At 32.2% G+C, this 55,924-nt stretch carries 52 protein-coding genes; 30 read left to right on the top strand and 22 right to left on the bottom strand.

Translation table 11 applies throughout. From position 1 onward, the window contains the following. The coding region (locus tag QZZ51_RS02415; protein ID WP_291865365.1) for an FAD-binding and (Fe-S)-binding domain-containing protein at positions 1 to 2,454 on the bottom strand (2,454 nt) is incomplete at its 3' end. 88 nt (positions 2,455 to 2,542) lie between these two features. Between QZZ51_RS02415 and QZZ51_RS02410 the strand changes: the two genes are divergently transcribed. Next, positions 2,543 to 3,055 (top strand): hypothetical protein, encoded by a 513-nt coding sequence (locus QZZ51_RS02410; RefSeq protein ID WP_291865362.1) that lies wholly within the window; start codon positions 2,543 to 2,545, stop codon positions 3,053 to 3,055. A gap of 103 nt (positions 3,056 to 3,158) precedes the next feature. Continuing rightward, positions 3,159 to 4,289, top strand: a complete 1,131-nt coding sequence (locus QZZ51_RS02405) for a TlpA disulfide reductase family protein (RefSeq protein WP_291865361.1) — start codon at positions 3,159 to 3,161, stop codon at positions 4,287 to 4,289. 549 nt (positions 4,290 to 4,838) lie between these two features. Here QZZ51_RS02405 and QZZ51_RS02400 read toward each other — a convergent pair. From QZZ51_RS02400 to QZZ51_RS02370, 7 genes are all read right to left on the bottom strand, one after another. Beyond that, positions 4,839 to 5,087 (bottom strand): hypothetical protein, encoded by a 249-nt coding sequence (locus tag QZZ51_RS02400; protein ID WP_291865358.1) that lies wholly within the window; start codon positions 5,085 to 5,087, stop codon positions 4,839 to 4,841. Between the two features lie 53 nt (positions 5,088 to 5,140). Further along, positions 5,141 to 6,316, bottom strand: a complete 1,176-nt coding sequence (locus QZZ51_RS02395) for a YaiO family outer membrane beta-barrel protein (RefSeq protein WP_291865356.1) — start codon at positions 6,314 to 6,316, stop codon at positions 5,141 to 5,143. 47 nt (positions 6,317 to 6,363) lie between these two features. Further along, the gene (locus tag QZZ51_RS02390) at positions 6,364 to 8,706 is read right to left on the bottom strand and encodes an LTA synthase family protein (protein ID WP_291865353.1); all 2,343 of its coding nucleotides are present in this window, start codon (positions 8,704 to 8,706) and stop codon (positions 6,364 to 6,366) included. A gap of 1 nt (position 8,707) precedes the next feature. Beyond that, the gene (locus tag QZZ51_RS02385) at positions 8,708 to 10,138 is read right to left on the bottom strand and encodes a glycosyltransferase (protein ID WP_291865351.1); all 1,431 of its coding nucleotides are present in this window, start codon (positions 10,136 to 10,138) and stop codon (positions 8,708 to 8,710) included. Continuing rightward, positions 10,131 to 12,581 carry a HEAT repeat domain-containing protein gene (locus QZZ51_RS02380; RefSeq protein ID WP_291865348.1) on the bottom strand — a complete coding sequence of 817 codons (2,451 nt, stop codon included), beginning with the start codon at positions 12,579 to 12,581 and terminating at the stop codon, positions 10,131 to 10,133. Before QZZ51_RS02380 ends, QZZ51_RS02385 begins: the two co-directional genes overlap by 8 nt. 102 nt (positions 12,582 to 12,683) lie before the next feature. Then, positions 12,684 to 13,049, bottom strand: a complete 366-nt coding sequence (locus QZZ51_RS02375; protein WP_291865345.1) for a response regulator transcription factor — start codon at positions 13,047 to 13,049, stop codon at positions 12,684 to 12,686. A gap of 9 nt (positions 13,050 to 13,058) precedes the next feature. Beyond that, positions 13,059 to 14,843, bottom strand: a complete 1,785-nt coding sequence (locus tag QZZ51_RS02370) for an ATP-binding protein (protein WP_291865343.1) — start codon at positions 14,841 to 14,843, stop codon at positions 13,059 to 13,061. Positions 14,844 to 15,040: 197 nt separating this feature from the next. On the opposite strand from QZZ51_RS02370, the gene QZZ51_RS02365 reads away from it, so the two are divergent. Continuing rightward, positions 15,041 to 16,324: a dipeptidase gene (locus QZZ51_RS02365; RefSeq protein WP_291865341.1), complete on the top strand. Its 1,284-nt coding sequence runs from the start codon at positions 15,041 to 15,043 to the stop codon at positions 16,322 to 16,324. A 105-nt stretch (positions 16,325 to 16,429) separates the two neighbouring features. Here QZZ51_RS02365 and QZZ51_RS02360 read toward each other — a convergent pair whose 3' ends face one another. After that, positions 16,430 to 17,326 (bottom strand): DUF72 domain-containing protein, encoded by an 897-nt coding sequence (locus tag QZZ51_RS02360; protein WP_291865339.1) that lies wholly within the window; start codon positions 17,324 to 17,326, stop codon positions 16,430 to 16,432. A gap of 104 nt (positions 17,327 to 17,430) precedes the next feature. On the opposite strand from QZZ51_RS02360, the gene QZZ51_RS02355 reads away from it, so the two are divergent. The 3 genes from QZZ51_RS02355 to QZZ51_RS02345 all read left to right on the top strand — a co-directional run bounded on the left by QZZ51_RS02355 (position 17,431) and on the right by QZZ51_RS02345 (position 21,842). Further along, positions 17,431 to 18,210, top strand: coding sequence for an outer membrane lipoprotein-sorting protein (locus QZZ51_RS02355; RefSeq protein ID WP_291865337.1), 780 nt, complete (start codon positions 17,431 to 17,433; stop codon positions 18,208 to 18,210). A gap of 57 nt (positions 18,211 to 18,267) precedes the next feature. Next, a complete protein-coding gene (locus tag QZZ51_RS02350) occupies positions 18,268 to 21,300 on the top strand; it encodes a hypothetical protein (protein WP_291865334.1) in 3,033 nt (1,010 codons plus the stop codon). Between the two features lie 131 nt (positions 21,301 to 21,431). Next, complete coding sequence (locus QZZ51_RS02345) at positions 21,432 to 21,842, top strand: glyoxalase (RefSeq protein ID WP_291865332.1); 411 nt, start codon at positions 21,432 to 21,434, stop codon at positions 21,840 to 21,842. Here QZZ51_RS02345 and QZZ51_RS02340 read toward each other — a convergent pair. Further along, positions 21,831 to 22,511 carry a DUF2461 domain-containing protein gene (locus tag QZZ51_RS02340; protein ID WP_291865329.1) on the bottom strand — a complete coding sequence of 227 codons (681 nt, stop codon included), beginning with the start codon at positions 22,509 to 22,511 and terminating at the stop codon, positions 21,831 to 21,833. The genes QZZ51_RS02345 and QZZ51_RS02340 overlap by 12 nt on opposite strands. Positions 22,512 to 22,606: 95 nt before the next feature. On the opposite strand from QZZ51_RS02340, the gene epsC reads away from it, so the two are divergent. Both epsC and cysM read left to right on the top strand, forming a co-directional pair. Further along, positions 22,607 to 23,398 carry a serine O-acetyltransferase EpsC gene (epsC, locus tag QZZ51_RS02335; RefSeq protein WP_291865327.1) on the top strand — a complete coding sequence of 264 codons (792 nt, stop codon included), beginning with the start codon at positions 22,607 to 22,609 and terminating at the stop codon, positions 23,396 to 23,398. Next, a complete protein-coding gene (gene cysM / locus QZZ51_RS02330; protein WP_291865325.1) occupies positions 23,391 to 24,278 on the top strand; it encodes a cysteine synthase CysM in 888 nt (295 codons plus the stop codon). Before epsC ends, cysM begins: the two co-directional genes overlap by 8 nt. A 1-nt stretch (position 24,279) precedes the next feature. Here cysM and QZZ51_RS02325 read toward each other — a convergent pair whose 3' ends face one another. Next, a complete protein-coding gene (locus tag QZZ51_RS02325; protein ID WP_291865324.1) occupies positions 24,280 to 25,077 on the bottom strand; it encodes an alpha/beta fold hydrolase in 798 nt (265 codons plus the stop codon). A gap of 8 nt (positions 25,078 to 25,085) precedes the next feature. After that, positions 25,086 to 25,871, bottom strand: coding sequence for a tRNA pseudouridine(38-40) synthase TruA (locus tag QZZ51_RS02320; protein WP_291865321.1), 786 nt, complete (start codon positions 25,869 to 25,871; stop codon positions 25,086 to 25,088). Between the two features lie 129 nt (positions 25,872 to 26,000). Between QZZ51_RS02320 and QZZ51_RS02315 the strand changes: the two genes are divergently transcribed. Next, on the top strand, positions 26,001 to 26,426 hold the full coding sequence (locus tag QZZ51_RS02315) for a hypothetical protein (protein WP_291865318.1): 426 nt from the start codon (positions 26,001 to 26,003) through the stop codon (positions 26,424 to 26,426). A 173-nt stretch (positions 26,427 to 26,599) separates the two neighbouring features. Further along, a complete protein-coding gene (locus QZZ51_RS02310) occupies positions 26,600 to 27,082 on the top strand; it encodes a hypothetical protein (protein ID WP_291865315.1) in 483 nt (160 codons plus the stop codon). Positions 27,083 to 27,228: 146 nt separating this feature from the next. Here the strand turns inward: QZZ51_RS02310 and QZZ51_RS02305 are convergent, their stop codons facing one another. Both QZZ51_RS02305 and QZZ51_RS02300 read right to left on the bottom strand, forming a co-directional pair. After that, positions 27,229 to 28,698, bottom strand: a complete 1,470-nt coding sequence (locus tag QZZ51_RS02305) for a magnesium chelatase (protein ID WP_291865312.1) — start codon at positions 28,696 to 28,698, stop codon at positions 27,229 to 27,231. Further along, the gene (locus QZZ51_RS02300; protein WP_291865311.1) at positions 28,695 to 29,840 is read right to left on the bottom strand and encodes a VWA domain-containing protein; all 1,146 of its coding nucleotides are present in this window, start codon (positions 29,838 to 29,840) and stop codon (positions 28,695 to 28,697) included. The genes QZZ51_RS02305 and QZZ51_RS02300 overlap by 4 nt, the downstream gene beginning before the upstream one ends. A 222-nt stretch (positions 29,841 to 30,062) precedes the next feature. Between QZZ51_RS02300 and QZZ51_RS02295 the strand changes: the two genes are divergently transcribed. The 5 genes from QZZ51_RS02295 to QZZ51_RS02275 all read left to right on the top strand — a co-directional run bounded on the left by QZZ51_RS02295 (position 30,063) and on the right by QZZ51_RS02275 (position 33,103). Further along, positions 30,063 to 30,602, top strand: coding sequence for an RNA polymerase sigma factor (locus tag QZZ51_RS02295; protein ID WP_291865309.1), 540 nt, complete (start codon positions 30,063 to 30,065; stop codon positions 30,600 to 30,602). Beyond that, positions 30,599 to 31,141: a hypothetical protein gene (locus QZZ51_RS02290; protein ID WP_291865308.1), complete on the top strand. Its 543-nt coding sequence runs from the start codon at positions 30,599 to 30,601 to the stop codon at positions 31,139 to 31,141. Before QZZ51_RS02295 ends, QZZ51_RS02290 begins: the two co-directional genes overlap by 4 nt. Continuing rightward, on the top strand, positions 31,125 to 32,213 hold the full coding sequence (locus tag QZZ51_RS02285; RefSeq protein WP_291865305.1) for a hypothetical protein: 1,089 nt from the start codon (positions 31,125 to 31,127) through the stop codon (positions 32,211 to 32,213). Before QZZ51_RS02290 ends, QZZ51_RS02285 begins: the two co-directional genes overlap by 17 nt. 81 nt (positions 32,214 to 32,294) lie before the next feature. Continuing rightward, on the top strand, positions 32,295 to 32,957 hold the full coding sequence (locus QZZ51_RS02280; RefSeq protein WP_291865303.1) for a hypothetical protein: 663 nt from the start codon (positions 32,295 to 32,297) through the stop codon (positions 32,955 to 32,957). After that, on the top strand, positions 32,957 to 33,103 hold the full coding sequence (locus tag QZZ51_RS02275; RefSeq protein ID WP_291865300.1) for a hypothetical protein: 147 nt from the start codon (positions 32,957 to 32,959) through the stop codon (positions 33,101 to 33,103). Before QZZ51_RS02280 ends, QZZ51_RS02275 begins: the two co-directional genes overlap by 1 nt. A gap of 389 nt (positions 33,104 to 33,492) precedes the next feature. On the opposite strand, the gene QZZ51_RS02270 is transcribed toward QZZ51_RS02275, so the two are convergent. Continuing rightward, a complete protein-coding gene (locus tag QZZ51_RS02270) occupies positions 33,493 to 33,633 on the bottom strand; it encodes a hypothetical protein (protein ID WP_291865297.1) in 141 nt (46 codons plus the stop codon). A 524-nt stretch (positions 33,634 to 34,157) separates the two neighbouring features. Continuing rightward, positions 34,158 to 35,051: a phospholipase A gene (locus QZZ51_RS02265; protein ID WP_291865295.1), complete on the bottom strand. Its 894-nt coding sequence runs from the start codon at positions 35,049 to 35,051 to the stop codon at positions 34,158 to 34,160. A gap of 246 nt (positions 35,052 to 35,297) precedes the next feature. Between QZZ51_RS02265 and QZZ51_RS02260 the strand changes: the two genes are divergently transcribed. The 4 genes from QZZ51_RS02260 to QZZ51_RS02245 are packed head-to-tail and all read left to right on the top strand — an operon-like array spanning position 35,298 to position 38,496. Next, positions 35,298 to 35,882, top strand: coding sequence for a TetR/AcrR family transcriptional regulator (locus QZZ51_RS02260; RefSeq protein ID WP_291865292.1), 585 nt, complete (start codon positions 35,298 to 35,300; stop codon positions 35,880 to 35,882). 1 nt (position 35,883) lies between these two features. Then, positions 35,884 to 36,633, top strand: coding sequence for a nucleoside-diphosphate sugar epimerase (locus QZZ51_RS02255; RefSeq protein WP_291865290.1), 750 nt, complete (start codon positions 35,884 to 35,886; stop codon positions 36,631 to 36,633). A 22-nt stretch (positions 36,634 to 36,655) separates the two neighbouring features. Beyond that, complete coding sequence (locus QZZ51_RS02250) at positions 36,656 to 37,288, top strand: nitroreductase family protein (RefSeq protein WP_291865287.1); 633 nt, start codon at positions 36,656 to 36,658, stop codon at positions 37,286 to 37,288. A 47-nt stretch (positions 37,289 to 37,335) separates the two neighbouring features. Then, the gene (locus QZZ51_RS02245; protein ID WP_291865285.1) at positions 37,336 to 38,496 is read left to right on the top strand and encodes an iron-containing alcohol dehydrogenase; all 1,161 of its coding nucleotides are present in this window, start codon (positions 37,336 to 37,338) and stop codon (positions 38,494 to 38,496) included. A gap of 251 nt (positions 38,497 to 38,747) precedes the next feature. Here the strand turns inward: QZZ51_RS02245 and QZZ51_RS02240 are convergent, their stop codons facing one another. Beyond that, positions 38,748 to 38,939: a cold-shock protein gene (locus tag QZZ51_RS02240; RefSeq protein WP_291865282.1), complete on the bottom strand. Its 192-nt coding sequence runs from the start codon at positions 38,937 to 38,939 to the stop codon at positions 38,748 to 38,750. A 223-nt stretch (positions 38,940 to 39,162) separates the two neighbouring features. Here QZZ51_RS02240 and QZZ51_RS02235 point away from each other — a divergent pair, with 223 nt between their 5' ends. From QZZ51_RS02235 to QZZ51_RS02195, 9 genes are all read left to right on the top strand, one after another. Further along, a complete protein-coding gene (locus QZZ51_RS02235; RefSeq protein ID WP_291865279.1) occupies positions 39,163 to 39,777 on the top strand; it encodes a TetR/AcrR family transcriptional regulator in 615 nt (204 codons plus the stop codon). 1 nt (position 39,778) lies between these two features. Beyond that, positions 39,779 to 41,029, top strand: coding sequence for a TolC family protein (locus tag QZZ51_RS02230; RefSeq protein ID WP_291865276.1), 1,251 nt, complete (start codon positions 39,779 to 39,781; stop codon positions 41,027 to 41,029). Between the two features lie 11 nt (positions 41,030 to 41,040). Beyond that, positions 41,041 to 41,937, top strand: a complete 897-nt coding sequence (locus tag QZZ51_RS02225) for an HlyD family efflux transporter periplasmic adaptor subunit (RefSeq protein WP_291865273.1) — start codon at positions 41,041 to 41,043, stop codon at positions 41,935 to 41,937. Between the two features lie 20 nt (positions 41,938 to 41,957). Further along, positions 41,958 to 42,572 (top strand): DUF2202 domain-containing protein, encoded by a 615-nt coding sequence (locus QZZ51_RS02220; protein ID WP_291865270.1) that lies wholly within the window; start codon positions 41,958 to 41,960, stop codon positions 42,570 to 42,572. A gap of 85 nt (positions 42,573 to 42,657) precedes the next feature. Continuing rightward, a complete protein-coding gene (locus QZZ51_RS02215) occupies positions 42,658 to 43,560 on the top strand; it encodes an ABC transporter ATP-binding protein (protein WP_291865267.1) in 903 nt (300 codons plus the stop codon). Next, positions 43,560 to 44,288, top strand: coding sequence for an ABC transporter ATP-binding protein (locus QZZ51_RS02210; RefSeq protein ID WP_291865264.1), 729 nt, complete (start codon positions 43,560 to 43,562; stop codon positions 44,286 to 44,288). Before QZZ51_RS02215 ends, QZZ51_RS02210 begins: the two co-directional genes overlap by 1 nt. Next, positions 44,285 to 45,391 carry an ABC transporter permease gene (locus QZZ51_RS02205; protein ID WP_291865262.1) on the top strand — a complete coding sequence of 369 codons (1,107 nt, stop codon included), beginning with the start codon at positions 44,285 to 44,287 and terminating at the stop codon, positions 45,389 to 45,391. The genes QZZ51_RS02210 and QZZ51_RS02205 overlap by 4 nt, the downstream gene beginning before the upstream one ends. Positions 45,392 to 45,499: 108 nt before the next feature. Beyond that, a complete protein-coding gene (locus tag QZZ51_RS02200; protein WP_291865260.1) occupies positions 45,500 to 46,621 on the top strand; it encodes an ABC transporter permease in 1,122 nt (373 codons plus the stop codon). A 10-nt stretch (positions 46,622 to 46,631) separates the two neighbouring features. Continuing rightward, the gene (locus tag QZZ51_RS02195) at positions 46,632 to 47,390 is read left to right on the top strand and encodes a TIGR00730 family Rossman fold protein (RefSeq protein WP_291865257.1); all 759 of its coding nucleotides are present in this window, start codon (positions 46,632 to 46,634) and stop codon (positions 47,388 to 47,390) included. Positions 47,391 to 47,467: 77 nt separating this feature from the next. On the opposite strand, the gene QZZ51_RS02190 is transcribed toward QZZ51_RS02195, so the two are convergent. Then, entirely contained in the window at positions 47,468 to 48,781 is a 1,314-nt protein-coding gene (locus tag QZZ51_RS02190) for a DEAD/DEAH box helicase (RefSeq protein WP_291865253.1), read from the bottom strand. A gap of 4 nt (positions 48,782 to 48,785) precedes the next feature. Further along, complete coding sequence (locus QZZ51_RS02185; RefSeq protein WP_291865250.1) at positions 48,786 to 50,111, bottom strand: DEAD/DEAH box helicase; 1,326 nt, start codon at positions 50,109 to 50,111, stop codon at positions 48,786 to 48,788. A gap of 391 nt (positions 50,112 to 50,502) precedes the next feature. Here QZZ51_RS02185 and QZZ51_RS02180 point away from each other — a divergent pair, with 391 nt between their 5' ends. Both QZZ51_RS02180 and QZZ51_RS02175 read left to right on the top strand, forming a co-directional pair. After that, on the top strand, positions 50,503 to 52,719 hold the full coding sequence (locus QZZ51_RS02180) for an amino acid permease (RefSeq protein WP_291865246.1): 2,217 nt from the start codon (positions 50,503 to 50,505) through the stop codon (positions 52,717 to 52,719). 338 nt (positions 52,720 to 53,057) lie between these two features. After that, positions 53,058 to 53,819, top strand: a complete 762-nt coding sequence (locus QZZ51_RS02175) for an NYN domain-containing protein (RefSeq protein WP_291865243.1) — start codon at positions 53,058 to 53,060, stop codon at positions 53,817 to 53,819. Positions 53,820 to 54,223: 404 nt separating this feature from the next. On the opposite strand, the gene QZZ51_RS02170 is transcribed toward QZZ51_RS02175, so the two are convergent. The 3 genes from QZZ51_RS02170 to QZZ51_RS02160 all read right to left on the bottom strand — a co-directional run bounded on the left by QZZ51_RS02170 (position 54,224) and on the right by QZZ51_RS02160 (position 55,917). Beyond that, on the bottom strand, positions 54,224 to 54,994 hold the full coding sequence (locus QZZ51_RS02170; RefSeq protein ID WP_291865240.1) for a tetratricopeptide repeat protein: 771 nt from the start codon (positions 54,992 to 54,994) through the stop codon (positions 54,224 to 54,226). Next, the gene (locus QZZ51_RS02165; RefSeq protein WP_291865237.1) at positions 54,969 to 55,406 is read right to left on the bottom strand and encodes a hypothetical protein; all 438 of its coding nucleotides are present in this window, start codon (positions 55,404 to 55,406) and stop codon (positions 54,969 to 54,971) included. The genes QZZ51_RS02170 and QZZ51_RS02165 overlap by 26 nt, the downstream gene beginning before the upstream one ends. Before the next feature lie 340 nt (positions 55,407 to 55,746). Then, complete coding sequence (locus QZZ51_RS02160; protein WP_291865368.1) at positions 55,747 to 55,917, bottom strand: AraC family transcriptional regulator; 171 nt, start codon at positions 55,915 to 55,917, stop codon at positions 55,747 to 55,749. Between the last annotated feature and the right edge of the window lie 7 nt (positions 55,918 to 55,924).

The following is a 55,924-nucleotide window of genomic DNA, read 5'->3' as shown; positions in this document are numbered from 1 at the left end:
TTCATCTCTAAAAGTTAAAATAGCAGATGGTTCTAAACCAACAATTGGGATATTCTTAGCAACAATTGGCTTTAGTTTTTCTATATTTTTTAAAGCTAAAATTTTGGCTTGCTTTAAGAACCCTTTAGAAATATACGTTCTACCGCTTTCGCCATAAAAAAGAGATACATTATATCCCAATCTTGTCAATACTTCGATAGCATCCTTTCCTAATTCTACATCCAAATAACTCGTAAACTCATCTACATAAACGACAACCTCATTTTTAGACATAGTAGTCTTATTTTTAAATAGTTGAAGATAATTATTAAAATTAAAACTTGAAACTTTAGGAAGCGTTCTTTCTTTAGCTACCCCAGAGGTTTTCTTTATTAAACCACTAATAAAATTAGAATCATACATAGCATTTGTAAGTCTCGCAACCTTACTACCCAAACGATTCATCTTAGTACTATGCGCAAACAATTTTGCACGGAATGGATACCCATTTACCTCTTGGTATTGGTACAAAAATTCCGCTTTCAGGGTTGCCACATCTACATTACTAGGGCATTCGCTAGAACAGGCTTTACAACTGAGACATAAATCGAATACTTCTTTTAATTCTTTACTATCAAACTTATTTTTCTTATCCGAAGTGGTTAAAAATTCACGTAAAGCATTTGCTCTACCACGTGTAGTATCTTTTTCGTTCTTGGTAGCTTGGTAGCTTGGACACATAGCCCCAGACATATGATGTGTTTTACGACAATCCCCACTACCATTACATTTTTCTGCAGCTTTTAAAATACCCTCACTATCCGAAAAATTTAAAAGAGTTTTAATCTGAGGCTCTTCTCTTCCTATTTCATAGCGTAGAGATTCGTCCATAGGATAAGCGTCTACTATTTTCCCTGGATTAAAAATGTTACTAGGGTCAAAATAAGATTTTACTCTTCGTAATAACTCATAATTTTTGTCCCCTATCATTAAAGGAATAAATTCTGCTCTAACTATACCATCTCCATGTTCCCCACTAAAAGAACCTTTGTATTTTTTTGTAAGAACCGCCACATCGGTAGTGATTGCCCTAAACAAGCCTACATCCTCGCTTTTCTTTAAGTTAAGAATAGGTCTTAAATGCAATTCCCCAGCACCAGCATGCGCATAATATACTGCTTGCTGCTTGTGCTTTTTCATTATTAGAGTAAACTCCCCTATAAACTCTTTTAAATCTTCTAAAGCAACTGCCGTATCTTCTATACATGCAACCGCTTTCTTGTCTCCTACTATATTTCCTAAAAGCCCAAGTCCTGCTTTTCGCAAAGCAACTGCCTTAGCTATATCTGCACCTTTTAATACAGCTTCCGCATAACTTAAATTAGATTCTTTTACTTTTCTAAGTACACCTTTCACTTGCTCATCTAAATCTTCTTCCGAATAGGCATTTACCTGCAGCATAAGCAAAGCTTCTGGATCGCCTTCTACAAAAAACCGATTAACTAATTGTGCTCGGTTACTCTTAGTGCAATCTAAAATAACCTTATCCATCATTTCGCAGAGGTGCAAATTACAATCCATTACAGGAACGACATCTGTTAAACAGTCTTCTAAGGAATTATAATGCGTTATAACCATAGCCGACAATGGAGGCGGCAAATCGTCCAATTTAACCGTTATTTCTGTCGTAAAAGCAAGTGTCCCTTCACTACCACTTAATAATTTACACAAATTAAAATCATCCTGTGCATCTCCAAAAACTGCATTATTTAACAACTCGTCTACAGCATACCCTGTATTTCTTCTGTGAATAGATTTTTTGGGAAACTCATTGTTTATTTCTTTTTGTATACTTTTATTATTCAGCTCTTTATATATATTCTTGTAAATATATGCTTCAAGTGAATCTGATTCCATTTTTTTTTGAAATTCAGCACTAGAAAGCGCTTTAAACTCCACTTCTGAGCCGTCTGAAAGAATGGTTTTTAAAGAAACTACCTTATCTCTAGTTACACCATATTGTATAGATGTAGTCCCTGAAGAATTGTTACCAACCATACCACCAATCATACAACGATTAGAAGTCGATGTATTTGGTCCAAAAAATAAACCATAAGGTTTTAAATATAAGTTTAATTCATCTCGAATTACACCTGGATGCACCGTTATTTGCTTTTTCTCTTTGTCTAAAGAAACAATCTTTGTAAAGTTTTTAGATACATCTACAACAATTCCGTCTCCCACACATTGCCCCGCCAAAGAAGTTCCTGCCGTTCTAGGAATTAATCCCACTTTATGTGTATTTGCAAAATGTATTAGCTCTTTTATATCGGGTACTGAACTTGGAAAAGCGACTGCCATTGGAATTTTCCTATAAACAGAAGCATCTGTAGCATACAATGTTCTGCTTAAATTATCGATCTGTAATTCCCCCTTTAATCTATCTCCTAATTCCTCTAAAATTATTTTATCCAAAGCAGTACAATTTTGATAACAAATTTAAGTTTTTATTGTATGAGCCCCATTACACAAGAGCTCATTTTTTAATAGAAAATAAAATACTATGAAAATGTTCAAATTATTTATGGCAATACTTTGCCTTAGTACCTTGAGTTTAAAAGCTCAAGAAATTTCGGACCATGCCCTTGGTTTACGTTTAGGAGATAGCGATGGTTTCGGTGCTGAAATATCCTATCAAAAATTACTATCTAGAAGCAATAGATTAGAACTAGATTTAGGATTTAGAGACAGTCGTAATTACGACGCTGTTAAATTAGCAGGATTATACCAATGGGTATTCCCTATTGACCAGGGTTTTAATTGGTACTATGGTGCTGGTGGTGGCCTTGGAAGTGTAGATTTTAGATATAGGTATTATGATATCGATTATGATGGTGATGATGACAATGATGGTGTTTTTATTTTTGCGGCAGGAGATGTAGGCATAGAATACAACTTTGATTTCCCCTTGCTACTCTCTTTAGACTTTAGACCAGAAATTGGCATTCTTGGCTATAACGGGTTTTCTGATAATTTTGATTTTGATATAGCCTTAGGGGTTCGCTATCAATTTTAATCTACTAACCTCATAAAAAACAAGCCCTTAACTCTAAATGTTAAGGGCTTTTTTTATTTCTTATATATAAGTACATTTGCCACATCTAAAAATAAAAAACATTATGAAAAGAATTCTTTTGCCACTAGTTTTAATTATAACCTTAATAGCCTGCAACCAAAAACCAGAGGGCTATGTTATAAATGGTACTCTAAGAGGAGACGTTGCTGATGGCACACAAGTTATACTTAAAAAAATTGGAGAGAATAATCAACCAGTTGCCATAGATACTGTTTTAACTACAGGCGGCACCTATACTTTTTCTGGCAAACCAACAACTCCAGAACTTCACTATATCTTCGTAGATAAACTTCCAGGTTATACTGTTGTTGTTTTAGAAAATGGCGAAATTGAAATCTCAGCCCAAAAAGACAGCTTAAACCTTGCTAAAATAAAAGGAACTATTCAGAATGATATTTTTTCTGACTATATGGAAAAATCATTAGCAATGTCTAACAGAGCCATGTCTATACAAAAAGACCTTCAGAAAGCTAATATAGAAAAGAATGATGCTGTTATTAGCGCGTTAAGTGATGAAATGAAGGAACTACAAGAGGAACACAAGGATTTTGAAATTGATTATATAAAAGCAAATCCAAATGGGCTAATATCCGCATTATTAATTGATAAAGCAATAGCTTCTAGAGTTGTACCTACAGAAGACCTAAAAGCGCTATATGAAGGTTTATCTCCTGAAATTAAAAGTAACAAAGTTGCCGAAAATGTTTTACAACGCATTTCGTTTTTAGAAGAAAAAGCTTCTAATGGACAAAATACAACAGTAGGTAAAAAAGCACCTAACTTTAGTGCAAAATCTCCAGAAGGTAAAGAAATTGCTTTAAATGATATTCTAGGCAAAGTTACCTTAATAGATTTTTGGGCTGCATGGTGTAAGCCTTGTAGAGCTGAGAACCCTAATGTTCTTGCTGTTTACAAAAAATACCATAAGAAAGGTTTGAACATTATTGGTGTTTCTTTAGATAAAGATGGCGAACAATGGAAAAAAGCTATTTTAGATGACAAGTTAGAATGGAACCAAGTATCTAACCTAGCTTATTTTAATGATGAAATTGCTAAATTATACAATGTAGATGCTATTCCTGCTGCATTTTTATTAGATGAGAATGGCGTAATCATAGCTAAGAACCTAAGAGGAGATGCTTTAGAACAAAAAGTAGCCGAATTACTTAACTAGTAATTTTACTGCTATAAAAAGAGGCCGTCTAAAAACATTTAGGCGGTTTTTTTAGTTTTGGCTTATTAGATAAATTCTGGTTTTCAATTAATAGATTGAGTAAAAAAGCAAGGAAATTTTTACGCTCTTAGGGTTACCTTTTTTAGGTTGTGAGCCATGGGTCTTCTCTAAAACGCTTAAATCTAACCGAATCTAAAATTAATTAACTATACGTACGGGATGATTCTTGGGTGCCAAATCATCATAACTGGGTGGAAGCGGACTCAACTGGTCTTGATTATTGGTCTTCCATACTACTTTTCTGATCATAACTAAAGTTACGAACCTCTAAATTTAAATCAAAAAAAAGAAGCTGCCTTTTTAGACAGCCTCTTATATTATTATTGATTTGTACCCTATAACTAAGAGTATGTAAGTTTATTGATATTATAATCTACTAAAATTTCATTTAAATTTTGAATGAAGCTTAAGTAAGCTGTGTTGTCTTGATTTTTGTTTGCCATAATTATTTGGGGGTTTAGAGGGTAAATTAGTTTTTGTTTAATAAGACTACATAAAGTCTAATTCTACCAATTCATTAATACTTAATATTTCGTTTAAATCTTGAAGGAATGCTAAGTATTCCTCTCCGTAGGTGTCATAAAGCATATTAAAAATGGTTAAAATTAGTATTAAGACTTGGGTTTTAATTTCTACGTAAACATAATTATAACGTTTCTTTAGACCAATTAATTGTGGTGTATTAAGCAAAACTTGTTGTGAAGCTGCTAATTTGTGTTTGTTTAGACAAAAAGCCACGTTAAGCCTTGTGTTTATAAGCTTTTATTGACTTATGCAGTTCATCGAATTTTTTAGAATTTGACCTGATATGTTATACCTGCCGACACAGACCAAAAGAATTTCCCAGGGTTAAAAACAAGTTCTTGATGCGCAATTCCTAAGTTTGCCTTATAAATATTAGGGTTCTTTTTTCCTGTGAATTGATATTCGAATAACAGTTGTTGCGACTCTACATAAAATACGGTTTCAGCCAATAAGGTGTCTTGTGCATTACGTAATTGTTTTAATTCTGATGAGTATCCAACTACGGCAGTTACTCCAAGATAGTTTTGCTTATCTCTAAGATACTTTCTAGCAAGTGCTGTTCCTGAAAACCCTAAATTTTTACCGCTTATAGATGTAATATATGGACGAGCTGAAAAGTAATAGTTACCTTTATATAAACCTACACTAGCTGTCATAATAGTGGCTTTTATAGTTTTAAAATCCATATATCGTATTCCTAAAGATAGCTCCATATTTTTAGGATAATTTGCATATACCTCTACTCCTGCCCTGTGCTTAGAATATATAGAAGCGTTAGAAAAACCATAATTTAAATACCCATAAAACATTTTGGATAGCTTGGGGTAAAAATCTAACTCGTATTGTAAACCATGCGTGTTAAACCTGTTACTATAATTAATTCTAGGAATAATAGGTCCTGAAAGCGTTTCTCTTTTATATTCTATACTGGAATAAAACATGGGGTCATATGCCACATCGAAAATCTCGAAACTATTAGAAATACCAATTTGGTTACGCAATGGTTCTTCCTGTTTTGCTTCGGACGTATCTTCTTCTATACTCGATTCACCGGTTATTCCATCCATAGCATATTGCTTCTGTTTTAGAAGGTCTATGTCTTCTTCTATATAATTTAATGCTTTGTTAGATAAACCTAAAGCGGTGGCATAATTTTCGGAATACAACTCATTATTAATCGCAGCAACCCAAACTTCTTTAATTCCCTTTTCTTTGGTGGTTATTTTATTAAAGTGTTTTCTAGCATCATCATATTTTGCATCCCATGTATACGTTTTGGCTAAAAGGATACGAACATCCGTATAATCGGGGTAAACACTTAAAATATGATATAATGTATCTCTTGCTTCGGTACGGTTTCCTGCGAAAGCCAAATCTCTAGCAGTAATGAAAGAAGTATCTGGGTCTCCCGAGTATGCACTTTCTTGTGCAGAAATACACATGCAAAAAAAGTATAGTAATAAAGTAATGTATGTTTTTAATAGGTGCATTAGAATTGGGTTTCTACATTTTTTTGTTTAGAGACTAGGGTAATTGCTCTTAATACTTTGGAAATTACTTCTTTAGAATCAATATTGTTTTCTTCTATTTTTTCTTTAAGTTCTATGGCTCTTTCATTTTCATTAGACCAGTAGTAAGTATCTAACAGTGCAGAATAGCCATCATCGTAGGTTGGGTATTTTCGTACTACTTCTTCTAACAACAACATAGAAGTAGTGTATTCCTTTTTCCAAGCGTGCAACCTGCCAACCAAAATTTCTGTATCCGAGTGCCTTGGTATTTTAGATAAAATATGATTGCATAATAATAAAGAACGATCCCAATCCTTATTAAAAGAAAGGTTTCTAGCTGTTATATATGCATTGTCATAATCTTTTCCATTAAATACACTTTCTATCCATATTTTATCTTGTTTAGATAATTCTGCTATAGTTGTGTTGTATAGGGATAAAGAATCTGGAATAATTTTATTGTTTTTAGTAACGTAGTTATTTACAGATTTAAAAAAACTAAAATCTTGTTCTATTTTTTTGGATAGGTTGGCATCTTCTTCTATCTGTAGGTTTAATTTCTCATTTAATGCATAGACCTTATTTTTACTTATAAAATGTGAACCTTTAATATAATCTACAATAGCATTACGTCTTTTAATAAGTGGTATCTGCTTGGAAGTACTAAAAGTACTTTTGTGTATTAAAGCATCTCCAAGCCAAGCATTTTGATTCGGTACGTTTAATTTATAATTTGCATTTAGGTACGACAGTATGCTCGGAGCTATATCTGCATGCGAGGTTAAAGATGGTATTGTTCTAGCCTCTTTCTGTAATGGGCTATAAATAAGCAAAGGCACTCTATAACGCTGTAAATTATTAGATTGTGGAAGATCTGTAGTGTTATGACTACCAGTAATAATAAAGATGGTATTCTTATATTCTGATTTACTTTTGTAAGATTCCATAAAAGCTTTTAACGCTTTATCTGTATAAAGCATACTTGCTAATAATTCTTTGTTTTTAGAAATCAGTTTTTTTGCTCGTTTATCTAGGTTTAGTTGTTCTAATTTTTTCTCTACCTTTTCTATACATATATCTTGACCAGGAATTAAAAAAGGGTTTTTAGAACTGAGTGTTAGTAAAACATCGAATCTTGGTTTTTTACTAGAAAAGTAACTTGTATTAAATTTTTTATACATTTCAGTATCTGGATATCCCAAAGAAATACCCGCAGCATCTTCCTCTTGTAACGTATAATTTTTACCAAAATCTTGTTTATCAATAATACGATCTACACGTTCTTCATCTAAAAATTTATCCATGTAATTAAGAGCACTATTTCCTCCATAATTAAAAGAAGTTATATAACCGTTTTTCTTTAAAACACTATATAATGTATTTCTGTGAGTATAGTTCTCTAAATTCGTAAAACCTTCTTTTCCAAAGGGTAGAGAGCCAACGATATTTGGAATAGTAGCAAAACTTTCGCCACTATTACTTAAATGGTTCTCCCAATAGATACTTTTGGTTGTTAAACTTTGTAGGAAAGGTGTAAACCCTTTGTATTTTGCATTTGCACCCACAAAATCGGAGCCTAAACCTTCTATAATTATAAATAGAATATTTGGTTTTCTAGGAGCTGAGTTTAATAATGGAGTTAACACATCTTTAGGCAATTTACTTTTTAATAATGGGTATTCTAAAGTTCCTTCGTAGGTGTTATTTTCTAAGATGTAATCTTTTAAGCTAATAATTAAATGGTTGGTTTTATTTTCATTAACAGGTTTTTTACTGGCATATAAGGTTGCAAGAAATAAGCTGAAGAGTATTATGGTAAAAGGGTACATTCTACTTATAATACTATACGCTCTAGAAGTTACCTTATGCAGGTAATAACTTAGACTAAAGCAAATTAGTAAAAGACCAATTACTGGTGCTATAGAGAATAGTACTGTGTCCGATTTAGAAAGGCTAAGAATATCGGTTCCTAATATTTCATAATTCTGCACATAATATTGTATTAAAAGAGCCTCAACAATGATTAAAAAGACTAAAATAATTTTCACCGATTTATAGCCTAATTCCGGTTTTTTATTCTCTAAAAAATTGAACAAAAAGGAAAGAATAAGAGCGGTTATAGCAACATAACCAGTATGGTTTAATAATAGTAAAAAGAAGCTTTTATTAATTACAGTATCTAAAACCCCACTTAAATAAAGGCTCAAATTTTGGTAGAATGACAATACAATTAATGCCCCAAAAAAAGTAAGTACTAAAGGAATAAAATCCTTTAGCTTTTTTGGAGTATTATTTTTTGGTATGTTTTGTTCTACTTGCATTTTACGCTGTTTTTGCGAATCCTTTTCGTACTTGGGATCCCCAACCAGATTTAATTTTAAATAGTTTTTTATAATTACCACGAATAGCAGCAAATACTACTATTGGATGAAAAGTTATAGGTTCTACAATAGCACAAAACATTAGAATTAAAATGTCTTTTGTTTTTTTGTATTCGTTGTACGCGTATACATCCCACAGAATAGCATAAAATGAAAACATAATAGAAAACACGTAAATTGTCGCAGTAATAGCAATGAAGAAATCCCAATTAATTATACCTAAATAAAAAAATAGGAAAATAGTTAACATTCCAAAAAATTCTAACATAGGAGCTAACCATTCATAGAAAAACCAATACGGATAACTAAGCATACCCAATCTTCCGTATTTTGGATTAAAGAACATGTCTTTGTGCTTAAAAAGAGTTTCTAGGTTACCTCTAGCCCATCTGTCTCTTTGATTTACAAGTATTTTTAAATCTTCGGGAACCTCGGTCCAACATAAAGGATCAGGAATATATTCTATGGTATAAGGTATTTTACGATCGTGCATATACCTTCTCATTTTAAAGACAATTTCCATATCTTCTCCTACGGTATTGGTATCATAACCATCTACAGCTAATGCTAATTCACGGTCAAAAAAACCAAAAGCACCCGAGATGATTAACAAGCTATCTATTCTTCCCCACGCCATTCTTCCTAAGATAAAAGAACGTGTATATTCTAATAACTGAAACCTTGCTAACCAATTGGTTGGTAATTTAATTTCTTCTAATTGCCCACCTTGAATGACACAAGAATTGGCTACTCTAATAACACCACCAACAGCAATAACCTTTTTTTCGGAACGCTGATAAAAAGATTTTACAACATGTAATAAGGCATCTGGTAACAAAAGGCAATCTACATCTATACAACCAACATACTTATTGGTAGATAGAGCCATACCAGTATTTAAGGCATCAGACTTACCCCCATTTTCTTTATCTATTACGGTAAGTTTAGAAAATGCTCTTTGGGGAGATTTATAAATACCACGTATAGGTTTGGACTTCCAATTGGGATCTATTTCTTGGTCAATTTTAACCAAGTCATAGGCATCAATCATTTTTTGTAAGGTATCATCTTTACTACCATCATTAACCACCATGACTTCGTAATTCACATATTTTAATGACATTAGAGATCTAATATTCTCTACAATGGTCATTCCTTCATTGTATGCTGGCGCAATTATGGTAATACTTGGAGCCAAAGGAGATGCCATTAGTTTAGACATGTCTCCGAAGCTATTTTTATTCTTGTAGTGTATGGTATTTCTTGTAGATAAATATCCCATCGCAATAAAAAAAGTGAATAGGATAACCGTAAACAAGAAAAAAACAATGTTTATATATTCTAAAATGATATTAAAAAAACCACTATCCATTTAGTCTTTCGAACAGTTTAGAGGAGAAGGTATAAAATTGCTCCAAGAAAGAAGCTTCTTTCTTATTTACGGTATCAATAGCAATTGGCATAGACTCTTCTATTGTTTTAGCAGCTTGTATATTGTTTTTCTTTAATTCTGTTTCATAATCGTTTAAAAAAGCATATTCCAAAGGAATAGGTTCCGTACTCTGGGTGTCTTCTGTAGACACTAGATTTAGCACTTTTTCTTCTTTAATGTTTATTTGATTTTGAAGTTGAGCAATACATATTAAAGCTTTTTGTCGAACATTATTATCTGGATCACCTAACAACTTATTTAAAAGTTTAAGCTCTTTTTTATCTCCGACAGCAACAATTTCATCTAGTAATATAAGTTTGGACTCTGAATCAGAATTACTAAATAACTCTTCAATTAGGTTTACCTCACTTATATATTCTTCTTCTTTTACTTTCATATCAACATCTATGTTTTGAACATTTTTTTGATGAATTTTTTCTAATACTTCTAAAATTCTTTCTTTAATAGAATCATTGTTTTCTTCTATTAAAAATTCTTGTAACAATGGAATTTCTCTTGCATCTCCAAAGGTTACCATATCTTCAAGGGTTACCATCATTTCTAAATCTTTATCACTATAAAAAATGGGTTTAGGAATACTATTTAGAATATTCGTAGTGGTGTCCTTATTTACAACCTCCTTATCCTCTTTTTTAGGTAATACAGTAGTAAAATCTACATCATACTCCATTAAATTAATTACTTCTGGATGACTATTAGATTTTTCAGGTTCCTTAGGTGTAATCTTTATTTCTTCATAAATAGTTTCTATTTCTTTAATATTTAGAACATCGATATCATCTATAGATACGGGTTTATTAACGGACGCTACTTCTTCATAAACAACAGGTATAAAGCTTACTACAGTTTCTTTCTTTGTCTCTTTAGAAAATTCATTATCATAAATTATATCTGGCACTTGTTTATAGAAATTATCTAAACTTGGAGTGTTTTCTTTTTTCTTAAGAGTAACAAGAGGAAGAAAATCTAATTTAAATTCTTTTGTATCGCTTGTGTTTAGGAGAGGTTTTACTATTTCAAAAACCACCTCTAAATCATTCATATTTTTACCTACTACTTTTTGAAAGTTTACAATAATATCCTTAACATTACTTGTATTATTATCTAAGGGCTTGTGTTTTTCGATAACTTTAGGTTCTTCGCTAGATATAATAGGAAGAAAACCTAGATTTATAGTATCCTCCTTTTTAGGGTTGGGGTCTTTAATAGTAGATTTTAGTTCTTCTTTTCTAATTTCTTGAATGACTTCTTTTACGTTTTCTATTTCTATAGCCTCTTGCCCTTTTTTATCGGTATCCATATTTTGTATAGTTTTGGTACTAGAATCTATAGTTTTATCCTCCATAATCGCTGTTTCTAGATCTTCCGGAATATTATGGTGTATATTAGTTTCTATATCTTCTGTAGGTAATATACTTTCTGGAGCAATAGCATTAATGGTACTTAGAGCTTTGCTCTTAACAGAAAAATTACGCTCTTTGAATTCTATTTGACTTAAAAATGGTAAATCGTCTTCCGTACCTATTACGGCTAATGCACTTAAAATTGCAATTTTTGTATTCGCCGAAGAGTTCCAGAAAACTAGTTTTAAGGTCTCTGTAGCATTTAGGAATGCAAATTCTTTTATACATTGTATAGCTTCTTCTCTTATTTGGATGTTTTTATGTTTCACCAATTCTATAATAGATAACTCTGCATCGTTTTGGTTATAATGCTTAATTAAACGTAGAGAAAAAAGAACCACATGTTTATTCCCAGATGTTAGCCATTGTTTAAACTTTGGAGGTTGAAAATCTTTTTGGTTACGAAGAACTTCTAACAGTTTTAATTGCTGCCACTCCGATATTCTATATTTGGTTGTGTCTAGAAAATGTGAAATACCTTCCTGTTTTAAGGTAACAGTTGCTATCTCTGCTTGTTTACGGATAGTACCACGTTTATCATTAATAAATTTGGTAATAAACCCATAAGATTCTACAACATGCATTTGTGTAAGCTCAAAAATACCTTTCGATATAAGTTGCCAACGCCAACTTTCTAATTTTTTATAAGCGTCTTTATGTAGTTCTAATTCTTTGTAAAGCGTAAAAAGAGATTTTTGTATTTTTCCACTGACATCTTTACCAAGATCCAATAAGACTTCGGAAAGAATTCTTCGGTTAAATGTATCCTTTAAAAATTGTCTAATTTCTATTTTAAGCTTTATATAGCTTGTTTTTTCATCCTTAGAACTATTTTCTTCAAAAAATAAAAACTCACTTATTATAGGTGATAAATCTTTCTTTTTCTGGTCTATAATTTTGTTCTGAGAGGATAATTTGTTCCTAAAGTAGAATATACCGATAAAATATAGTGCTGCCAAGCTCACAAATAATATGGAAAGGTCCCATAGTAGATCTGTGTGTATTTTTGGCGCAGTAATTAACGCTTGGGGGCTATATCGCGTAATTGTACTTAACAATGTTTATTTATTCAATTCTTTAGTAATTCTTAATAATAATTCGGTTGGACTAAAAGGTTTCGATACAAAATCATTGGCTCCTAATTCAAAAGCACTTAGAACATTTTCTTCATTTCCTGCTGAGGAAATTATAATAATAGGTATGTTTAGTTTAAGTTCATTTCTCACAAAATCTACTAATTCAATTCCGGAGAAATAAGGCATCATTATATCGCTTACAATAATATCTGGAATACTTTTACTTAAATATTCTTTTACTTCCTTTCCGTTACTAACAAAGGTTACTTGGTAACCCTCTTTTTTAAGTCTAAATTGAAGTAAAGAAACAAGTAGTTGGTCATCATCTGCAAGCAATATTTTTTTGGTCATGCTTGGTTTCTATTGTTTTCTTAATTTATTTAAAGCAACGTCTAGTTCTTGTTCTACTTTAGGATACTCAATTAAAAAACGGCTGTATAAAAACTCCACATGTTTTTTATCAACATTGTTCTTACAACTATTCTGAATTTGCACAATAATTTCAAGTAAGCTTTCTGTTTCTAACATGGCTAAGCCTGCCTTTATTTTATGTGCGGCAAGAGAAACGTCGTCAAAAGAATTATTAGTTAAATGTACTTTTACAACACCAATAAATTCTAATGCGTTTTGCTTGTAAAGACGAATTAATTCATCTAATAATTCTATTTGCCCCATACATTCTTTCCAGATTGGGGTTAGGTCTATATCCTTTTTAGTATTTAAATCTTTCTGTACTTCAATAAAGACCTGCGGTTCTTCTGCTAAGACTGCTTTCATATTTTTATTTTTAACTAGTTTTATTAATAATTCATCTGGACTATACGGTTTTAATATAAAATCGTTAATTCCGTATTCTTTACAGAGCTGTTCATCTCTTGCGCTAAAGTCTGCTGATAGGGCAATTATTGGTACTTGATTAATATCTTTTCTCTTACTATTTCTTATTTTTTCAGTAACCTCAAATCCATTCATTACAGGCATTTTAAGGTCCATTAAAACAACATCAATTTTCTTGGTTTTTAATATTTCAAGTCCGTATTTAGCATCATCTGTTATGTAAGTTTTACAATTCCATGAACCTAGACGTTGTTCAATCAATTTTTGATTTAATAGGTTGTCTTCAAAAACTAAAATACCGGTGCCATTCACCAGTTGTTTTCCTTTTTCAAGGTTTATGGTATTTTTATTTTTATTAACGACTTTAGAATCATCCCCTTCCATATAAGGAAGTGTAAAATTAAAAGTGGTACCTCTACCCTCTTTACTTTCTACTTGAATATTACCTTCTAATTTTTCTATAATCTGTTTTACAATACTTAACCCTAAACCAGTACCACCATACTTGGTAAATGTATCGTGCTCTGCTTGTTTATATGAGTCAAAGATGTGACTCAATTGTTTTTGAGACATACCAATACCGGTATCTGCAATAGTAAACTCAATTACATATTCTTTTTTATTTATTAATTCTTTTAGTGTTATTTCTAAACATATTTCTCCTTTTTCTACAAATTTTATTGCATTACCTATTATATTCAATAGGATTTGAGATAATTTCGATGGGTCTCCTATGAGTGTTTCAGGAATTGCTTCATCTAATTTGGTATGTAATTTTATGTTCTTGTCAACAATAAGTGTTTGGCATAGATAGGTGGCGTCTTTAACGAGGCTATGAAAATTAAAATCAATACTTTCAAACTCCTCTAATCCTGCAGATAGTTTAGAATATTCTAATAATTCATTAATGATTTCCATTAAAGAGTACGATGCAGACTGTATAGCATTTACTTGCTCTAGCTGCTTCTCTTTAAGCTTACTTTCTTTTAATAAATCTGCAAAACCTATAATACCGTTTAAAGGAGTTCTTATTTCATGGCTAACATTTGCAATTAATTTATTGGCATCAGAACTTGTATTTTCTAGAGGTACTTCTCCTATAGATCCTCCAGATGCTTCTTGCATAATTACATCTTCATAATATGCAGGAATAAGCGGGTTAAAAATCTTAGTTTCTAAGTTTTTCTTAAACGAAGAGAAAGATTTTTTGAGTTTAGAAGCTTCTTCTGAACTTAATTCATCGAATGAAAATTCACGTAATGACGATTCTAAACGAGAAATTTGGTTTAGTAGGCTTTTTGCTTTCAATGGTTTGTGTTTTTATTAATATAATAAGTGGTTCTTTTTTGCTGTTTTTTTTATGTTAACGCTTTCTAAAACCTATTTTTACCTTATTATGCATCCATTAAAACTCCATTATTAAAGCCTAGTAGGCAATAAAATGTTCCCTAAGGGTAAAAAAGTGTTGTCAAATTGCCTAAATTGTAGGTCTAAAATTCTTATAAATGAAACGTTTTATCTATATTTTTTGCATTTTACCTATTTTTTCATGTGGTGAATCCCCTAGTAATAAGGAAGAAACATTAGAAGAGAAAGTGCAAAGAGTACATCAACAAGTAATTACGATAGACACGCATAACGACATAAATGTTGCTAATTTTACGGATAGCATCAATTATACACAGCGGTTAGATTCTCAAGTGAATCTTCCTAAAATGGAAGAAGGAGGTCTAGACGTTTCTTGGCTTATTGTTTATACTGGTCAAGATTCTTTAAGCGTAAATGGGTATAAAAGAGCAAAAGAAAATGCGGTAAGTAAATTTAATGCCATCCATAAATTGTGTAATGAAATTGCACCCGATAAAATAGAGCTTGCACTGAGTTCTGAAGATGTTAGAAGTATTACCAAAAAGGGTAAAAAAGTAGCAATGATTGGGGTTGAAAACGCATATCCTATTGGAGAAGATTTAGGAAATTTTAAAAAATATTATGATTTGGGAGCTAGGTATATTTCGCTATCCCATAATGGTCATAGTCAATTTTGCGATTCTAATACCGGAGAAAAAGATAGTGTTTGGTTGCATAATGGCTTAAGTGATCTAGGTAAATTAGCTGTAAAAGAAATGAATAGATTGGGTATTATGATTGATGTTTCTCATCCTTCTAAAGAATCTATGAAACAAATGATAGCTTTATCTAAAGCGCCCATTATAGCTTCTCATTCATCTGCAAGAGCATTATGTAATCATAGTAGAAATTTAGATGATGAACAACTTTTATTAATGAGAGATAACGGTGGTGTGGTACAAACAGTAGCTTTTAGTTCTTATTTAGATACAGAGAAACATAATAAAAGGGCCGATTATATGCGTATTATATATAAAAAAGTGGCAGATTCTCTAGAAATAGAATGGTATGACAGATCTCAGTTTTCTGCTTTATCCGCTCATCAGAGAGCTCATTTTATGGAGAATTACCCTAAAATTCTTAAAATCGGAAAAACTATAGCTAAAGAAGATAAACAAGCTCCTACAGGAGTTAATGTTTCCGATTTTGTAAATCATATCGATTATATGGTAAATCTAATAGGAATAAACCATGTAGGCATTAGCTCTGATTTTGATGGCGGTGGCGGTATCGAAGGATGGTCAGATGCTTCTGAAACTAGTAACGTTACCAGAGAATTAATTAAAAGAAACTATCCCGAAGAAGACATAGCTAAATTATGGGGAGGCAATTTATTACGCGTATTAGACCAAGTTCAAGAAATAGCTAGGTCTTACAATTAATTATCAGAACCTGCTAAACAGTCTTTTACATATTCTATTTTGATTTTCTCAGGACTATTTTCTAGTATAAAACTTAAAAATGAAGTTTTATACTAGAAAATAGTTTTAAAATAACTTTGGGCTAGAATTAAAGTTTGTTTTAGGAATTATTAAATTACAACCTAGTTTTTTATTCAAATTGGTAATAAAATAAGCGGATAATAATGGAGACTCTAGTTCCATATTTTGATGAACAAAAAAATGTATATTCTTTAATCCCTTATCTTTCCAATCTACAAGTTTATCAATCCAATCATCTAATCTAGAATAATCACTTTCATGGTTAGCGCCTACATACCTAATAAATGCCTCATTATTTGTTAGCCTCATGTGCATAATATCTCTCCTACCTGCAGTATCAACCAGTGTATTACTTATATTGTTTTCTTCTAACAAATGGTATAATTCATTAGCTACTTTTTCATTGTTAAACCAATCTGTATGCCTAAACTCCATAGATAAAGGAAATTCTTTAGGCCAATACTCTACAAAACGCACTACCCTTTCCCAATTTTTTGGTCCAAAATTGCTGTGCATTTGTAAAAAGATAGTTCCAAGTTTTTCTTTTAAATTAGAAGTAACATTCAAGTATTCATCTAAAATGGGGTATGCTTTATCATTTAAACGTCTTAAATGACTAACGCTTTGCGTAATTTTTGGGAAAAATTTAAAATATGAAGGTGTTTTGTTATACCAATTTTGGTATTGTTCTGTAGGGAAAATTCTATAAAAAGTTGCATTAAATTCTATGGCATTAAATTGCGAAGAATAATATACCAATTCATCTTTTGTTCCTCTTGGGTAAAAGTTTTTTAAATCTTGTTTGTTCCATTTAGCACAGCCAACATATACGTTTACTGGGTCTTTTGTTCTGCTTTTAGATAATATTTTTTTTGTTTCTAAGTGATCTGTAGGAATAGAAAAATCTATAATTTCGGGGTGTTCTACTTTTCCAAACTTCATGCTAAATGTTTTTAAATATTTTTTTGAAAGAAAAATACTTCATAAGTATGTAACAATATATGTAAATTTGATACTAATCCATTAATAACAATAAAGAAACACTTATGAAAACACTAAAACTTTGTATTGCAGTATTAACCTTAGCTTTCGTTACGCCTACTCAAGGCCAAACAGCTGATGAAATTATTAATTCATATTTTGAAAACATTGGAGGTTTAGAAAAAATAAAAACCGTATTGGGAGTTAAAATGATTGCTAAAGTGAACCAACAAGGAATGGAAATACCTTTAGAAATAGTACAGTTAAAAGACGGACGACAAATGACTCTTATTAACTTTCAAGGAAAAGAAATTAAACAAGGTGTTTTCGATGGTGAAACTTTATGGAGTCATAACTTTATGACCATGAAAGCAGAAAAGAGCGATGCGGAAGCTACAAGTAACTTTAAATTAAACGCTAACGATTTTCCAGATTCTTTTTTGGACTATAAAAATAAAGGGTACACCGTAGAACTAATAGGAAAAGAAACTATTGATGGAGCAGAAACTTTTAAAATAAAACTAATTAAAGAACCTGTAACGGTAGATGGTAAAGAAGAGGAAGATATTTCTTTTTACTTTTTTGATAGTGAAAACTTTGTTCCCATTGCTGTTCAAACCGAAGTGAAATCTGGTCCTGGTAAAGGAATGACATCTGAAGTAACCTTTAGTGATTACCAAGAAGTAGACGGAATTTATTTTCCATTTTCTATGACCCAAGGGGTTAAAGGGCAACCTGGAAGCCCTCTTACTATAGAATCTATAGTTCTTAATCCTGAAGTAGAAGAAAGTGCTTTTGCTTTTCCAGATGAAATGGAAACAGAAACAGAAACAGAAAAAAAATAATTACTAATAATTTTAAGACCCTTTTTTAAAGGGTCTTTTTAATTAATCTAACTAAAAATGAAAAGACTAATTATATCTGCAACTTTGGTTGCAATGGCATTTTCTTTTTCAGGTAATGCCCAAAACAGTAAAAAAAATAACGGAAAAGAAATTTTTGGAGACCTTACTGCAAGACATATAGGGCCTGCTCTAATGAGTGGTCGTATAAACGATTTAGAAATACACCCTACCAACAGTAGAATCATCTATGCTGGCGCAGCTGGCGGTGGAGTATGGAAATCTAATGATGCAGGAACTTCATTCAATCCAATTTTTGATGACTATTGCCAATCTATTGGGGCAATTACTCTAGATCCAAATGATCCAGATAATACAATTTATGTAGGAACGGGAGAGACTTGGCCTAGAAATAGTGTGTCTATTGGAGATGGATTATACAAATCTGTCGATGGTGGCTCTAATTGGAAAAAAATTGGATTAGAAAAATCCGAGCGCATAGCAAACGTAATTGTAAACCCAGAAAATTCCAAAGAAATTTATGTTGCAGCTTTAGGCGCACTTTGGGGAGATAGTGAAGAACGCGGTGTTTATAAATCTATGGATGGTGGAACAACATGGAATAGATTACTATATGTAGATGCAAAAACAGGATGTGCCGATTTAGTCATGGATCCTACTAATCCAAATATTCTCTATGCTTCTATGTGGGAATTTAGAAGATCTGGTTGGGGTTTTGAGTCTGGAGGTAGTAATAGTGCATTGTATAAATCCATCGATGGAGGCGCAAGTTGGAATAAAATTCACAAAGGATTCCCTGCTGGTAAATTAGGTCGTTTAGGGGTTGCTATAGCTCCTTCTAACCCTAATGTTCTTTATACTGTAATTGAAGCGGAGAAAGACGAGCGTAAAGGTTTATACCGAAGTAATGATTCTGGTGGTAGCTGGGAACAGTTAAACAATGATTTTGGAATTACAGTACGACCATTTTATTTTTCAAGAATTGTAGTAGATCCTAAAGATGAAAATGTAATAGTTAAAGGCGGACTAAGTGGTTCTATTTCTAGAGATGGAGGAAAAACGTTTAAATCTTTGGGAAGAATGCACAGTGATATTCATGATATTGCTTTTAGTATAAAAGATTCCGATATTATGTATGTTGGTACAGATGGTGGTGTATATCGCTCTTGGGATGGCGGAACAAATATGGAGATTGTAGAAAATTTACCATTATCTCAATTTTATCATATTAGTGTTGATAATGCTACTCCTTATAATGTTTATGGAGGTTTACAAGATAATGGTTCTTGGTATGGCCCTTCTTCTTCTCCTGGTGGTGTAGAGGCAAGAGACTGGAATTCTGTAGGTTATGGAGACGGTTTTAGAGTGTTAAAACACCCAACTAAGAATATTATTTATTCCGAAATGCAAGGTGCAGAAAATGTATGGAGGTTTGATGTGGACAGAAACCTATCCAAAACTATTCAACCTTTAGTTATCGATGAGGATACAAAATTACGTTTTAATTGGAATGCTCCTATGACTACTAGTTCTCACCAGCCAGATAGGTTTTATATGGGAAGTCAGTTTCTTCACAAATCTGAAGATATGGGAGATACATGGAAAATAATCTCTCCAGATTTAACCACTAATGACCCAACGAAACAAGCACAAGAGAATTCCGGAGGGTTATCTAAAGATAATTCTGGGGCAGAAAACCATACTACTATTTTCACTATTGCAGAATCTACCTTAGACCAAAATATACTTTGGGTAGGGACCGATGATGGAAATGTGCAAGTAAGTAAAGATGGCGGTAAATCATGGAATAATACCATTGCTAATATTTCAGGGCTTCCAAAAAATACATGGTGTTCTCATATCGAGGCTAGTGTTTTTAACAAAGGAACTGCCTATGCTGTTTTTGATGGTCATACTATGAATGACATGAATGCGTATGCCTATAAAACAACAGACTTTGGTGAAACATGGACTAATATTATTACGGAAGATGTTAATGGCTTTGTGAGAAATATTCAAGAAGACTACGAAAACCCAAACCTTCTTTTCTTAGGAACAGAGTTTGGATTATATATAACCATGGATGGTGGTAGCAATTGGAAAAAATTCACAAACAATATGCCATCCGTAGCGGTTCACTATATAGAACTACAAAAGGCTACCAATGACTTGGTAATGGGTACACACGGTAGAGGTGTTATTATAATCGATGATATTTCTCCTTTACGAGAGTTGAACGAGGAAATTATGAGTAAAAAACTTCATTTCTTTAAAAATAAACCAACTGTAATCAATGAAGAAACTAGTTTCTCTGGCAATTTTGGTAATGAAACGCAGTTCGTAGGAAGCAATAAAACTAAAAATGCACAAATTAAATATTATTTAAAAAGCAGACACACTTTTGGTAAAATGAGCCTAGAAATTCAAGATATGCAGGGCAATAAAATTGTAGAATTAGGCCCAGGAAAATCTAAAGGAATAAATATTGTTAATTGGGGGTATTCTAGAAAACAACCCAAAGTGGCCAAAGGAAAAACATTTACGTTTGGTGGTTTCACCTCTCCTACTGTTCCTGCCGGTACTTATAAAGCTATTATTAAGAAAGGAAAAGAAACCTTTGAGCATACGTTTGATTTGGTTTATGATTCTAAATCTACATTAACAGAAGCTGATCGTAAATTAAAAAATGAAACAACCATGCAACTGTATAATATGACAGAAGAATTGGCATATGTAGTTTATGAGCTAGATGCGATGTTAGATAAAGCTACCATAGAAAAAAATAAGAAAATGGTATCCAAACTAAATGCTCTTAAAGAGACATTAGTAATTACCACGGGAGATAATTATGTGGGTTCTGCAGAACCACAATTAAGAGAAAAAATGACCGATTTATTTAGTAAGTTGGCGAATAATTATGACAAACCAACTTCATCTGAGCGGACTAATTTAGAAGTTATTTCTACTAGATTTAATACAGCTAAGGAGAGTTTTAATAAGTTGAAAAAGAAGTTTAAAAATATAGAGACACTCCATTTAATGAGTTTTGAAGACTTTTTGGAAAGTAAATAATTAGTTTTAGGATTAGTAAAGGAGCCTTCATTATGTGAAGGCTCTTTTTGTTTAAAACCTGTTTAAAAGTATTTAATTATGTTTAAAAAAATAGCGCCCTATATTTCTACCTTTAGTAAAATACTTTCGTTATGAATCATAGGTCCCAGTATCTTTTAAAATTCCGCCCAGAAATTTTACCTAAAATTGTAAATGATTCCATGAGTCCTAGTGAAAAGTTTCAAAACCAAACACTTAGACCGGTATTGAAATTTCAAAATTTAATACTAATAGATGCTTTTCGTAATTATATTACAAAACATAAAAATAAATTTTACAAGCTTTCTTTAGAAAAGCGAATAGAATACATAGAAAATACTATTCAAAGAGATGTTAAATTTAGAAGTTTTTTAAAAGGAATGGTTGTAGGCCTTTTTACAGAAGAAGAATACCAAACCTATACTCAAAATTCTTCAGCACTTAACAAACGTATAATGAGCTTAGTAATAAAAAGACTTCAAGATCAAATACAACTTTTTGAACCAGAAGTATTAATCCACTAAGGATTCTCCATTTAAATTAGTAGTAAGTATGCTACTCATTAAATCAAAAAATGGTCTAATGGACTGGTATGCAATATCTATATCAGAGCTGAAATTTTTAGATAAAACCTGCTTGTCTGTAAATTTTTTTACAAAAATGAATTGCTTGCGCTTAATTAAATCAATATTTGGGTCTGTTTTATCAAAACCTTTAGGAGAAGTTTTAACAGAGTCTCCTACTATATCACCCCAAATTTCTTTAAAGTTGTTATCCTCTATAACTTCTCTAATCTCAGTTGAATCTAATTCAAATTCTTTTCTAATCCTTAGTAAATCGGCAGGTTCTGGAGCCCAAAAACCAGTAGCAACAAAACTATCTCCAGGTTTTATTTGTAAATAATACCCTCCTCTTAGTTTAGCTCCTACTCTTGCAAAAGAAATAGAAAAATGAGCTTTATAAGGTGTTTTATCCTTAGAAAAACGTACATCTCTATAAATACGAAATAGTTTCATTTTTTCTATCTCGTCATGTTTATTAAGATTATCCATGATTTGTGTAGCAAATCCTTTTACAACAGTTTGGTGTTCCTTAAATTCTGGTTTATTCTCAGTAAACCATTCTCTATTATTATTCTGTTCTAATTTTTTTAGAAAATCAAGTGTAGATTTTGTAATCATGGAATGTAACATTCGACTTAGGTGTTGTAATTTTGCTAAAGTTAACCATTTGAAATATAATCCTTTTTAATTATTGGTTAATTTTGAAACTTATAAATTCATGTAATATGAAACTGGAATCCGTTATCCATAAAATTATCCAACATAAAAAGCACCCTAATTTAAGGTATCGCTTAAAAGAAAAAGTAGAAGAATTTACCAATAGATTGTTCTATACACTTTTTGATATCGACACACCAGTAACCGAAAACCTTAAAACGTTAGAGGAAGATTTTGATGCTTTAGTGAATTTAGCTTGTTGGGAAGTAAATAAACCTTGCAAAAAAGTTTGGGAGAATTATGTAGAAAAATTACCTCAAATTTTAGAGAAGCTGAATATTGATGCAGAAGCTACTGTAGAATGTGATCCAGCATCTCTTTCTATTGAAGAAGTGTATATGGCGTATCCAGGTTTTTATGCCATTGCTATATACAGACTTGCCCATGAGTTGTACAAAGATGGTTTTCCTCTTGTACCTAGATTAATGACGGAATATGCACATAGACAAACTGGTGTAGATATTAACCCAGGAGCAACTATAGGAGGTGCTTTTCATATTGATCATGGGACAGGAATTGTTATAGGAGAAACGGCAATAATTAAAAACCATGTAAAAATATACCAAGGAGTTACCTTAGGTGGTTTGTATGTTGCCAAAAATCTTCAAAAAACGAAAAGACATCCTACTATAGAAAATAATGTAACTATTTATGCTAATGCTACAATCCTTGGTGGGAATACAATTATAGGAGAAAATAGTATTATTGGCGGAAATGCTTGGATTACAGCATCTGTGCCAGCTAATTCAACAGTTTATCATACACCAGAAATAAAAATAAAAACACTTCCGAATGTCTAAAACAATATTAGATTTAATAGGCAATACCCCATTGGTAGAAGCGAGAGTATTAAACCAAAATCCGAATGTAAAATTATATTTTAAAATGGAGGGTCATAATCCAGGAGGAAGTGTAAAAGACCGTGCCGCACTAAATATGATAAAGAACGGATTAGAGTCTGGGTCTATAAAAAAAGAGAATAAACTTATAGAAGCAACTAGTGGTAATACAGGTATAGCTCTTGCAATGATTGCTGGTATTTATGGCTTAGATATAGAATTGGTAATGCCCGAAAATTCTACAAAAGAAAGAGTGCAAACCATGAGAGCTTATGGAGCTAAAGTTACTTTGACTAGTGCTGATGTTGGTATTGAAGGAGCTAGGGATTATGCAGATAGCAAGGTTGCTAATGATGGGTATGTAATGCTCAATCAATTTGCTAATGAAGACAATTGGAAAGCGCATTATAAAACCACTGGCCCTGAAATCTGGAGAGATACGGACCAAAAAGTGACACACTTTGTTTCTGCAATGGGAACTACAGGTACTATTATGGGAACTTCTACCTACTTAAAAGAAGTAAACCCTGAAATACAAATAGTTGGGGTGCAACCTATGGACGGTGCCAAAATTCCAGGAATAAGAAAATGGCCTAAAGAATATTTACCCAAAATATTTGATGCTTCTAAGGTAGATACCGTTATGGAAGTAAATGCCGAACAAGCAACCCAAACAGCAATTAAACTTGCTAAGGAAGAAGGCATATTCTCAGGGATGAGCAGTGGCGGTGCAGCTTATGCCGCCCTAAAGTTGGCCTCTACTCTAGAAAGTGGTGTTATAGTTTCTATTATTTGCGATCGCGGTGATAGGTATTTGTCTTCTAATTTGTTCGATAATTAAGCTAATTTAAAGCCTCTGCTAATCCTATTTTAAAGGTGTTGAAATCTTGAAGGTAATTATGCCCTGCGTTTTTTATAGCGTAGAACTTTTTGTTATTCCCTGGTATTTCGTCAAATAGTTGCTTTCCGGAAGTAAAAGGTATGACTCTATCTTCTGTACCATGAAAGACAAATACCGGACAATTTATGTTTTGAACAAACTCATTGGAAGGAAACTTAAAATTAGATAACCAATCTATTGGTAGAAATGGAAACCTATGTTGACCCAACGATACAGCGCTATAAAAAGGAGATTCTAATATTAATTTAGAAGGCTTTTTATTCGCAGCCAAAAAAGAGGCTACACCAGTACCAAAGGATCTACCGTATAAAACTATTTTATCTTCGGAATACTTAGATAGTGTATAGTCGTAGGCCAATTTAGCATCTTCATAAATAGCATTTTCACTTAAAGCACCACTACTCTTTCCAAATTTTCGATAATCAATTAAGATTGCATCATACCCTTTTTCTGTTATTCTATTTGCTACATGTCCTAAGTGCGAAATATTTCCTGAATTTCCATGGAAATAGAGAACTACACCTTTGTCAGATTCATTTTTAATATGCACTGCGTTAAGTTTACTACCATCTTCTGTGTCTATCCAAAATTCCTCAAAAGGTTGGCAAAAATCATAGGTATGGTTCATGGGCATTTTAGAAGGCATAAAAACCAATTTCTCTTGGTTATAGTACGCTAAGGCAGCAATAGCAATGTATAAAACACCAATAATAAGAATAATTTTTTTTAATCTCTTCATGTAAATAATTAATTAAATTCTAAGCTATTTAGTATTAATCCAGAACCTGGAGCAACATGTTTTAATAGTGTATAATCTTCTTTTGTTAGGCTGCTTTTAAGCTGTTCTATGCTAAATTCTCCAAGCCCTATTTGTAATAGTGCACCCATCATCATTCTAATTTGGTACCGAATAAAACCTTTTCCTTTTACATGAAAAGCATAAGATGTATTAGGAAGAAAACTAGCTGTAATTATTTCATTTTCCTTAATAAAGGAAGAAACAATTTCTCGCTCTACTATCGTATTTTCTTGTAGTCTGGCAGTGTAACTAGAAAAATCATGGGTGCCGGTGAAATAGGTAGCTGCTTCTTTCATTAAACCTATATCCAAATTCTCTTGAATATTAGTTAAAAAAGGCGCACAAAAGGGATGGTTTTTTTCTCCAAAAGAAAATAAATAAACGTATTCCTTAAGCTTACTATTTTGTATAATATTAAAATCTTTCGTAGTTTCTTCTATAGTAAGAATACGGATATCTGAAGGTAAATTTTTATTGAAGAGTATTTTAAAATCTACCAAATTACCAATAGGTTCCTCATTAACAAAAAGTTCAAAAGCAGCATCTAAGGCAGATACCTTGGCATCTGTTCTGCCTGCTCCTAAAATTTTAAAAGACACATCTGGTAGAATATACTTTAAGGTTTTAGTTACCATGCTTTCAATGGTCTTTTGTCCTGGTTGTTTTTGCCAGCCACTGAAACGAAAACCTAAGTACTGTATTTTTATTAAATAATAAAATCTCTTCTTTTGCATTACCCCTTATTTCAACACTAAAAATAAATGATTTTTTAAGGACTACCTATTCCGGATATAACTAAGCAAAATAAATTTAATATTTTTTTGCAATTTGATAAGAACTTTAAGCAACCAAAAATACATATTATGACTAAAAACAACCTAAAACCACCGGTTTGGTTCTGGATTGTTAGTGCTATAGCTTTAGTATGGAATATAGCAGGTGCAGGAGCATATTTGCAGCATGCCTATATGACTATGCAAGATTTAGAGGCTTTACCACAAGTAGAAAAGTTTCTTTACGAACCCCAGCCTTCTTGGGTTACAGCTGCTTTTGCAATAGCTGTGTGGGGAGGAACTTTAGGGTGTATAGCGCTTTTATTAAGGAAAAAATGGGCGAAACCTGTATTACTCATATCTTTATTAGGAGTTTTAGCTCAAATGGCGCATTCCTTTTTTATATCTAATTCTTTTGAAGTATATGGCTCAGGAGCTGTGATAATGCCTATAATGGTTCTGATCATTTCTATAGCCTTAGTATTTTTTGCAAGAAAATCTACAGATAAAAATTAGATTTACTAGGAATCTAAATATCGTTGAATGGTACTAATTACAATTTTTCACCACAGATTTTAGACCATACTCAACATTGAATGCTGTTCATCGAATTTTTTAAAATAAACAAAATAAGGTGCCGTTTTAATTTTGAAATATGAGTTTCCCAAAAGACTCACAACCTACTTTATATGTATTTAATTTCTAAAATTATTCCATGGAAACGGACTCTGTACGCTACTTTAACAATCTTAGTTGCACTAATTGTATTAAGCTTTTATGGTTTATATACTAATATGTTTTATTTTTTTAAAATAGACAATTACATATTCCCTATCCTTTCTTTGGTACATTTTATTTTTTTATATGTTCTATGGTTTAAAATAAAAGAAAGTGAAATAAGTGATCCTCAGATGCGAAATTTAGAATATAGTTTATATGTGGTCTCCTTTATTTACATATTTAAATTAATAGATACTCTATATGTTCTCTCTACGTATAAAGAATTTGAAAGTCACCAATTACCGGCTACATTTTTTCCTGTTGGAGGTTTAATTATTGCTTTTTATATCCTATTATTAGGGTTAACATTATTATCCTTCTATTACAGAAAAAAATATGTTGGAGCATATAATATAGATATCCTTAATGAGCAAATAGATACTTGGGAATAACTTTAAGTAGTTCTAAAAATAATGTTTTTATGTAAAAGAGCCATACTGTTAAAGTATGGCTCTTTTGTTCCTTCCAGTGGGTTTATTACCTCGAAGTTTACTTCAAAATATATACAATTAGTTCCTTTTAATGCCTTGAGCTTACTTTATAATCCGCTAATATAGCTCCCGTATAAGTCTTTAAATTGATAACCTTCCGAAAATCGGTGCTTACTTAATTTTTTATGAGCTACTAACCCCCAAAGTAAAACCTCTTTTAAAAAATTTGTATCCTCAGTTGGAATATCTGGTTGATATTCTTTTATTAATTGAGCTAAGGGCGGCACATCATTTAAAGCTCTATGGTATTCTTTGTCTGTATAATCATCTTCTAATTCAAACCCTTCTCCATTATAAAACCATTGAATTAGCTCATCATACGGAGTTTCTTCTCCTTTACGTTCTAGTTTTTCTATTTTTGGAAAATAAGAGTTAAATATAGTTTTTACGGCATCATCTATTAATAGGGCAGCAACCCCGTCTGCACCTTCTTGCTCTCCTTCATAAACCAATTCAATTTTTCCAGTTATGGCAGGTATAACACCAATAAAATCACTTAATCTTACCGTGGTACTATCGGCACCACTTAGTAGCGTTCTTCTTTCTGCAGTACTGAGTAAGTTTTCAAAAGCAGTAATACTCGTTCTTGCACTTACACCACTTTTTGCATCTACGTATTCACTTTTTCTGGCTTCAAAACTAATTTGCTCCAAAATGTCTTTGGCTAAACTAGGCACATAAACCGCATTGGTTTGTCTAGAGTCTAAATTAGATTCTTGTTCTGTAATCTTACGAGCTGTTTGTATATCTTCTGGGTAATGGGTTAATATTTGGGATCCAATTCTATCTTTTAAAGGTGTAACAATACTTCCTCTATTGGTGTAATCTTCCGGATTTGCAGTAAATACAAATTGTAAATCTAAGGGCAAGCGTAATTTAAATCCTCGAATTTGAATATCTCCTTCTTGAAGAATATTAAATAAAGAAACTTGTATTCTTGCCTGTAAATCTGGTAATTCATTGATAACAAAAATACAGCGATTAGCGCGTGGAATCATTCCAAAGTGTAATACACGGTCATCCGCATAAGACAATTTTAAATTCGCTGCTTTTATAGGGTCTACATCTCCTATTAAATCGGCCACAGTAACATCTGGAGTTGCTAGCTTTTCATAAAAACGATCATCTCTATGTAACCAAGTAATCGGGGTTTGTTCTTTTTTTTCTTTAATTAATTCTATGGCATAACGAGATATAGGCTTTAAGGGGTCGTCATTAATTTCAGAGCCTTTAACCACCGGTATCCATTCGTCTAACAGACGAACCATAAGTCTTGCTAATCTTGTTTTTGCTTGTCCACGTAGTCCTAATAAATTAATATTATGCCTAGAGAGAATGGCTCTTTCTAATTCTGGAATTACCGTATTCTCGTAACCCCAAACTCCTTCAAAAGTAGTTTCTCCTTTTTTAATCTTATCTATTAAATTATCTCTAAGCTCATCTTTAATACTTTTAACCTTGTAGCCCGTATTTTTTAAATCGCCTAGGGTATTTATATTTTTAATTTTGTCTATCATTTTAATCTTTTTCTTCTATTAGCTTCGTAATCTTCGAAAATCATTTCGCCCAATCCTTTTAATCCTGTAAAGAAGGCTTTACCTTTATTGGCTTCTGTAAATTGTTTTATAAATTGCATTAAATACGGGTCTTGTGCAATCATAAAGGTAGTTATGGGAATATGTAATTTTCTAGCTTGCCTAGCCATATTATAGCATTTTTCCACAATATGTTCGTCTAAACCAACACTGTTTTTATAATAGGAACCATCGGATAATTTTAAGCAACTAGGCTTACCATCCGTAATCATAAAAATCTGCTTATTGGTATTTCTTTTTCTTCGGAGCATGTCCATGGCTAACTGTAACCCTGCAACTGTATTGGTATGGTAAGGACCAACTTTTAAATAGGGTAAATCTTTAATAGGTATGGGCCATGCGTCGTTACCAAAAACAAGAATATCTAATGTGTCTTTAGGGTATCTAGTGGTAATTAACTCTGCCAATGCCATAGCCACTTTTTTAGCGGGAGTTATACGGTCTTCACCATATAAAATCATGCTATGGCTTATGTCTATCATTAGTACGGTACTCATTTGAGCTTTATGCTCTGTATCTTCTACTACTAAATCTTCTTCATTTAAAATGAAATCTCCAATGCCATTATTTATCTGGGCATTCTTTATACTTTCCGTCATAGAAATATGTTCTAATCCGTCACCATAGGTATAGTTCCTTAAGTTTCCGGTATGCTCATCTCCTCTGCCAGGTTTACCTGTTTTATGATTACCGTTGCCACTTCGTTTGAGTTTACCGAAAATTTGCTCTAAAGCACGCTGACGAATAATTCTTTCCATTTTGGCAGTGATACTTAACTTCTTCTCTTCATTAGGGCCGTCCTTACCTCCTACTTCACCAGTATTTATATCTTCCTTTAAATATCCTTTATTCTTTAAATCGGCAATAAAATCGGCAATAGTATAATCTTCTGTTGTTAGTTCATATTCTTTATCTAATTCTCTAAGCCAATCTAAAGCTTCGTCCACATCACCAGAAGTATGTGTAATTAATTCCTGAAAAATATCAAACAACTTTTCAAAAGGTGTTTGGTCGGGAGCTTCATAATTAGAGAAGCGAAATCCTTTTCTTGTTTGTAAAGTCATTTTATAAAAATAATACAATAACCATAGCTAAAATAGATTTTATGAAAACTTAACTTTTCTTTTAAAGTATAGGTTTAGGTCTATTGTTAGACGTTTAAAAGTATTTAAACTTAAAAAAATAAATATTTTTTGATTGAGATGCAACCTTTTAAATTTGTTGTTGTCTTTAGAGATAGAAGACCAATACAAAAAGAACATAAATTAAGTACGTAACTATTATAATTGGAAGGTAATATCCAAAATATACATAACGACCTTGTTAAAAAAAGCAAGACTGGCGACCGGAGCTCACAATACCAATTGTATGAGCTCTATGTAGATGCTATGTATAATATTAGTTTCCGAATGGTAGGTATAAAAGAAGATGCCGAAGATGTAGTACAAGATAGCTTTATTGAAGCATTTAAAAAACTAGACACTTTTAAATACCAGAGTACATTTGGTTCTTGGTTAAAACGAATTGTTATTAATAAGAGTATTAATCATTTAAAAGTAAAACGAATATCCTTAACGCCTATTGAGAATCACGAATATCACTTGCAAGAAGAGGTAATAGTACCTAAGGAGGATATTGACTTATTTAAGGCGAAAAAAGGGATAGAAACATTACCAAATGGCTACAAACAGATAATTAGTCTTTACTTAATTGAAGGATATGATCATAATGAAATTGGAGAAATATTAGAGATAAGCACTTCTACTTCTAAATCCCAGTATCATAGAGCAAAAAAGAAATTAATTGAAATTATTAAGCAATTATGATGGATAATTTTGAAAAGAAAATCAGAGATAATAAAGAGTTTTTTGACGATAAAAAAGCGGACAGAAAAAAAATGTGGGATGCCATTTCTATGGAATTAGAAACAGAGCCAACGAAAGTAATTCCTTTTTGGAAATTCCCAATTTTTAAAGTTGCTGCTAGTATTCTTTTGATTGTAGGACTCTTTACTATAACAGGTCCTTTGGTATTAAATAATGCTGGTATAGAGACTAGTTATGCCAATAAAGAAATTTTAGACATTGAATCTCATTACGAAGGTTTGGTTGCCTACCAAGTAAAATTAGTACAGAATCATCCGGTATTAACGAAAGATGACAAAGTAGAGTTTTTATCTTTTATGCAAGAATTAGATGATGAATATTACTTATTAAAACTAGAAATGAGAAAGAACTTGGATAATGAGCTTATTCTAGAAGCTCTTATCGGTAATTATAAGAAGAGAATAGAACTTATAGAGAATTTATTGAAACAAATAAATTCTTCTAAAAAAATAAATGATGATTATGGTTATACACTATAAAAAACTGCTGCTATTCCTTATAGCAATCACATGGAACCTTAGTCTTATAGGACAGAATAAAGTATCTAAAACTATAGAAAAAACATTTTCTATGACGAATTCGGGAAAACTTTATTTAGAGAACAATTATGGAGAAATTTCTGTTCATGGATGGAACAAAGAGAGCTTAGTGATAAAAATGGAGATAGAAGTTATCCATAAAAAAAAGGAAAATGCACAAAACCTCTTGGAGCGTATTGGTACCAATATTAATGAGAATAAAGATTATATCATTTTTAAAACAGCAATAGCGGAGAAAAACACTGGTTTTATTACTAAATATTGGAGTAAAGTAAATTCTTTTGATTACGACAGGAGCAATCTTAAAATTAATTATACCGTATATCTTCCCAAAAATGCAGAGCTAGATATTACGAATAGATTTGGAGATGTTATTGTTGAAGATTGGGCAGGTAAATTTAAAACCGATATACAACATGGTGATTTATGGCTTAATGGAAATTTGAACTTTGCAGATATTACCATGAAATATGGAAAGATTAAGGCCGAAACTATTACCTACGGGAATATCCGTTTAAAAAACGGAAAGTTTATTGTGGAAAATGCAGAAGAGTTAAGAGTCAACAGCTCTGGTTCTACCCTAAATATGGAGACTATTAAAGCTTTGGAGCTATATTCTAGTAAAGATGAAATTAAGATAGATGTTGTACATAAGATAAAGGGAGACATTAAGTTTACTGATATTGATATTAACACGTTAAATAATGAAGCTAATCTAGTGCTTAAAATATCTGATTTAACGATTAAAGAAATAAGCACAAAAAAACCAAATATAAAATTAACGCAAGAATCTTCTGAAATAAATATTAACGTAGAAAACACCTCTTTAAAGTTCAATGCTACTTTAGAAGAGGGACTATTACGTTTACCTAAATCTTTTGATAATGTTTCTTCAGACATATTAGATAAAGGAAATAGAATTAGAAAAATTAATGCAACCTACGGTAAAGAAAAGCTAGGTAGGGTAACTATCCAAGGAAAAAAAGGACTAATCCTTATAAAGGAGAATTAAATGTAAAAATTAACAATGTTTATTGTAACAAAACATCCTACACAATAGTCTACTAAATAACAATCAAAAAAACATCTAGAAATGAAAAATCAAAATACTTTATTCATTATAATCTTACTTGGATTTGGCTTTTTAAGTAGCGCGCAAGATGATGGGGATTATATTGAATTTAATGACCGCAAAAATGTGGTGCATGGCGTTTATTTAGGTATTTCTATGCACTATGGAGAAATGGATAATAAAGATACTTTCTTACCAAGTTTTAAGGTGGCATATGTTGCCAACAGACAAGTTGAAGTTGGTTTTGTAGGGACTTTCTTTTACTCTCAACAAAATTATTTTAATGCAACAGAAGGAATTAATGAAGATATTGTTGGTGCTTATGGAGGTTTACATATAGAACCTATTCTTTTTAGTAAATCTATAGTGAATTTATCTTTCCCTTTATTAATTGGAGCTGGTGGTTTGGGAGTTATTGACTCCGATTTTGATTATGATAATAAAGAGGTAGATAAAAAAGACTATAGAGAATCTGATGCTTTTGCTGTTGTAGAACCAGGAATTAACGCCTTGTTTAATGTATCGCGTTATTTACAATTAGAAGCTGGTGTTAAATATCGTTTTTCTAGCAAGACGAATCTAGAGCCTGCCACTCTGAAAAGAATAAATGGGTTTTCTGCAGGAGTAGGTATAAAAGTCGGTGTTTTTAATATGGGTAGAAACCGTTATAAAAAGAAGTTATAATGTTACGAAAAAAGAAAAAAAGAAAAGCAATAGAAACACAGGCTGTTTTTGTTAAAAATAATGAAGTTTTTTTTAGAAAAAACAAAAGCGATTCCAATCGTTCTGAAGAGTGGCAACCCGTAGTTCTTCAATGGATTTCTGTTTAATGGTAAGATTCTAATAATAATTAAAATGAAAAAAAATCACCTAGTATTACTTGTATATCTATTGGGTTTTATTGGCATAGGTAATGCGTAAGATACTGACGATTATATAGAGTTTAATGATCGTAACAATGTAGTACATGGCGTTTACTTAGAGATAACTGCATTATGCGGCGAACTAGAGAGTGAATCATTATATGGAGGAGGAATAAAATCAATAAATAGTATAAAAATTCTTAGTAAAAAGCAAATTTAAATATAGTAAACTTAGCAAAAATTTATATAAGAAAAACCTTTCACTATTCGTTTTTTTGCTTATTTATTTCCATTCTACCAGACATTATAATCCCTATAAAAACATCATTGTATAAAATAACTAAAGAATTAATATTTTAATCATTACGTTTATGATTGTGTGGCTTTAGTTTTGGGTATTTTGGCTTATTCTCAGGATTTACCCTTCTCCTTTCATCCGGAGTACCATCTTCTTTCTTCGGTTTTGGACCAGGTTTAATTGCCTCTACTTTTATCATAATTCTCATTTTAAATATTCAAAAATAAAAGTAAATAAATGCTCGTTTTATCCATTACGTAAATCCGTTAGGATATTAAAAAAATGTAGTAAAATACCATTTCACCTACCATATAGTACCCTACTAACGGTTATGCATAAATGAATGTCTTTTTCTAAAAAAAGAGGGTCTTTTGGTTGTACTATTTTTTAGTAAATGCATTAACCAAAACACGAATCTAGAAAGAGAATGTGTGGGTTATGGTAAAGTACCATCATAACCCTAATATTTCTTTCGTTTAATTTGTGCTGTGCCTGTATATGTATCAAATTAGTACAGCTTTTGCATCTTATAACTATCATTTTGCCAGCGAAACTGTAGAGGTGTTTAATGATGTACGTTTAATCGAAAAATTAGGTGACTTTTCCTTGGGGAACCTTACGTATAAAAAGTAGCCTTAATAATATTAGGTTAACCAGTGGGTAAAGCAATAATAAAGAAAGAGGAAGCTTATTAGGTTATTTAGATAAATAGGAATACCCCCTTTATTTCCATTGTAAAAGAGATACTCCTAAACCAAAAGTGGTTTGTTTATGGTTGTAATCTATAAGACTTTCTCCATACCCATAGAATAGTTGTGCATGCACTTCTAGAAGGTCAAAAACCCGAAGGGCGTAATCTATTTTTGCACTCCCTTTATTGTTGTTTCCTCCGCGTAGAGAATGTCTTAATAATAAACTTACATTATGTCTTCCGTGGGCATAAGCAGATAAAAGTTCTCCTCTGCCTATATAATTTTCTATGTTAGGGTTGTTATCTTCAACACTTTCTTCTTGTATGCGCCACCATGGGCTAAGAACAAAACTCCAAGAGGGGCTCTCCCATCCTATTTGTAAAATAACCCTATTCCAGCTTCTAGATAAAGGGTTTGCTTTGCCATTACTTTGATGATTTATACCAATACCAGTATACACGCCTTTTAGTCCCAAAAAGGAATACTTAACGGGGAGGACAAAAATTATTTCGGGTTCATAATTAGTTTCTCTAAAAGGTCTAGAAATGTCTGTGCTATATAACTGCCATCTAGAAGATTGCGTATAACCAGTCCATAAATCGCCACCTAACTTGTTGCCTAATAGATTTTTAGCTATTCTTGCTTTAAAACTTAATTGAAATTTAAATTCGGTGTCTAAATAATCATAGTATTCGGTTGCAGAATTAAGGGGATTACTGCTAGTTGGTTGGTTGTTTATATTGGACGTATAATTTGCAACTAAAAAATATACAGGTTTATAAGGAACAATTTTAAATAGTTTTGTGGTATCGTCCTGAATTTGCCACCGTTGAGAAAGTTTACCTCCTGGATCCTGAATTAAATTTTGCCCAAAGGAATAAGCAAGGCTAAAAAGAAATAAAATGATGGAACTAAATACTTTCATAAGGTATTCTATGCGTTTAAGGCGTGTTACTTTAATAAGGCAAAATTAATTAAACATTTTTCTAATACGAGTCTTTGGTATATGAAATTGTGATAAGTTATACGCAATTATAAGAAACTCTTACTGTAGTAGTGCTGGCTCTCTCTTAGTTGTTCCCTTCTAATTTAACATGTGGTATTATAAATCCATGTTAAAAAAGAATGAACATTCATTTTTTTGTATGTTTGTATTGCAAATGGAAATAATATGGCAAAACTTCAAAAAAGCATAGACAAGCGTAATGCGCTTATTAAAGCAACTATAGAACTGGTGAACAATAATGGTTTCCACGCTACTCCTATGAGTAAAATTGCTAAAATGGCTAATGTTTCGCCTGCTACCATTTATTTGTATTTTGATAATAAACAAGATTTGGTAGACAAAACCTATATAGAAGTAAAGGCTGCGTACACACATTATGCCTTTGCTACCTATAATGAAAAGATGTCGGTAGAAGAAGGTTTTAAAATAGTATGGAAACGTATTGCAGATTTTAAGCTTAAGGAGAGCGAAAACGCTATGTTTTTAGTGCAGTGTGATAATACGCCAATGATTAGTGAAACTAGCAGAAAAGAAGGTATTAAGCATTTGCAACCCCTACTCGACCTTTGGAATCGCGGTAAAAAGGAAGGCATTATTAAACCCTTGTCCGATTACCTTTTGTATGCCTATGCTATAAATCCGTTATCGTTTTTAATGATTGTCCAAAAACGGGGTGCATTTACCTTGGATAAAACACATATAGAAGAAGCGTATCAATCTGCTTGGAGCAGTATAAAGGTTTGTAAGTAATATGAAGAAAACAGCGATTATATTAGGAGCATCGGGTTTAACAGGGAATATTTTACTTCAAAAATTAATAAAGGATGATAGGTATGATACTATAAAACTGTTCTCGCGTTCTAAATTAGAAGGTGTACCTAGCAAACTACCTCGGGGCAATCCCACGAGGCATTCGGAGGAAAACAGCCTTAAAATTTCGAGGCAAGCCTCGGAGCATTTAAATCTCGATTATCGAGTAAAACAGTTTGTTGGGAATTTGTTAGAGCTGAACACCTTTAAAGCGGATTTTACGGCAGATGAAGTGTATTGTTGCATAGGAACAACATCTAAAAAAACACCAGATAAAACACTTTATAAACAGATAGATTACGGTATCCCTGTAGCTGCAGCCAAGCTTGCCAAAGAAAACAACATACCTACCTTTTTAGTGGTGTCGGCAATGGCTGCCAATAAAAATAGCAGCGTATTTTATAATAAAACCAAAGGCGAAATGGAACAGGGTGTATTGCAACAAAACATAAAAAACACCTTTCTTTTAAGGCCTTCCTTAATTGGTGGGGAACGCAAAGAACGTAGAGTTTTGGAAAAAATAGGATTAATAGTTTTTAAAATAATACAACCATTATTTATAGGGAGCTTAAAAAAATACAAGATAATTAATGCAGAGAGTATAGCGCAAGCGATGCTAAATTTAGCAAACAGTATCAGTAATGCCAATGTTATTATTACATCGGATGATATAAAACAGATAGCAGAATAGGAATTAAAAATAAGATTAAAATATGGAATTATTAGACAAATTAAAATGGAGATATGCAGCAAAAGCAATGAATGGTAAAAAAGTTGCAGAAGATAAAATAGCGCGTATTTTAGAAGCGGCACGTTTATCACCTACATCTAGCGGCTTACAACCTTTTGAGGTTTTTGTAATTAAAAATCAAGAGATTAAAGAAAAAATTAGACCTGTAGCTTGGAACCAATCTGTAATTACAGACTGCTCTCACCTACTTGTTTTTGCAGCATGGGATACATATACAGCAGACCGAATTAATTATATGTTCGATCTAACAAATGATATTCGTGGATTTAAAAACGAAGGTTGGGAAAATTACCGCCAGATGTTATTAAAATTATATCCTCAAAAAGATGCAGAAGAAAACTTTAATCATGCTGCTAAACAAGCGTATATAGCATTTGCAAATGCTATTACTGCTGCTGCTTATGAAGGTGTAGATGCTACTCCTTTAGAAGGTTTTGAGCCAGATGCTGTAGATAAAATTTTAGGTCTTCGAGAAAAAGGATTACGTAGTGCTGTGTTACTTCCTATTGGTTACAGAGAAGAAGATAAAGATTGGTTAGTAAACCTTAAAAAGGTAAGAAAACCAATGGAAGATTTAGTAACAGTAATAGAATAGTGGGCCTAACAAACAGAAGAAATTAAGAACGAATAAAAGAAAAGAAGATGAACAATTTTGAATTTAAAAATCCGACCAAGATTATTTTTGGAAAGGATACCATAAATAAATTAGAAACAGAAATTCCTAGCCATGCCAAAGTATTACTGCTTTATGGTGGAGGAAGTATTAAGAAAAACGGAATTTATGATCAAGTAAAAACTGCATTATCTAAAGTAGATGTTGTGGAGTTTGGTGGTATTCCTGCAAATCCAGAATACGCGGTGTTGTTGCAAGCTTTAAGAGTTATTAAAGACGAAAATATTACCTATTTATTAGCTGTTGGTGGTGGTTCTGTTATTGATGGAACTAAATTTTTATCGGCTGCAGCAGTATTTACAGGCGATACTCCTTGGGATATTTTAGCAAAAAACATAAAGACGGAAAAAGGAATGCCTTTTGGAACTGTTTTAACGTTGCCAGCTACAGGATCAGAAATGAACTCTGGTGCAGTAATTACAAGAAAAGAAACCAAAGAAAAACGAACCATGGGTGGTCCTGGTTTATTTCCTATATTTTCCATATTAGACCCTCAGGTGATTGCCTCTATTCCAGAACGTCAATTAGCAAATGGATTAGCCGATGCTTTTACCCATGTTTTAGAGCAATACATGACCTACCCTATTGGCGCTTTATTGCAAGACCGTTTTGCAGAAAGCATTTTACAAACCCTAATAGAAGTGGCTCCTAAGGTATTAAAAGACCCTACGGACTATGGAGCAACCTCTAATTTTATGTGGAGTTGCACCATGGCATTAAATGGGTTAATACAAAAAGGGGTGCCATCAGATTGGGCTGTTCATGCCATGGGGCATGAATTAACCGCTTTATTTGGTATAGACCATGCACGTACTTTGGCAGTAATTGCTCCAAGTCATTACCAATTTAATTTTGAAGCCAAAAAAGAAAAATTAGCACAGTATGGGGAGCGTGTTTGGAATATAACCGAAGGAAGTATAGATGATAAAGCCCATGCAGCTATTAAAAAAACAGTGGCCTTTTTCCATGATTTAGGAATAGATACCAAACTATCGGATTATACTAAGGATTATGAAGGGACTGCGGAGAAAATAGCACAACGTTTTACAGATCGTGGCTGGTTAGGATTAGGGGAACACCAATCTTTATCTCCGGATAAGGTAGAAGAAATTGTGAAAATGGCGTATTAAATTTAGATTGCACAAAACATGAAAACTTATTAAGGTTCCTATAGCCCCTTTATATTACTCAAATTATAAAGAGATTGGATTATTAAAAAACTAAAATTAGGTATTAGTTTGCATACCTTACTTTTCTATAATTTACTTGCTGTATAAATTTAATACAGATATGCTCTATCTTTTCCTTTTATTGTTAAGAAAAGGCCACAAAAAAAGCCCATCCGTATGGATGGGCTTTTGTAAAACTTGAAGTATATGTATTAGATAACTTTTACGTTTACTGCATTTAATCCTTTGTTTCCTTCTTGTAGATCAAACTCAACTTTGTCGCCTTCACGAACTTCGTCAACTAAACCTGAAATGTGTACAAAGTGATCTTTCTCAACTCCTTCTTCAGTGATAAATCCAAATCCTTTAGACTCGTTGAAAAATTTTACTGTTCCTTTATTCATTGTAATGTAATTAAAAATTTATAATACTTGTTAAAGTGCAAAGATGGTGCCATTTTTTTAGAATACAACATTTTATTCCACTTATTTTCAATTTATTATATATTCCATGATAATGTATGTGCTTATGTTTGATCCTATTAGAATTATATTTCTATAGTTTATATCCTTATAAACTAATAAATATGTATATTTGTTAACCACATGGTTAAACTGTTTGGTTGATATGAAAAAAGCGAAAGATGAAAATACAGAAGGGCAAATATTAGATGCAGCAAAAAATGTATTTCAAGCAAAAGGCATGGATGGTGCCCGTATGCAAGAGATAGCGGACAAGGCAGGTATTAATAAAGCTATGCTGCATTACTATTATAGAAGTAAACAACTACTTTTCGAGGCTGTATTTAAAAATGCATTTTCCTTACTAGCGCCTCAATTAAATGCTATTTTAAATGATGACTCTTACATAGAAGATAAGGTTAAGAACTTCACTTCTAATTATATATCCTTTGTAATAAAGCATCCCTACTTACCCAATTTTATTATCCAAGAATTGAACAGGAATCCAGATTTTATTTTAAATCTAAAAGATAATAAAGGCTTTCCTAATCTAGAAAAGTTCCGTAAACAGGTTGCTATTGAAGTTAAAAAAGGCATTATAAAGCCCATAAGTGCGGAACAATTATTTATTAATATTCTAGCACTCAATATTTTCCCATTTGTGGCTAGACCGCTAATTATGACATTTATAAATACAGATAAAGCTGCTTATAATAAACTTATGGAAGATAGAAAAGCCGAAGTAGCCAATTTTATCATCCATTCCATAAAGAATACATAAAATGAAACGCTTATTAATTTTTTTCATCCTATTAATTACACTTCCGTGTATTGCGCAACAAAGCATAACACTAGAAGAATGTTACCGTTTAGTGGCTAAAAACTACCCATTGGTAAAACAGTCGCAACTGTTAGACTCCCAAAACAAATTAGATGCTGGTGTTATTGCAAATGCAAAATTGCCTCAATTTAGTTTGGATGCCCAAGCCACTTATCAATCCGATGTAATAGAAATCCCTATTCCCAACGCTGCTATTGAACCCTTAAACAAAGACCAATATAAAGCAACACTATCTGTTAATCAGCTCATTTATAATGGGGGTATTACCAATGCTTCTTTGAAGGTAAATTCGGCACAGTTAAAAACAAAGCAAAAACAGATAGAGGTTAGTTTATACCAACTAAAACAGCAAATTAATCAACTTTATTTTTCTGTTTTATTAGTACAAGAATCGGAGTTATTATTAAATGCAAAACAGACACAACTACAAGCAAAGCTCAAGGAAGTGCAATCTGGTATTAAATACGGTATCCTTTTAGCGTCTTCAGACAAAGTTCTAGAAGCAGAATTGCTAAAGATAGAACAACAGTTTCTGGAATTAGAGAGTAATAAAACAACACATATAGAAACGCTTTCTAGTTTAGTAAATAAAAGATTAGACGCTTCTACCCTATTTAAAAACCCTTTGGTAGACATACAATTACAAGAAAATTTAAACAGACCTGAGTTGGAGTTGTTTCAATTTAAAAAAGAAGAAATTGAAAGTTCCGAAATACGGATATCCAAACAAAACGCACCTAAATTACTTGGTTTTGCCTCTGGTGGTTACGGAAACCCAGGATTAAACATGCTCGATAATTCTTTTCAATCCTTTTATACCGTTGGTGTTAAATTGCATTGGAATGTATTCGATTGGAATACGAATAAAAACAAACGTAAATCTTTAGCAATCCACAAGGATATTGTAGATAACGAGACCGAAATTTTTAAACTGAATACCAACATAGAGCTGAATAAGCAACAAAAAGACATTACGAAAATGGAGGCTATAATCGCTTCGGATGCCGATATTATTACCCTTAGAAAAGAGGTGTTGCAAACCGCAGATTCGCAGCTTAAAAATGGTGTAATTACCTCCTCCGCTTATATTACAGAGCTCACCAATTTATATGAGGATGAAAACACTTTGGTAAGGCATAAAATTCAGTTACAACTGGCAAAAGCAAATTACAATGTTATTAAAGGACAATAATAAAGAAGAGTATGAAATACCTTAATTATACAGTAGCACTAAGTATTATTACTGCAAGCATTTTTTCTTGTAGTGATTCTAATGGAAAAGCAGATGGTTATGGCAATTTTGAAGCTACAGAGATTACTATTTCTGCAGAAAATAATGGAAAACTAATGTCTTTTACCATTGAAGAAGGCCAAAAACTAAAAAAAGGAGCCTTTGTCGGGTATATAGATACTATTCCATTATCCTTAAAACGAGAGCAATTAGTAGTGTCTAAAAGTGTAATTGTATCCAAATCTAGAGGTGTTTTATCCCAAATTAATGTATTAAATGCACAGCTAAAAACAGCCAACATAAACAAAAACAGAGTAGAAAACTTAATTAAAGACAATGCAGGAACTCAAAAACAGTTAGATGACGTTACTGGTGAAATAGATATTATTAAACAACGTGTCCGAAGTGTGGAAACGCAAAATGCTCCTGTTGTTAATGAGTTAAAGAATTTGGATGTACAGCTTAAACAAATAGAGGATCAAATTCAGAAAAGTAAAATTATTAATCCGGTAAACGGAACCGTTTTAACTAAATACGCGGAACCAAACGAAATTACTGCTTTTGCCAAACCGCTTTATAAAATTGCCAATTTAAACAGCATGCAATTACGTGTATACGTGAGCGAAACCCAATTGGTTAATTTAAAAATTGGGGAAGCTGTTACGGTTAAAGTAGATAATGGGGATGCCATGAAAAGCTATAAAGGAACTATTGGTTGGATTGCTTCCGAGGCTGAATTTACCCCAAAAATAATACAAACCAAAGAAGAGCGTGTTGCCTTAGTTTATGCTCTAAAAATAAATGTGATTAATGATGGAAGTCTAAAAATAGGAATGCCTGCAGAAATGTGGATGCAATTAGAGGATTAATAATATAAAATAATCTAGAGATGAAAAAAACAATAATTTTAACAGTACTAAGTGTTCTGTTGCTCAGTAATTGTTCTTCGGATGACAATAATGATATTACAGAGGCAGAAACACAAGAATTAACTCAAGATGAAATAAATGATTTAATTTTTTTAAGAGAAGAAGAAAAACTGGCAAGAGATGTTTATTTGCACTCTTTTAATACATATAACATAGCAATTTTTAACAATATTGCAAAGAGCGAACAATCGCATATGGATAATGTATTAGCAGTAATGAAAAAATATAATATTCCAGATTCGGCCAATGCAGAGATAGGTGTTTTTAATAACCAGGAAATACAAACAATTTACGACAACTTAATTATTCAATCCGATATTTCATTGGTAGAAGCTCTAATCGTTGGAGCAATCATTGAAGATTTAGATATTAATGACATTAAGGATTTTATTAATAATACAATTAAGCCCGATTTATTAAGTGTTTATGATAAACTTACCTGTGGCTCAAAAAATCATATCCGCTCTTACACCAACCAGCTATACAATAACGATATAATTTATACACCACAATATATTTCAATAGATTATTACAATTCTATTTTAAGTGAAACAGGTGGTGGTTGTGGTAATTAATCAAAGACAATATACAACAGCACTTCTTTTTGAGTGCTGTTGGTAATTTTATGAATTGCAATAAAATAAAAAAAGAAACATATTTGTGAGTATATCCGTTCAACATATCAGTAAATCTTACAAAAACGTAAAAGCGTTACAAAACATTTCTTTTGAAGTAAAAGAAGGGGAGCTTTTTGGACTTATTGGTCCGGATGGAGCAGGCAAAACAACGCTTTTTAGAATTTTAACCACGCTTTTAATAGCTAATGAAGGCACGGCAACAGTTGCAGGTTTTAATGTGGTGTTGGATTATAAAAACATAAGAAATAGTGTTGGCTATATGCCTGGAAAATTCTCTTTATATCAAGATTTAACGGTCGAAGAAAATTTAAATTTCTTTGCTACTATTTTTGGAACTACGATTGCAGAGAATTACGATTTAATAAAAGAGATTTACGTACAAATAGAGCCCTTTAAGGATCGTAGAGCCGGAAAATTGTCTGGTGGTATGAAACAAAAATTGGCTTTGTGTTGTGCTTTAATTCACAAACCTAAAGTCTTGTTTTTAGATGAACCAACAACAGGAGTTGATCCAGTTTCTAGAAAAGAATTTTGGGAAATGCTAAAACGACTGCAACAAAAGGATATTACCATTTTGGTGTCTACACCATATATGGACGAAGCCGAATTATGTGACCGAATAGCTCTCATACAAAACGGTGAAATTCTAGAGATAGATACCCCTGCAGAGATTGTTAAACACTATCCTAAAAAGATGTATAACGTAAGAGGAGATAATATGTACAAACTTATAGAGAGTCTAAAGGCATACGAGCACCAATACAGCGTGTATCCTTTTGGCGAATTTGTACACTATACAGACCATAGAACAGATTTTGATACGGAAAGCTTAAAGGATTACTTAAAGACCAAAGGGCTTACGGATATTACTATTGCAACAACGCAACCAACCATAGAAGATACTTTTATGGAATTAGCAAAATAATGAGCGATAACAAAGTCATACAAGTAGAAGGGTTAACCAAAATGTTTGGGGATTTTACAGCAGTAAACGCCATTACTTTCGAGGTGGAAAAAGGCGAAATATTTGGATTTTTAGGGGCTAATGGTGCTGGAAAAACTACGGCTATGAAAATGCTAATTGGCATTTCTAATCCCACATCTGGAAAAGCTAAAGTTGCAGGTTTCGATGTGTTTACAGAGGCAGAAAATATTAAGAGGAATATTGGTTATATGAGTCAGAAATTTGCTTTGTATGACGATTTAACGGTTAAAGAAAACATAACATTTTTTGGAGGTATCTATGGTTTGTCTCGAAAAAAAATAAAAGAAAAATCGGATGCTTTGATTAAGGAATTGGGGCTTGATGAAATTGCTAATCAATTAGTAGGCTCTTTACCATTGGGATGGAAACAAAAAATATCGTTTTCCGTGTCTTTGCTTCACGACCCTAAAATTGTGTTTTTAGATGAACCTACGGGAGGTGTAGATCCCATTACAAGGCGTCAATTTTGGGAACTAATTTACAAAGCGGCTCATTTAGGAACTACTGTTTTTGTAACCACGCATTATATGGATGAAGCAGAATATTGCGATCGTGTGTCTATTATGGTTAACGGTAAAATAGAAGCATTAGGTACTCCGAAAAAGCTGAAAGAACAGTTTAATGCGGCGAATATGAACGATGTATTCTTAAAATTAGCAAGAGGATGAAAAGGTTTATAGGCTTTGTAAAGAAAGAATTCTACCATATATTTAGAGATAGGCGTTCGTTGTTTATTCTCTTTGGAATGCCAATTGCCCAAATTTTATTGTTTGGTTTTGCTATTACCAATGAAATTAATAATGTAGACATTGCTATTTTAGACCATTCCAAAGACGCTACAACCAAAGAAATCATCAACAAAATAGCCGCTTCAAAATATTTTAGCATCAAACAAATGGTTACCCGTGAAGCAGATATTGCTTCTGTTTTTCAAAAAGGACATGTGAAAGCTGTTTTAAATTTTGAAAAAGATTTTAGTAAAAACCTCATTAAAGAACACAAAGCTACGATTCAGATTATTACAGATGCTACCGACCCAAATACCGCAAATACCATCAGTAATTATGTAAATGCCATTCTGCAGCAATATCAAAAAGAAGTAAACAAAGAAATAATAATAGCCTATCAAATAGTTACCGAAACACGTATGGTTTACAATCCAGAATTAAAAAGTGTTTATATGTTTGTTCCTGGTGTAATGACTATTATTCTTATGCTTGTGTCTGCAATGATGACTTCTATTTCTATCACTAGAGAGAAAGAATTAGGTACTATGGAAATTCTTTTGGTATCGCCACTAAAACCATTTCAGGTAATTATAGGAAAAGTGTTTCCTTATATTTTTCTGTCCGTCATTAACGCTGTAGTTATTGTAGTGTTGAGTATTTTTATTTTTAATATGCCTATTCAAGGTAGCTTGTTGTTATTGGCATTAGAAAGTGTTCTTTTTATAATAAGTGCTTTAGCATTGGGTATATTAATCTCTACCATTTCTGCAACGCAACAAACTGCAATGATGATTTCTTTAATGGGATTAATGCTCCCGGTAATTTTATTGTCTGGGTTTATATTCCCTATTTCAAGTATGCCAATACCATTGCAAGTTATTAGTAATATTATTCCTGCTAAATGGTTCATAATCATTATAAAAGGGATAATGCTTAAAGGAGTTGGACTGCAATATATTTGGAAAGAAACTTTAGTTTTATTTGGAATGACCGTATTTTTTATTGCATTGAGTATTAAGAAATATAAAATTAGATTAGAGTAAAAAAGTTAGTTATCCTACGAGGTTTTATGGTTGCTGAGCGAAGTCGAAGCTAAAACCTAATAGATATAATGTCAATTAAAAAAGATTTCTGCCTGCGCAGGAAGTTATATGAAAACAATTATATACATCATACAAAAAGAGTTTAAGCAGATTTTTAGAAACAAAGGTATGCTTCCTATAATTTTTGTTTTGCCTTTATTGCAACTAGTTATCTTGTCTAATGCAGCTACTTTTGAAGTTAAAAACATCAAATTTGGGTATGTAGATATGGACCATACCACCACATCTAGAGCGTTAATAGAAAAATTTAATGCTTCCACTTATTTTAATGTTTTAACAGATTTTTCTTCAGAAAGATTGGCAAGCTCTGCAATGCTTAAAGGAGAAGTAGATGTTTTATTAGAAATTCCAAACTATTTTGAGCGCGATTTATATAAAGAAAAATATAATCGTTTAGGCGTTACTATTAATGCTATAGATGGTGCAGCAGCAGGTGTAGAAAATGTATATGTAACACAGATTATTCAACGTTTTAATTCAAATTTAAAAGTCGATTTATTAAAACCTTCAGACAAACAAGTACAGCCAACAAGGATCGAGACCATTCCTCTATTTTGGTATAACCAAACGCTAAACTATAAAACCTTTATGGTTCCAGGTATATTAGTTTTACTGGTAACCATGATTACTTTATTTCTGTCTGGAATGAATATAGTACGAGAAAAAGAAATTGGAACTTTAGAGCAAATTAATGTTACCCCAATTAAAAAAAGTCAGTTTATAATAGGGAAACTTTTTCCGTTTTGGGTAATTGGTATGGGGTTATTGACCATAGGTTTAATTATTGCCAAACTCATTTTTAATGTTCCTATGTTAGGTAGTTTACCACTCATGTATTTCTATACTTCTATTTATATTTTAGTGGTTTTAGGGATAGGATTATTCATTTCAAATTTTACAGATACGCAACAACAAGCTATGTTTATCGCTTGGTTTTTTACGGTTATTTTTATTTTAATGAGCGGTTTGTTTACTCCTATAGAAAGTATGCCAAAATGGGCTCAAATTCTTACAGAGTTTAATCCAATTAAATACTTTGTAGAAGTTATGCGTATGGTAATGCTTAAGGGCTCTGGCTTTATGGATATTCTTCCGCAGTTATTAAAAACATTGCTTTATGCTATAATTATGAATGGATTAGCCGTTTGGAGTTATAAAAAGACGACTTAAAATATGAGGTATGAAAACAGAGAAAAACGTCGAATTATCTAAAGATGAATCTTTATTTGTAAGAGGTCCTTTATCTCGTTTTAAAGAATTGACTTTTGCTTTTAAAGTCTTTTTCAATTTTATTAAAGCCTTCAGAAAAATGCACTTTATTGGGCCTTGTGTTACAGTTTTTGGTTCGGCAAGATTTACGGAAGATTCTGAACATTACAAAAATGCCAAAAAAATTGGAGCAGCCTTAGCAAAAACAGGATTTACAGTAATGACAGGTGGTGGTCCAGGCATTATGGAAGCTGCCAATAAAGGTGCTTTTGAAGCTGGTGGAAACTCGGTCGGATGCAATATTATTTTACCTTTTGAACAAAAGCCAAATCCGTATCTGCATAAATGGATAAACATTCCATACTTCTTTTTAAGAAAAGTAATTCTTGTGAAATATTCTTACGCCTTTGTGGTAATGCCCGGTGGCTTTGGTACTTTAGATGAATTGTTTGAAGCACTAACTTTAATGCAAACCAAGGTAATCCAAGATTTTCCTGTGGTCATTTTTGATTCGGAATATCATAAAAAACTATGTGAACATATATATTTAATGGCTGAAAATGAAAGTATCAGTCCAGAAGACATGAAACTACTATTTGTAACCGATTCTGTAGAAGATGTAATTACGCATATTGAAACACATTCCATTAAAAAATTCGGTTTAGTTAAAAAACAAGTTAAACCAAAATGGTGGCTTGGCGAATCGATTAACAAACATTTTGGATTTTAATCCACAGGTTCAATTTTAAAATTCACGGTTACAGAATGTGACCTTGGAAGAAATATTACATAGTGTTTTACTTTTTATTAAAGCACCGAGATACGTACTTTCTTTTTCTTAAGTCTACTGTTGTTTAGTGTGTTTGCCAATTCTTGCGCTAAGGTAATTGGTACAGCAACAAAAGCACAATCTTGTTTTAGCTCTATAACTCCTAATTGTTCTTTGCTGATATTTCCTTGTTTAAAAAACAAACCAGCAATATCTCCTTTAGAAATTTTATCTTTTCTACCTCCCGATATAAATAGAGTTTGCCAAAATTGTGGTTCCCTTTTAGTTGGGGTAGAAATATTGGCTTCCGTAACATCTGTAATAAAATCAGGTAATTTTTGATTTTTCCATTTTAGAATATAGGCCGTTCCTTTTTCATTTACTCTAGCTGTTCTACCATTTCTATGCGTAAATTCTTCTGCATGTAAAGGAAGTTCATAGTGAATAATAAATTTCAGTTCCGGTATGTCTATTCCCCTTGCTGCTAAATCTGTAGCAAGCAATATTTGACTACTACCATTTCTGAATTTTATTAAGGCGCGTTCCCTGTCTTTTTGTTCCATACCTCCAGAAAAACATCCGTGAGAGATATTACTTTTTTCTAGAAAAGAACTCACAACAGCTATACTATCTTTTAAATTGCAAAAAATAATACCTGGCTTATTGCCTAAGTGAAGTATTAAACTTAATAGACTATCTAATTTGTCTTTACTAGGAGAAAGTACCGTTTTAATTTCTAAACGAGAACTTTTCTTTTTATCTAGATAATTAATAATTTTTGGATCGTCTAATCTTACAAATTTTGGAATCTTAACTCCCTGTGTAGCAGATGTTAATATGCGTTTATTTAAATTAGGAAGTTCCGATAAAATAGCACTCATTTCTTCCTCGAAACCTATTTCTAAAGACTTATCAAACTCATCTAAAATCAATGTTTTAATAGTAGCTGTAGAAAAACGTTCACTATCCATATGGTCTAAAATTCTACCTGGAGTTCCTATTAAAATAGCAGGTTTGTGCTTTATCTCTATCTTGTCTTTAGACATGGGTCTTCCGCCGTAGACTGCATTCACTTTAAAACCAGTACCCATATTACGAGCAACTTGCTCTATTTGTATGGCTAACTCTCTAGTAGGTACTACAATTAAGGCTTGTATCTCTGGATTTTCAGGATTTAAAGTATTAATTACAGGCAAAAGAAAAGCTAAAGTCTTTCCTGTCCCTGTAGGAGATAGAATAATAGTATTCCTGCTAGATTCTATAGTAGCAATGGCTTCTTCTTGCATAGGATGCAAAGCATCTATCTGCAATTTCTTAAGAATGTCTTGTTGCGCTTTAATATGGTTTGCCATTAAACTAGTTCTTTTTTTTAGGTAGAGAAGCTTCTTTATTGGTTTGTTCTAGGTGATTTGCTAATACTTTTTCTATTAACTCTTCTTTTGTTAGGTGATGAAAAATAGTTTTTATTTTGTCCTTAAAAGAATCGGATACTTCTCTATTCGGTTTGGTTTTGAAAATCTTTTTTGCCCATAATAAACTATTGTTCTCTTCTATACTTTGCGCATCTGCTTTTTTAGATTTTTGAAAAACAATACCTAATTCTTTTTCAAAATCAGCAATGTCTACTTCCTCTTCTTTTTGTAAAATAGTAAGAGAAAGCCCCTTGGCTCCTGCTCTAGCCGTACGACCACTTCTGTGCACATAGGCATCGTACGTATCTGGTAAATGATAATTTACCACATAGGTTATTTCTTTTACATCTATTCCACGAGACGCTAAGTCTGTAGCAACTAGAATGTTTATTTGCCCTTCTCTAAATTGTCCCATAACACGATCTCTTATCCCTTGTGTTAAACTACCATGAAGAGAACCTGAGGAGAACTTATTAATAGCCAAATTCTTAGCTAGTTTGTTAACCGCAGCTTTTGTTTTACAAAAAATAACCCCTCTTTCGCCATCCTTAGTACTTAAAAAGTGAAGTAATACTTCTAACTTTTCAATAGGTTCTACTACTATATATTGATGGTCAATACCTTTATGCCCCATAGTAGCCATATCTACTTCTATATGAGTGGCATGTTTGGTTAAATAATTCTGAACTAATTGTTTAATAGCTCCTGGCATGGTAGCCGTAAACAAAAAGGTTCTTTTTGTTTTAGGAATTTCATTTACAATAGGATCTAAGTCTTCCTTTAAACTTGTTACCATTTCATCGGCTTCATCTAAAACTAAAAAATCTACATTTTTAAGGTTTATAGCCTTTCTATTTATTAAATCTACCAAACGACCTGGTGTAGCAACCACAATATGTGTTTTTTCTTGTAGCCTTTCTATTTGTGGTTTTACAGGTACGCCTCCACATATAGATGTGATGGAAATAGCATTACTGTTTGATGAATAAGAAACTAGGTTGCTGTAAATTTGCTGTCCTAATTCTCTAGTAGGAGCTAAAACTACGGCTTGTATTTTGGAGCTTTCTACATCTATTAATTGCAATAATGGCAATCCAAAAGCTGCGGTCTTTCCGGTTCCCGTTTTCGCTAAGGCAACAATATCTTTCTTCGCATTTAGAATAAGCGGAATCGTCTTTTTCTGTATATCTGTGGGCTTAGAAATTTGTAATTCCTCTAAACTTTGTTCCAATTGGGTATTAATTCCTAAATCTGAAAACCGCTTTACCATAAAATAAATTTTGACAAAGATAAGTACACTATTCTTGGGAATACGTTAGATTGGTTTTTATTCAAATAAATAGAAAAGAGATTCCTTATTAAGGCACGTTTATGCAAAAAAAAATATTTGGTTGCTTTACATTATAGGCTATACTTCATTTAATTAATAAGAAGATGTATACTACCAATATACCAAGAAGATGGTAATGAAAGAAGCCGATTAACTAATATGGAGCTAATCAATCTAATTTAAATGATATATTTTATGTTTAAACAAACATTTTACACCACATCAATACAAATTACTTTTAGATATGAAATAATCAATCAATAACCTGTAAGAAATGCATGTATATTTGTGATGCATTTTTTCTAGTACTATTTAAAAATATCCTATACTAATGGCAGAAAAGAACAAATTTGGCACTTTTGCTGGAGTTTTTACCCCTTCGATATTAACCATTTTAGGGGTTATAATGTATATGCGACTTGGTTGGGTAGTTGGTAATGCAGGACTTATTGGCGCTATTGCAATTATTATTATTGCCCATGTTATTGCAATTACTACAGGTCTAAGTGTTTCTTCCGTAGCAACCGATAAAAAAATTGGTGCAGGTGGTATCTATTATGTGCTCTCTAGGAGTATGGGTATTCCTATTGGAGGCTCTATAGGGATTGCTCTATATGTAGGAACCGCTTTTTCTATTGCCTTGTATTTAATTGGTTTTGCAGAGAGTTTTAATTCATTTTTTGGATATGGAATGTCTGTTAACGATTTTAGAATTACAGGAACTATAGCTCTTGTATCGCTTACTGCTCTTGCTTTAATAAGTACTTCATTTGCATTAAAGACACAATTTTTTATTCTAGGGGCTATAGTTCTATCTTTAATTTCTATTTTTTTAGGTAGCACAGAATTTGCACCACAATCGGTTTCTATGTTATCTACAGAGGGCGGAGCCTCTTTAGAAGTGGTTTTTGCTATTTTTTTCCCTGCAGTCACTGGTTTCACCGCTGGTATTGCAATGAGTGGGGACTTAAAAGACCCTAAAAAATCTATTCCAGTAGGTACTTTATTAGCCATAGCAGTAGGGTTGGTAGTTTATATAATTCTGGCAGTGTTTTTTGCTTATAATGTAAATAGCGAGGTTCTTAAAAACGATTATAATTTTCTTATGAAAATAGCCTTCTTTGCTCCTGCTGTTGCAGCAGGTATATGGGGAGCAACGTTATCTTCTGCTTTAGGAGGTATTCTTGGTGGACCTAGAATACTACAAGCAATGTCTATGGATAAAGTGACTCCAAAATTTTTTGGTAAGGGTCGTGGAGCTAGTAATGAGCCTGTAAATGCTTTGTTTTTAGTCTTTATAATTGCAGAAGCCGGTATACTAATAGGAGAATTAGATGTTATTGCACGCGTAGTTTCTATGTTCTATTTAGCGGCCTATGGCTTTATAAATATTTCTTACTTTCTAGAAAGCTGGGCAAATCCAGATTTTCAACCCACATTTAAAATAAAACGCTGGATAGGTCTTGTTGGGTTTATTGCATGTTTTTCGGTTATGTTTAAATTAGATATGGTAGCTATGCTTGGCGCTTTTGCCGTAATAGGTTTGTTATACTTTGGCTTACAACGAAAAGAAGTTAAAATACAATCTAACGACGTTTGGCGTAGTGTATGGGAAAATATAGTGAATAAAGGTTTAAAAAGAATCGATGATAAGGTAGATGAAAATGCCAATTGGAATCCTAATATTATTCTATTTAGTGGAAAAAGTGACCATCAATCTTATTTATTAGAACTAGGGAAAACAGTATCTGGTAGAACGGGAATCGTAACAAACTTTAAACTAATACTAGATAAAAAGAATAATAAACCACTAAAAAAAGCAGAACAAACTATTAGGAATCATACCTATAAAGAGCTAGGTATTTTTGCAAGGCAGATAAAGGTGGATAATATTTATACAGGAATAACCAATATTGCTTCTACTTTTGGGTTTTCTGGCGTAGAACCAAATACTATTATGATGGGGTGGCCCAAAGGGTTAGAGAACTCTTCGGAGTATTTTAAAATGACCGAAACTTTGCTGCATTTAGATTATAATTTGCTTTACTTGGATTTTGATAAGAAAACCAAATTTGGAACTTATAGTACTGTAGATTTGTGGTGGCGAGAAACCGATAGTAAAAATGCGGAAATGATGCTGAATATTGCACGGTTTATCATCGCTTCTCCAAAATGGAATAGCACTAATATTCGGGTCCTTTTTGTAAATAATAACAATGTAGACATAACTATAATTGAATCTAAAATAGCCGCTCTGGTAGATGATTTAAGAGTTAATGTAACTATAAAAATAATTAATAATGCAGTAGAACAAAGACCCTTCTATACTATTATAGAGGAGGAATCTTGTACTACAGATTTAACGCTGGTAGGTATTCCAAACTACAGAATAGAAAAGCAAGCAGAATTTGTGCTAAAAACAAGTAATCTATTCGAGAGTATTGGCTCTACCCTATTGGTAAAAGCAGCAAATAATTTTAATGAGCTCGATTTAGATGTGATAAAAGGAAACCTTGGCTCTACCGAACTTGCAGAGTTGGTAGAATAATGAACAAAGAGGATTAATAAGCCTTGCAAATACATAGAAGCTGTTCGGCTGTTACAGAAAAAGCATTGTTAATTGTAATTTTTAAGGATTTATTTTTTTATGGATTACTAATAGCTGTTAAGCCAGATAAAGCTGATTTCACTCGATAATCGAGATTTAAATACTCCGAGACTTGCCCTGAAATTTTAAAATTTTTTTCTTACGAATGCCTCGTGGGATTGCCCCGAGGTAGTTTACTAGATTTTATTTTTTATTAATCTATTCCTATACCATTAGCTTACATTTTTCTTTGTAAGTTGTATGCTATAATAAATGCTGCATTAAATAATACTCAAAATATGAATACTAATATAAATTTAGCTGTACTTATAGATGGCGATAATATTCCATCTGCCCATGTAAAAGAAATGATGGAGGAAATTGCAAAGTATGGAAACCCTACTATTAAGAGAATCTATGGCGATTGGACGAAACCTAATCTGACCAAATGGAAAAACCTTTTATTAGAAAACGCCATTACCCCTATTCAGCAATATGGTTATACTACGGGTAAAAATGCAACAGATTCTGCTATGATTATAGATGCAATGGATATTCTTTATAGTGGTAAAGTAAACGGCTTCTGTTTAGTTTCTAGCGATAGCGATTTTACTCGCTTAGCTACTAGATTAAGAGAAGCTGGCATGCAAGTAATAGGTATTGGAGAAAAGAAAACCCCAAACCCTTTTATTGTTGCTTGTGATAAATTTGTTTATATAGAGGTTCTAAAAAGCCAAGTAGAAAAGAAAAATGATGACGATAAAGATGTAAACAAAACCAATGTAGATAAAATAACACAAAAGGAAATTAAATTAATTTCTACCACAATCTCCGATGTTTCGGATGACGATGGTTGGGCTTTTCTTGGAGATGTTGGTAGTCTATTACAAAAGAAGCAACCTAATTTTGATTCTAGAAATTATGGCTTTGAAAAGCTAACACCCTTAATAAAATCTATAGGAAACTTTGAACTAGAACGGCGAGAGAATCCTAAGAGTAAAAACAAGTTAGTTTTTGTAAAGAATAAAGAAAAAGATATTAAAAAATTTAAAAAGTATTAACAAGCTAGTAAATAAAAAGGAAGCCTTTTAAGAGATTGTGCCAAGGAAAAGTAGCTAACTTGTATATTAACTATGTAGCGTTTAAAATGAAACTAATTTGACATTTTAATAGATAGTTGCGATTTATGTTTTGGTTCTATGCTTAAGCTTTTTGTTCTAGCATTTGCTACTAGTGGGTTTAATACCTCCGATGCTTGTGCCAAAATGGCAAAGTACAGTTCCTATAAACCCACCTGCCCTTTCCTTTCTCATTTCCAATAGATTGAATTCCCTCATAGTCTTTCCAATGTTGCTTGGTTTGCTGTTTCCAATACTGGTTAAATAGAAAAGTACCATTCTCTTTTAAAATTAAGATATATTGTTGGTACATATATTAATTATAGGTTTCCTAAGTTGGTATTCTATTATTCTCTAGATTGCTGTTTAAATTCTAATATTTCGGACAAGTAGATTTCATTCAAATACTCGTTATAGGGGTCATCTCTTTTGTAAAAAATATTAGTCTCGGCTTTTTTAATATGTATTTTTTCTAATGTAGTATTACCTAATTTTCGGTACGCTTTGGCAAGTCCAAAATGAGCCTCACATACACTTTCGGATTGAGCTAATGCTCGTTGAAATTCTGAAATCGATTTCTCATAATTACCAAGTTCGTATTCACAAAGTCCTAGATAAACAAAAGAATTAATATCTGCCCAATCCTCTTTTTGGTTTTTAATATTGCGGTTAAACATTTCAATAGCTTTTCGAAAGTCTTTTTTCCCAAAATAACATTCTCCTCTCAAAAAGTCAATATCTTCTCCCCAAGGTGCATCTACAACATCTGGGGTTAAATCATCTAGTCTATCAAAGTCATCTAATGCATTGTCGTAATCACGTATTTTTCTTAATCTTATCCAACCTCTGTAACCTAAATGGGCTAAAGGATTTAATTCAACTGCTTTATTTAGGTAAATAAAACCTGTGTGAAAATCACCAGCTTTATTGAATTTAATAACTGAATACTCCATATATTCGTCACTGTTTTTAGATTCAAAATTCTCAATTTTACGAGATAGCTCTTGTCTAACATCAGTTATTACTTTTCCTTTGAAATAACCATAAATAGCAATCGCTATTATTAAAACCAAAATAATTAAACCTGATATCTTAAAAAATTTCTTCAATCCGACCATCTTTTATTGTTAATCTAATTAAATAATAAGTTTTTGTTTCGGTGTCATTACTCCAACCTTTTAAATCACTAGCAACTAGTTCTAGCTTTTTAATTAATTTACCATTGTTAAATTGGATAGGTTCATAGTTGGTGTCTATCTGAAATTTTTTTTGGCTACAAAAAAAGCCATATTTATCTATATGCAGTTTTAACGTTATAAATCCGTTTTTTGGTTCAATATTGGTTTCGGTTTTTTTGATTTTTTCAAATGCTTTTCGGATTGTAATATTCTCGCCTTTAATTCTAGTATTATGCATTTTTCCTGAAATAGTTCCTGACCAATATGCTTCAGAATAATCATCACAGTCTGATTTTTTCTCTGAACATGAAATAAAAAATAGGATTGATAGTATTACAAAGTGTTTTTTCATAATTATGGATAATGTTTCGAATATGGTAAGTGATAAGCGATGACCTTTCCGTTTAAGCCCTTAGCAAAATTCAAAAAAATTTGCGGACTTCTTAAATATATGCAATCTTTTGCCAAAACTCCAAAACCCGTATTAATTTTAGCCTAGTTCTTCTTAAGCAATTTTTCTATTGCAAAACAAAGAAGGCCATACGACGAAACTTACGTTTCAATATTGCCCAGATAAACAGAAGTTAAATACAAAAAAAAGCTCTAAGAATCTAATTTTTAAATCTATGAGCCTAGAATAATAATGTATCAAATTAAGAAATAATTTGTTTGTTTTTTATCTCGGTTCTTTGTTAGGCACTGGGCTTTTTATAGTTTAAATTATGTCTATATTCGTTAGGGCTCATTGTAGTGTTTTTCTTGAATATTTTGCTGAAATACTGCGGATATTCAAACCCTAAAGAATATGCAATTTCACTAGCATTTTCTTTTGAATTTAAAAGTTTGTTTTTTGCTCTTTCTATGATGTAT

This window comes from Maribacter sp., from assembly GCF_016744255.1.
Taxonomy (GTDB): Bacteria; Bacteroidota; Bacteroidia; order Flavobacteriales; family Flavobacteriaceae; genus Maribacter_B.
The sequence above is the reverse complement of the archived record's forward strand: the minus strand, read 5'-3'. Positions and strand labels throughout refer to the sequence as shown.

Bases quoted from the DNA above. Each gene is read 5' to 3' on its own strand.
- QZZ51_RS02410 (WP_291865362.1), top strand. From the start codon at position 2,543: ATGAAAATGTTCAAATTATTTATGGCAATACTTTGCCTTAGTACCTTG.
- QZZ51_RS02405 (WP_291865361.1), top strand. From the start codon at position 3,159: ATGAAAAGAATTCTTTTGCCACTAGTTTTAATTATAACCTTAATAGCC.
- QZZ51_RS02395 (WP_291865356.1), bottom strand. From the start codon at position 6,316: ATGTGTATTTCTGCACAAGAAAGTGCATACTCGGGAGACCCAGATACT.
- QZZ51_RS02390 (WP_291865353.1), bottom strand. From the start codon at position 8,706: ATGCAAGTAGAACAAAACATACCAAAAAATAATACTCCAAAAAAGCTA.
- QZZ51_RS02385 (WP_291865351.1), bottom strand. From the start codon at position 10,138: ATGGATAGTGGTTTTTTTAATATCATTTTAGAATATATAAACATTGTT.
- QZZ51_RS02375 (WP_291865345.1), bottom strand. From the start codon at position 13,049: ATGACCAAAAAAATATTGCTTGCAGATGATGACCAACTACTTGTTTCT.
- QZZ51_RS02365 (WP_291865341.1), top strand. From the start codon at position 15,041: ATGAAACGTTTTATCTATATTTTTTGCATTTTACCTATTTTTTCATGT.
- QZZ51_RS02360 (WP_291865339.1), bottom strand. From the start codon at position 17,326: ATGAAGTTTGGAAAAGTAGAACACCCCGAAATTATAGATTTTTCTATT.
- QZZ51_RS02355 (WP_291865337.1), top strand. From the start codon at position 17,431: ATGAAAACACTAAAACTTTGTATTGCAGTATTAACCTTAGCTTTCGTT.
- QZZ51_RS02350 (WP_291865334.1), top strand. From the start codon at position 18,268: ATGAAAAGACTAATTATATCTGCAACTTTGGTTGCAATGGCATTTTCT.
- QZZ51_RS02345 (WP_291865332.1), top strand. From the start codon at position 21,432: ATGAATCATAGGTCCCAGTATCTTTTAAAATTCCGCCCAGAAATTTTA.
- QZZ51_RS02340 (WP_291865329.1), bottom strand. From the start codon at position 22,511: ATGTTACATTCCATGATTACAAAATCTACACTTGATTTTCTAAAAAAA.
- epsC (WP_291865327.1), top strand. From the start codon at position 22,607: ATGAAACTGGAATCCGTTATCCATAAAATTATCCAACATAAAAAGCAC.
- cysM (WP_291865325.1), top strand. From the start codon at position 23,391: ATGTCTAAAACAATATTAGATTTAATAGGCAATACCCCATTGGTAGAA.
- QZZ51_RS02325 (WP_291865324.1), bottom strand. From the start codon at position 25,077: ATGAAGAGATTAAAAAAAATTATTCTTATTATTGGTGTTTTATACATT.
- QZZ51_RS02320 (WP_291865321.1), bottom strand. From the start codon at position 25,871: ATGCAAAAGAAGAGATTTTATTATTTAATAAAAATACAGTACTTAGGT.
- QZZ51_RS02315 (WP_291865318.1), top strand. From the start codon at position 26,001: ATGACTAAAAACAACCTAAAACCACCGGTTTGGTTCTGGATTGTTAGT.
- QZZ51_RS02310 (WP_291865315.1), top strand. From the start codon at position 26,600: ATGTATTTAATTTCTAAAATTATTCCATGGAAACGGACTCTGTACGCT.
- QZZ51_RS02305 (WP_291865312.1), bottom strand. From the start codon at position 28,698: ATGATAGACAAAATTAAAAATATAAATACCCTAGGCGATTTAAAAAAT.
- QZZ51_RS02300 (WP_291865311.1), bottom strand. From the start codon at position 29,840: ATGACTTTACAAACAAGAAAAGGATTTCGCTTCTCTAATTATGAAGCT.
- QZZ51_RS02290 (WP_291865308.1), top strand. From the start codon at position 30,599: ATGATGGATAATTTTGAAAAGAAAATCAGAGATAATAAAGAGTTTTTT.
- QZZ51_RS02285 (WP_291865305.1), top strand. From the start codon at position 31,125: ATGGTTATACACTATAAAAAACTGCTGCTATTCCTTATAGCAATCACA.
- QZZ51_RS02280 (WP_291865303.1), top strand. From the start codon at position 32,295: ATGAAAAATCAAAATACTTTATTCATTATAATCTTACTTGGATTTGGC.
- QZZ51_RS02275 (WP_291865300.1), top strand. From the start codon at position 32,957: ATGTTACGAAAAAAGAAAAAAAGAAAAGCAATAGAAACACAGGCTGTT.
- QZZ51_RS02270 (WP_291865297.1), bottom strand. From the start codon at position 33,633: ATGATAAAAGTAGAGGCAATTAAACCTGGTCCAAAACCGAAGAAAGAA.
- QZZ51_RS02265 (WP_291865295.1), bottom strand. From the start codon at position 35,051: ATGAAAGTATTTAGTTCCATCATTTTATTTCTTTTTAGCCTTGCTTAT.
- QZZ51_RS02260 (WP_291865292.1), top strand. From the start codon at position 35,298: ATGGCAAAACTTCAAAAAAGCATAGACAAGCGTAATGCGCTTATTAAA.
- QZZ51_RS02255 (WP_291865290.1), top strand. From the start codon at position 35,884: ATGAAGAAAACAGCGATTATATTAGGAGCATCGGGTTTAACAGGGAAT.
- QZZ51_RS02250 (WP_291865287.1), top strand. From the start codon at position 36,656: ATGGAATTATTAGACAAATTAAAATGGAGATATGCAGCAAAAGCAATG.
- QZZ51_RS02245 (WP_291865285.1), top strand. From the start codon at position 37,336: ATGAACAATTTTGAATTTAAAAATCCGACCAAGATTATTTTTGGAAAG.
- QZZ51_RS02240 (WP_291865282.1), bottom strand. From the start codon at position 38,939: ATGAATAAAGGAACAGTAAAATTTTTCAACGAGTCTAAAGGATTTGGA.
- QZZ51_RS02235 (WP_291865279.1), top strand. From the start codon at position 39,163: ATGAAAAAAGCGAAAGATGAAAATACAGAAGGGCAAATATTAGATGCA.
- QZZ51_RS02230 (WP_291865276.1), top strand. From the start codon at position 39,779: ATGAAACGCTTATTAATTTTTTTCATCCTATTAATTACACTTCCGTGT.
- QZZ51_RS02225 (WP_291865273.1), top strand. From the start codon at position 41,041: ATGAAATACCTTAATTATACAGTAGCACTAAGTATTATTACTGCAAGC.
- QZZ51_RS02220 (WP_291865270.1), top strand. From the start codon at position 41,958: ATGAAAAAAACAATAATTTTAACAGTACTAAGTGTTCTGTTGCTCAGT.
- QZZ51_RS02210 (WP_291865264.1), top strand. From the start codon at position 43,560: ATGAGCGATAACAAAGTCATACAAGTAGAAGGGTTAACCAAAATGTTT.
- QZZ51_RS02205 (WP_291865262.1), top strand. From the start codon at position 44,285: ATGAAAAGGTTTATAGGCTTTGTAAAGAAAGAATTCTACCATATATTT.
- QZZ51_RS02200 (WP_291865260.1), top strand. From the start codon at position 45,500: ATGAAAACAATTATATACATCATACAAAAAGAGTTTAAGCAGATTTTT.
- QZZ51_RS02195 (WP_291865257.1), top strand. From the start codon at position 46,632: ATGAAAACAGAGAAAAACGTCGAATTATCTAAAGATGAATCTTTATTT.
- QZZ51_RS02190 (WP_291865253.1), bottom strand. From the start codon at position 48,781: ATGGCAAACCATATTAAAGCGCAACAAGACATTCTTAAGAAATTGCAG.
- QZZ51_RS02185 (WP_291865250.1), bottom strand. From the start codon at position 50,111: ATGGTAAAGCGGTTTTCAGATTTAGGAATTAATACCCAATTGGAACAA.
- QZZ51_RS02180 (WP_291865246.1), top strand. From the start codon at position 50,503: ATGGCAGAAAAGAACAAATTTGGCACTTTTGCTGGAGTTTTTACCCCT.
- QZZ51_RS02175 (WP_291865243.1), top strand. From the start codon at position 53,058: ATGAATACTAATATAAATTTAGCTGTACTTATAGATGGCGATAATATT.
- QZZ51_RS02170 (WP_291865240.1), bottom strand. From the start codon at position 54,994: ATGGTCGGATTGAAGAAATTTTTTAAGATATCAGGTTTAATTATTTTG.
- QZZ51_RS02165 (WP_291865237.1), bottom strand. From the start codon at position 55,406: ATGAAAAAACACTTTGTAATACTATCAATCCTATTTTTTATTTCATGT.